This window comes from Streptomyces angustmyceticus (genome assembly GCF_040701845.1).
Classification (GTDB): domain Bacteria; phylum Actinomycetota; class Actinomycetes; order Streptomycetales; family Streptomycetaceae; genus Streptomyces; species Streptomyces angustmyceticus_A.
On the sequence record NZ_JBFBHQ010000019.1, the window covers coordinates 1 to 56365 of the forward strand.

The 56365-nt window shown below is 73.0% G+C and carries 50 protein-coding genes, 3 tRNA genes and 3 pseudogenes (1 of these 56 cut by a window edge); 24 read left to right on the forward strand and 32 right to left on the reverse strand.

What is annotated here, in order from left to right:
* The 9 genes and pseudogenes from AB0411_RS28085 to AB0411_RS28120 form a co-directional block, all read right to left on the reverse strand.
* Positions 1–450: pseudogene (locus AB0411_RS28085) on the reverse strand (two-component sensor histidine kinase); the annotation flags it as partial.
* A gap of 223 nt (positions 451–673) precedes the next feature.
* Complete coding sequence (locus AB0411_RS28090; RefSeq protein WP_366420167.1) at positions 674–1600, reverse strand: ribokinase; 927 nt, start codon at positions 1598–1600, stop codon at positions 674–676.
* A gap of 58 nt (positions 1601–1658) precedes the next feature.
* A pseudogene (locus AB0411_RS38165) lies at positions 1659–2486 on the reverse strand (D-ribose ABC transporter substrate-binding protein); the annotation flags it as partial.
* A gap of 143 nt (positions 2487–2629) precedes the next feature.
* Positions 2630–3595: pseudogene (locus AB0411_RS38170) on the reverse strand (ABC transporter permease); the annotation flags it as partial.
* Between the two features lie 28 nt (positions 3596–3623).
* Positions 3624–5198 carry a sugar ABC transporter ATP-binding protein gene (locus tag AB0411_RS28100; protein ID WP_366420074.1) on the reverse strand — a complete coding sequence of 525 codons (1575 nt, stop codon included), beginning with the start codon at positions 5196–5198 and terminating at the stop codon, positions 3624–3626.
* Between the two features lie 156 nt (positions 5199–5354).
* On the reverse strand, positions 5355–6356 hold the full coding sequence (locus AB0411_RS28105; protein ID WP_366420168.1) for a LacI family DNA-binding transcriptional regulator: 1002 nt from the start codon (positions 6354–6356) through the stop codon (positions 5355–5357).
* 581 nt (positions 6357–6937) lie between these two features.
* Complete coding sequence (locus tag AB0411_RS28110; RefSeq protein ID WP_366420075.1) at positions 6938–7063, reverse strand: hypothetical protein; 126 nt, start codon at positions 7061–7063, stop codon at positions 6938–6940.
* A gap of 529 nt (positions 7064–7592) precedes the next feature.
* Positions 7593–8021: an organic hydroperoxide resistance protein gene (locus tag AB0411_RS28115; RefSeq protein ID WP_366420076.1), complete on the reverse strand. Its 429-nt coding sequence runs from the start codon at positions 8019–8021 to the stop codon at positions 7593–7595.
* Positions 8022–8431: 410 nt separating this feature from the next.
* Positions 8432–9451, reverse strand: a complete 1020-nt coding sequence (locus tag AB0411_RS28120; protein ID WP_366420077.1) for an NADP-dependent oxidoreductase — start codon at positions 9449–9451, stop codon at positions 8432–8434.
* 88 nt (positions 9452–9539) lie between these two features.
* Between AB0411_RS28120 and AB0411_RS28125 the strand changes: the two genes are divergently transcribed.
* The gene (locus AB0411_RS28125; RefSeq protein WP_366420078.1) at positions 9540–9971 is read left to right on the forward strand and encodes a MarR family winged helix-turn-helix transcriptional regulator; all 432 of its coding nucleotides are present in this window, start codon (positions 9540–9542) and stop codon (positions 9969–9971) included.
* A gap of 103 nt (positions 9972–10074) precedes the next feature.
* Here AB0411_RS28125 and AB0411_RS28130 read toward each other — a convergent pair whose 3' ends face one another.
* Both AB0411_RS28130 and AB0411_RS28135 read right to left on the reverse strand, forming a co-directional pair.
* Positions 10075–10437 carry a DUF1330 domain-containing protein gene (locus AB0411_RS28130; RefSeq protein ID WP_366420079.1) on the reverse strand — a complete coding sequence of 121 codons (363 nt, stop codon included), beginning with the start codon at positions 10435–10437 and terminating at the stop codon, positions 10075–10077.
* A gap of 306 nt (positions 10438–10743) precedes the next feature.
* The gene (locus AB0411_RS28135; RefSeq protein WP_366420080.1) at positions 10744–12387 is read right to left on the reverse strand and encodes an MFS transporter; all 1644 of its coding nucleotides are present in this window, start codon (positions 12385–12387) and stop codon (positions 10744–10746) included.
* 171 nt (positions 12388–12558) lie between these two features.
* On the opposite strand from AB0411_RS28135, the gene AB0411_RS28140 reads away from it, so the two are divergent.
* The 3 genes from AB0411_RS28140 to AB0411_RS28150 all read left to right on the forward strand — a co-directional run bounded on the left by AB0411_RS28140 (position 12559) and on the right by AB0411_RS28150 (position 15364).
* The gene (locus AB0411_RS28140) at positions 12559–13548 is read left to right on the forward strand and encodes a TetR/AcrR family transcriptional regulator C-terminal domain-containing protein (RefSeq protein WP_366420081.1); all 990 of its coding nucleotides are present in this window, start codon (positions 12559–12561) and stop codon (positions 13546–13548) included.
* Positions 13532–14191: a hypothetical protein gene (locus tag AB0411_RS28145; protein ID WP_366420082.1), complete on the forward strand. Its 660-nt coding sequence runs from the start codon at positions 13532–13534 to the stop codon at positions 14189–14191. Before AB0411_RS28140 ends, AB0411_RS28145 begins: the two co-directional genes overlap by 17 nt.
* Before the next feature lie 141 nt (positions 14192–14332).
* A complete protein-coding gene (locus AB0411_RS28150) occupies positions 14333–15364 on the forward strand; it encodes a rod shape-determining protein (RefSeq protein ID WP_366420083.1) in 1032 nt (343 codons plus the stop codon).
* A 128-nt stretch (positions 15365–15492) separates the two neighbouring features.
* Here AB0411_RS28150 and AB0411_RS28155 read toward each other — a convergent pair whose 3' ends face one another.
* From AB0411_RS28155 to AB0411_RS28165, 3 genes are all read right to left on the reverse strand, one after another.
* Positions 15493–16089: a histidine phosphatase family protein gene (locus tag AB0411_RS28155; RefSeq protein ID WP_366420084.1), complete on the reverse strand. Its 597-nt coding sequence runs from the start codon at positions 16087–16089 to the stop codon at positions 15493–15495.
* Positions 16086–16496, reverse strand: a complete 411-nt coding sequence (gene trxA / locus AB0411_RS28160; RefSeq protein WP_366420085.1) for a thioredoxin — start codon at positions 16494–16496, stop codon at positions 16086–16088. The genes AB0411_RS28155 and trxA overlap by 4 nt, the downstream gene beginning before the upstream one ends.
* A gap of 319 nt (positions 16497–16815) precedes the next feature.
* Complete coding sequence (locus AB0411_RS28165; protein ID WP_366420086.1) at positions 16816–17178, reverse strand: cupin domain-containing protein; 363 nt, start codon at positions 17176–17178, stop codon at positions 16816–16818.
* Positions 17179–17443: 265 nt separating this feature from the next.
* Here AB0411_RS28165 and AB0411_RS28170 point away from each other — a divergent pair, with 265 nt between their 5' ends.
* Entirely contained in the window at positions 17444–18319 is an 876-nt protein-coding gene (locus AB0411_RS28170) for a glycosyltransferase family 2 protein (protein ID WP_366420087.1), read from the forward strand.
* Between the two features lie 194 nt (positions 18320–18513).
* Here AB0411_RS28170 and AB0411_RS28175 read toward each other — a convergent pair whose 3' ends face one another.
* The gene (locus tag AB0411_RS28175; protein ID WP_366420088.1) at positions 18514–19467 is read right to left on the reverse strand and encodes a DUF5996 family protein; all 954 of its coding nucleotides are present in this window, start codon (positions 19465–19467) and stop codon (positions 18514–18516) included.
* Positions 19468–19841: 374 nt separating this feature from the next.
* Between AB0411_RS28175 and AB0411_RS28180 the strand changes: the two genes are divergently transcribed.
* The 4 genes from AB0411_RS28180 to AB0411_RS28195 all read left to right on the forward strand — a co-directional run bounded on the left by AB0411_RS28180 (position 19842) and on the right by AB0411_RS28195 (position 23195).
* Entirely contained in the window at positions 19842–20525 is a 684-nt protein-coding gene (locus tag AB0411_RS28180; RefSeq protein ID WP_366420089.1) for a hypothetical protein, read from the forward strand.
* A 138-nt stretch (positions 20526–20663) separates the two neighbouring features.
* The gene (locus tag AB0411_RS28185) at positions 20664–20912 is read left to right on the forward strand and encodes a hypothetical protein (RefSeq protein WP_366420090.1); all 249 of its coding nucleotides are present in this window, start codon (positions 20664–20666) and stop codon (positions 20910–20912) included.
* A 577-nt stretch (positions 20913–21489) separates the two neighbouring features.
* Positions 21490–21732, forward strand: coding sequence for a hypothetical protein (locus tag AB0411_RS28190; protein WP_366420091.1), 243 nt, complete (start codon positions 21490–21492; stop codon positions 21730–21732).
* A gap of 143 nt (positions 21733–21875) precedes the next feature.
* Positions 21876–23195, forward strand: a complete 1320-nt coding sequence (locus tag AB0411_RS28195) for a VanZ family protein (RefSeq protein WP_366420092.1) — start codon at positions 21876–21878, stop codon at positions 23193–23195.
* 1180 nt (positions 23196–24375) lie between these two features.
* On the opposite strand, the gene AB0411_RS28200 is transcribed toward AB0411_RS28195, so the two are convergent.
* From AB0411_RS28200 to AB0411_RS28210, 3 genes are all read right to left on the reverse strand, one after another.
* Positions 24376–24449 (reverse strand) — tRNA-Ile (locus AB0411_RS28200).
* Positions 24450–24627: 178 nt separating this feature from the next.
* Positions 24628–24700 (reverse strand) — tRNA-Asn (locus AB0411_RS28205).
* A gap of 5 nt (positions 24701–24705) precedes the next feature.
* A tRNA-Asn gene (locus tag AB0411_RS28210) sits at positions 24706–24778 on the reverse strand.
* A gap of 219 nt (positions 24779–24997) precedes the next feature.
* On the opposite strand from AB0411_RS28210, the gene AB0411_RS28215 reads away from it, so the two are divergent.
* Together AB0411_RS28215 and AB0411_RS28220 are read left to right on the forward strand one after the other, a co-directional pair.
* Complete coding sequence (locus AB0411_RS28215) at positions 24998–25297, forward strand: YtxH domain-containing protein (RefSeq protein WP_366420093.1); 300 nt, start codon at positions 24998–25000, stop codon at positions 25295–25297.
* 66 nt (positions 25298–25363) lie between these two features.
* The gene (locus AB0411_RS28220) at positions 25364–26845 is read left to right on the forward strand and encodes an FGGY family carbohydrate kinase (RefSeq protein ID WP_366420094.1); all 1482 of its coding nucleotides are present in this window, start codon (positions 25364–25366) and stop codon (positions 26843–26845) included.
* 390 nt (positions 26846–27235) lie between these two features.
* Here the strand turns inward: AB0411_RS28220 and AB0411_RS28225 are convergent, their stop codons facing one another.
* From AB0411_RS28225 to AB0411_RS28260, 8 genes are all read right to left on the reverse strand, one after another.
* Positions 27236–28483, reverse strand: coding sequence for an RNA polymerase sigma factor (locus AB0411_RS28225; protein ID WP_366420095.1), 1248 nt, complete (start codon positions 28481–28483; stop codon positions 27236–27238).
* A gap of 137 nt (positions 28484–28620) precedes the next feature.
* Positions 28621–30537: a DNA primase gene (gene dnaG / locus AB0411_RS28230; RefSeq protein ID WP_366420096.1), complete on the reverse strand. Its 1917-nt coding sequence runs from the start codon at positions 30535–30537 to the stop codon at positions 28621–28623.
* Positions 30538–30624: 87 nt separating this feature from the next.
* Positions 30625–31626, reverse strand: a complete 1002-nt coding sequence (locus AB0411_RS28235) for a pyridoxal-phosphate dependent enzyme (RefSeq protein ID WP_366420097.1) — start codon at positions 31624–31626, stop codon at positions 30625–30627.
* Positions 31627–31635: 9 nt separating this feature from the next.
* A complete protein-coding gene (locus tag AB0411_RS28240) occupies positions 31636–32901 on the reverse strand; it encodes an NAD(P)/FAD-dependent oxidoreductase (protein ID WP_366420098.1) in 1266 nt (421 codons plus the stop codon).
* Between the two features lie 249 nt (positions 32902–33150).
* Complete coding sequence (locus tag AB0411_RS28245; protein WP_366420099.1) at positions 33151–34464, reverse strand: deoxyguanosinetriphosphate triphosphohydrolase; 1314 nt, start codon at positions 34462–34464, stop codon at positions 33151–33153.
* The gene (locus AB0411_RS28250; protein WP_366420100.1) at positions 34461–35342 is read right to left on the reverse strand and encodes a sirohydrochlorin chelatase; all 882 of its coding nucleotides are present in this window, start codon (positions 35340–35342) and stop codon (positions 34461–34463) included. Before AB0411_RS28250 ends, AB0411_RS28245 begins: the two co-directional genes overlap by 4 nt.
* A 194-nt stretch (positions 35343–35536) precedes the next feature.
* Positions 35537–36562 carry an adenosine deaminase gene (locus AB0411_RS28255; RefSeq protein WP_366420101.1) on the reverse strand — a complete coding sequence of 342 codons (1026 nt, stop codon included), beginning with the start codon at positions 36560–36562 and terminating at the stop codon, positions 35537–35539.
* 196 nt (positions 36563–36758) lie between these two features.
* A complete protein-coding gene (locus AB0411_RS28260) occupies positions 36759–37199 on the reverse strand; it encodes a gamma-glutamylcyclotransferase family protein (protein ID WP_366420102.1) in 441 nt (146 codons plus the stop codon).
* A gap of 130 nt (positions 37200–37329) precedes the next feature.
* Here AB0411_RS28260 and AB0411_RS28265 point away from each other — a divergent pair, with 130 nt between their 5' ends.
* Positions 37330–38043 carry a SanA/YdcF family protein gene (locus AB0411_RS28265; protein WP_366420103.1) on the forward strand — a complete coding sequence of 238 codons (714 nt, stop codon included), beginning with the start codon at positions 37330–37332 and terminating at the stop codon, positions 38041–38043.
* Between the two features lie 27 nt (positions 38044–38070).
* On the opposite strand, the gene AB0411_RS28270 is transcribed toward AB0411_RS28265, so the two are convergent.
* Together AB0411_RS28270 and cutA are read right to left on the reverse strand one after the other, a co-directional pair.
* On the reverse strand, positions 38071–39084 hold the full coding sequence (locus AB0411_RS28270; RefSeq protein WP_366420104.1) for a trypsin-like serine peptidase: 1014 nt from the start codon (positions 39082–39084) through the stop codon (positions 38071–38073).
* A gap of 1 nt (position 39085) precedes the next feature.
* Positions 39086–39382: a divalent-cation tolerance protein CutA gene (cutA, locus tag AB0411_RS28275; protein ID WP_366420169.1), complete on the reverse strand. Its 297-nt coding sequence runs from the start codon at positions 39380–39382 to the stop codon at positions 39086–39088.
* A gap of 350 nt (positions 39383–39732) precedes the next feature.
* Between cutA and AB0411_RS28280 the strand changes: the two genes are divergently transcribed.
* Together AB0411_RS28280 and AB0411_RS28285 are read left to right on the forward strand one after the other, a co-directional pair.
* On the forward strand, positions 39733–40098 hold the full coding sequence (locus AB0411_RS28280) for a cupin (RefSeq protein WP_366420105.1): 366 nt from the start codon (positions 39733–39735) through the stop codon (positions 40096–40098).
* 59 nt (positions 40099–40157) lie between these two features.
* Positions 40158–40991: a class I SAM-dependent methyltransferase gene (locus AB0411_RS28285; protein ID WP_366420106.1), complete on the forward strand. Its 834-nt coding sequence runs from the start codon at positions 40158–40160 to the stop codon at positions 40989–40991.
* 40 nt (positions 40992–41031) lie between these two features.
* Here the strand turns inward: AB0411_RS28285 and AB0411_RS28290 are convergent, their stop codons facing one another.
* Positions 41032–41820: a sulfite exporter TauE/SafE family protein gene (locus AB0411_RS28290; RefSeq protein ID WP_366420107.1), complete on the reverse strand. Its 789-nt coding sequence runs from the start codon at positions 41818–41820 to the stop codon at positions 41032–41034.
* Between the two features lie 43 nt (positions 41821–41863).
* On the opposite strand from AB0411_RS28290, the gene AB0411_RS28295 reads away from it, so the two are divergent.
* A complete protein-coding gene (locus AB0411_RS28295) occupies positions 41864–42739 on the forward strand; it encodes an aldo/keto reductase (RefSeq protein WP_366420108.1) in 876 nt (291 codons plus the stop codon).
* A 45-nt stretch (positions 42740–42784) separates the two neighbouring features.
* Here the strand turns inward: AB0411_RS28295 and AB0411_RS28300 are convergent, their stop codons facing one another.
* Together AB0411_RS28300 and AB0411_RS28305 are read right to left on the reverse strand one after the other, a co-directional pair.
* Positions 42785–43000, reverse strand: coding sequence for a hypothetical protein (locus AB0411_RS28300; RefSeq protein WP_366420109.1), 216 nt, complete (start codon positions 42998–43000; stop codon positions 42785–42787).
* Between the two features lie 255 nt (positions 43001–43255).
* Positions 43256–44530, reverse strand: coding sequence for a ferredoxin reductase family protein (locus AB0411_RS28305; protein ID WP_437043696.1), 1275 nt, complete (start codon positions 44528–44530; stop codon positions 43256–43258).
* A 901-nt stretch (positions 44531–45431) separates the two neighbouring features.
* Between AB0411_RS28305 and AB0411_RS28310 the strand changes: the two genes are divergently transcribed.
* The 3 genes from AB0411_RS28310 to AB0411_RS28320 all read left to right on the forward strand — a co-directional run bounded on the left by AB0411_RS28310 (position 45432) and on the right by AB0411_RS28320 (position 48165).
* Positions 45432–47453, forward strand: coding sequence for a beta strand repeat-containing protein (locus tag AB0411_RS28310; RefSeq protein ID WP_366420111.1), 2022 nt, complete (start codon positions 45432–45434; stop codon positions 47451–47453).
* 226 nt (positions 47454–47679) lie between these two features.
* The gene (locus AB0411_RS28315; protein WP_164993062.1) at positions 47680–47838 is read left to right on the forward strand and encodes a DUF7196 family protein; all 159 of its coding nucleotides are present in this window, start codon (positions 47680–47682) and stop codon (positions 47836–47838) included.
* Between the two features lie 39 nt (positions 47839–47877).
* On the forward strand, positions 47878–48165 hold the full coding sequence (locus tag AB0411_RS28320) for a hypothetical protein (protein ID WP_366420112.1): 288 nt from the start codon (positions 47878–47880) through the stop codon (positions 48163–48165).
* A gap of 46 nt (positions 48166–48211) precedes the next feature.
* Here AB0411_RS28320 and AB0411_RS28325 read toward each other — a convergent pair whose 3' ends face one another.
* A complete protein-coding gene (locus tag AB0411_RS28325) occupies positions 48212–49282 on the reverse strand; it encodes a zinc-binding dehydrogenase (protein WP_366420113.1) in 1071 nt (356 codons plus the stop codon).
* A 264-nt stretch (positions 49283–49546) separates the two neighbouring features.
* Here AB0411_RS28325 and AB0411_RS28330 point away from each other — a divergent pair, with 264 nt between their 5' ends.
* The 6 genes from AB0411_RS28330 to AB0411_RS28355 form a co-directional block, all read left to right on the forward strand.
* Positions 49547–51556, forward strand: coding sequence for a glycoside hydrolase (locus tag AB0411_RS28330; protein ID WP_366420114.1), 2010 nt, complete (start codon positions 49547–49549; stop codon positions 51554–51556).
* Positions 51557–51719: 163 nt separating this feature from the next.
* Positions 51720–54377: a nitrite reductase large subunit NirB gene (gene nirB / locus AB0411_RS28335; RefSeq protein ID WP_366420115.1), complete on the forward strand. Its 2658-nt coding sequence runs from the start codon at positions 51720–51722 to the stop codon at positions 54375–54377.
* Positions 54374–54775: a nitrite reductase small subunit NirD gene (gene nirD, locus AB0411_RS28340; RefSeq protein ID WP_366420116.1), complete on the forward strand. Its 402-nt coding sequence runs from the start codon at positions 54374–54376 to the stop codon at positions 54773–54775. Before nirB ends, nirD begins: the two co-directional genes overlap by 4 nt.
* A 108-nt stretch (positions 54776–54883) precedes the next feature.
* Positions 54884–55387 (forward strand): SRPBCC family protein, encoded by a 504-nt coding sequence (locus AB0411_RS28345; protein ID WP_366420117.1) that lies wholly within the window; start codon positions 54884–54886, stop codon positions 55385–55387.
* Positions 55388–55497: 110 nt separating this feature from the next.
* On the forward strand, positions 55498–55803 hold the full coding sequence (locus AB0411_RS28350; protein ID WP_366420118.1) for an ArsR/SmtB family transcription factor: 306 nt from the start codon (positions 55498–55500) through the stop codon (positions 55801–55803).
* Positions 55804–55983: 180 nt separating this feature from the next.
* Positions 55984–56365 carry the start of an oxidoreductase gene (locus AB0411_RS28355; RefSeq protein WP_366420119.1) on the forward strand. It continues 563 nt past the right edge of the window, so the window shows 382 of its 945 coding nt (coding positions 1–382); it begins with the start codon at positions 55984–55986; its stop codon lies off the right edge, out of view.

The following is a 56365-nucleotide window of genomic DNA, read 5'->3' on the forward strand; positions in this document are numbered from 1 at the left end:
AATACGACCCAACGGCGACAACACCCGCCCCGCCATCGCATAACCGAACGCGAACGCCACCACCGTCAAACCCAGCAACGCCAGCAACGAACGGTCGAGGAAGGTGTGCAGGGCCAGCGCACGCTGGTTGCGGATGCAGTGGCCGATCGCGGCGTTGATCTCGTCGGCGGTGCCCGCGGAGGGCAGGCCGGGACAACTGAGGTTGCTCAGCCGGACGTTGCTGCCGAACACCCGGAACTCCGGGGTGCCCTCCTTGAGGGTCCTGGCCGCCAGCAGGTAGATGAGCGTCAGCAGCACGATCCCGGCCATCAGGAACATGCCGCCGTACAGCAGCGCGAGCCGTATCCGGATGGTCGGACGCAGCCACGGTGCCGGGCGGGGGTGCGGCGGAAGGCTCCCGGCGGGCTGCGGCGGTGCGGCCGGCGCGGCGGGCGGCAACGAGGGGGCCACGGCGGTCAGCCCCGCGGGCCCGGTGACGCGGGCACGGCGACGGATACCGGGACGGCGGGTGGGTGCACTGCTGGTCCTTCCTCAGATCCCGTAAGGCACACGACAGTTGCCCCACAGCACCCATCCTGCCCAAAGGACCCATAAACCGGCAGTAAGCACGGATCGTCCCCCAGGTCCCGGCCCGCCGCCGCGCCGGGACCTGCGGGCCGTCACCGGCCGGGCCTCAGTCCCGCGGCAGCTCGGGCGCCAGGACCTCCAGCTCGGCCCGGGTCGGGTAGGACGGCTGGGCCCCCGGCTTGGTGACGGCCGCGGCGCCCACCCGTACGGCGAAGCGTGCCGCCTCGGGCAGCGAGTCGCCGCGGGCCAGGCGGGTGGCGAGGGCGCCCGTGAAGGCGTCGCCGGCGCCGGTGGTGTCCACGGCCTTGACGCGTACGCCCGGGACCTCGGCGGCACCGCCGTCGTCCAGGACCAGCGCGCCGTCGCCGCCGAGGGTGACCACGACGGAGCGGGCGCCCCGGTCGCGCAGCGCCTGCGCCCAGGCGGCGGGCGTGCCGTCGGTGAGCCCGGAGAGCTGCCGCGCCTCGTGCTCGTTGACCACCAACGGGTCGGCCGCCGCGAGGAGTCCGGGCGCCAGCGCGGCCGCCTCGGGGGCCGGGGAGGGGTTGAGGACGACGCGGGTGCCGGCCTGCTCGGCGGCCGTGGCGGCGGCCCGTACGGACTCCATGGGGATCTCCAGCTGGAGGGAGACCACCGAGGCGGCGGCGATGGTGTCCTCGGCCGCCGCGACGTCCTGCGGGGTGAGGGCGGCGTTGGCGCCGGGCGAGACCACGATGCTGTTGTCGCCGTCCGGGTCGACGATGATCATCGCGGTGCCGGTGCGGGCCGTGTCGTCCACGATCACCGGGGTGACGTCGGTGCCCGCGTCGCGCTGGGCGCCGAGCAGCAGTTCGCCGTATGCGTCGCCGCCGACCCGCGCCAGCAGCGCGGTGCGCCCGCCGATCCGGGCCGCCGCGGCCGCCTGGTTCGCGCCCTTGCCGCCGGCCGACTCGACCAGGTCGGTGCCGGTCACGGTCTCGCCCGCGCCGGGCCGCCGGGCGACCCGCACCGTCAGATCCGCGTTGGCCGACCCGACCACCAGGACGTCGTACATCCGCCGCTCTTCCACTTCTCTCCTCTGTCGTGGCCCGGCGGACCGCCGGGCCGCACTCTCAGCCGTCGAACTTCGCGGCGTTCTTCGCCGTCACCAGCACCACCGGCACCCTGACCGACTGCGGCAGCTTCTCACCGCGGGAGGCCTTCAGCGCCCACTCCACGGCCTGCTTGCCGAGGAGTTCCGGCTGCTGGGCGACGGTGGCGGTCAGTGTGCCGTTGCGGACCGCCGTGACGCCGTCCGGGGTGCCGTCGAACGCCACCACCTTCACGTCCTTGCCGGAGCGGCCGCCCAGCGCCTTGGACGCGCCCAGCGCCATCTCGTCGTTGGCGGCGAACACCCCGCCGATGTCGCGGTGCGCCTGCAGCATGTTGGACATCACGTCCATGCCCTTGGTGCGGTCGAAGTCCGCGGGCTGCCGGGCGACGACCTGGATGCCGGGGTACTTCTTGATGCCCTCCTCGAAGCCCTTGCCGCGCTCGCGGGCCGCGGAGGTGCCGGCCTGGCCCTCCAGGAAGGCCACCTTGCCCTTGCCGCCGAGCGATGCGGCCAGCGTCTTCGCGGCGAGCCGGCCGCCCGCGACGTTGTCGGAGGCGATGGTCGAGCCGACCTTGCCGCCGTTGACCCCGCGGTCGATGGAGATCACCGGCACCTTCGCCCGGTTGGCGACGCCGACGGCCGGGACGGCGGCGTCGGAGTCGACCGGGTTGATGATGGCCGCCTTGACGTTCTGGCTGGTGAACGTCTCCATCTGGTTGATCTGCTGGGTCGGGTCGTTCTGGGCGTCGGTGATGTTGAGGTGCAGATGGCGGGCGTCCGCCTCGGCCTGGGCGCCCTTCTTGATGCCGACGAAGAACGGGTTGTTCATCGTCGACAGCGCCAGCCCCAGGTCGGTGTTGCCCCCGCGGTCGCAGCCGGCCAGCCCCAGGGCGGCGGTCGCGGCCAGCCCGGCCGCCAGCGGCATCCGCAGCCGCGCTGCCCTGCGCGCGGTCGTCCGGGCGCTCCTCGCCTCGGTCCGCCGGGCGTTCATCGCGCGCTCCGGCGGCGCAGCGTGTCCAGCAGCACGGCGAGCGCGATGACCAGTCCGGTGGCCACCTGCTGCCAGAACGCCGACACGCTCAGCAGGTTGAGGCCGTTGCGCAGGACGGCGAGGATCAGCGCGCCGATGAGGGTGCCGGAGGCCTTGCCGGAGCCGCCGGAGAGGCTGGCCCCGCCGATGACGACGGCAGCGATCGCGTCCAGCTCGTAGCCGGTGGCGGCCTGCGGCTGGGCGGAGGTGAGCCGGGCGGCGAGCACGATGCCGGCGACCGCGGCGAACAGCCCGGACAGCGCGTAGATGACGAGCTTGCGGCGCTTGACGTGGATGCCGGAGAGCCGGGCCGCCTCCTCGTTGCCGCCGATCGCGAACATCGCCCGGCCGGAGTAGGTGCGGGCCAGGACGAGCGCGGCGATCAGCCCCATGGCGATCATGACGAGGACGGGCACCGGCAGCCAGCCGCCGAGGGTGTCACCGAGCGCGCCGACCGAAGAGGGGAAGGCGATCGGCGAGCCGCCGGAGATGACCAGGGCCAGACCGCGGCCGACCGAGAGCATCGCCAGCGTGGCGATGAAGGCGGGCAGTTTGCCGTAGGCGACCAGGGCGCCGGAGACCAGACCGGCCCCCGCGCCGACCGCCAGGCCGAGCAGTACCGCCATCCAGACGGGCAGGCCCTCGTTGGTCGCCGCCCAGGCGACGACGGTGGCGGCGAGACCGGCGACCGAGCCGACGGACAGGTCGATCCCGGCCGAGACGATCACGAAGGTGACGCCGAAGGCGAGGATCGCGGTGACCGACGCCTGGACGCCGACGTTGAGGAGGTTCTGGCCGTTGAGGAAGTCCCTGGACAGCACCGCCATCACCACGACCAGGGCGATCAGTCCGCCGAGCGGGCCGTTCCTGAGCACCGCCCGGGACAGCCAGGCTCCCGCGCCGTCGCGGTCCGGTGCCCGCCCCACCGCCTCGGCGGCGGCTCCCGTCTTCACCTCAGTGGACATCGGAGCCCTCCATCGCGCTCTCGTCGTTGTGCTTCGGGGACTGGAGCGCCAGCTCCATCACGGCGTCCTGGGTGGCCTCGTCGGCCGACAGCTCTCCGGCCAGCCGGCCCTGCGACATCACCAGCACCCGGTCGCTCATGCCGAGCACCTCGGGCAGATCGCTGGAGATCATCAGCACCGCGCGGCCGGACGCGGTCAGTTCGTTGATGAGCTGGTAGATCTCGACCTTGGCCCCGACGTCGATCCCGCGCGTCGGCTCGTCGAGGATCAGCAGCCTGGTGTCCGCCAGCAGCCATTTGCCGATGACGATCTTCTGCTGGTTGCCGCCGGAGAGGGTGCGGGCGCTCTGCCCCAGCCCGCTCATCCGGACCTTCAACTGCCCGGCGACGGCGGCCGCTTCGCGCCGCTGCGCGCCCCGGTCCACCAGCCCGCCGCGGGTGTCGCGGTCGAGGCGGGCGAGGGTCAGGTTGTCCTGGAGGGAGGCGTCCATGACCAGGCCCTGGCCCTTGCGGTCCTCCGGTACGAGGCCAAGCCCGGCGCGCATGGCGGCGCGGACATCGCCGCGGGCCAGCTCCTTGCCGTCGACCTCGACCGTGCCGGCGTCGTAGCGGTCCACGCCGAAGACCGCCCGGACCACCTCGGTGCGGCCCGCGCCGACCAGCCCCGCGAGACCCACGACCTCGCCGGCCCGCACCTCGAAGTCGATGCCCTCGAAGACCGGCCCGGCCACCGAGCCGTTGCGGGTCAGGCCGCGGACGCGCAGCAGGGGCTCGCCCGGCGTCCCGGGACGCCGGCGCGGGTACTGCTCGGCGATGTCCCGGCCCACCATGAGACGGATCAGCTCGTCCTCGTCCGTCGAGGCCGGCACCTGGGCGACGGAGCGGCCGTCGCGCAGGACGGTGACCCGGTCGCCGAGTGCGCCGATCTCCTCCAGGTGGTGGGTGATGAAGATGACGCCGACGCCGGTCCCGCGCAGCTCGCGGACGATCCCGAAGAGGGTCTCGACCTCCTCCGAGGTGAGGACCGCGGTCGGCTCGTCCATGATCAGAACGCGCGCCTCCAGGCTCAGCGCCTTGGCGATCTCGACCATCTGGAGGCGGGCGATGCCCAGTTCGGCGACCGGGGTGTTCGGGGAGACGTCGAGCCGAACCCGCCGGAGCAGCTCGGCGGCCCGGGCCCGCATCGCCTTGCGGTCGACCAGGCCGAGCGCGGTGCGCGGCTGGCGGCCCAGGAAGATGTTCTCGGCGACGGTCAGCCCGGGGACGAGGTTGAACTCCTGGTAGATGGTGGCGATGCCGTGCCGCTCGGCGTCCTGCGCCGAGCGGATGGTGACCTCGTCGCCGTCCACGAGGATGCGGCCCTCGTCGGGGCGGTGGGCGCCGGAGAGCATCTTGATGAGGGTGCTCTTGCCCGCACCGTTCTCGCCGAGCAGGACGTGCACCTCACCGGTGCGCAGGGTCAGGTCCACGCCGTCCAGCGCGCGGACGCCCGGGAACGACTTCGTCACCCCCTCCACGCGCAGCAGTTCGCGGCCGCCCGGTTCGTCGTCGTTGACGCCGGTCATGCGCTGCCCCTCTCTTCCTCGGATGGCTTGTGCGGTGACTTGCCCGGGTGGCCCGTGAAGGCCTGCTCGGGTGGCCCGTGAAGGCCTGCTCGGGTGGCCCGCCCGGCCGGGGGAGCCGGGACCGTCGTGCCGGTCCCGGGCGCCGGGCGGGCCTGCTCAGGGGGTGGGCGGCTCGCCGCAGGAGCGGCGGGCGACCAGCCGGGCCGGCAGCAGCACCGACTCGACGGGCCGCCGCTCGATCCGCGCCAGCAGGGCGTGGACGGCGGCCCGGCCCAGTTCGCGGGTGGGCTGGGCGATGGCGGTCAGCGGCGGATCGGTGTGGGTGAACCACGGCACGTCGTCGTAGACCACCAGCGCCACGTCGTCGGGGACCCGCAGCCCGCGGGCGCGGAGTTCGTCCATCGCGCCCAGCGCCATCAGGTTGTCGGTGGCCAGCACCGCGTCCGGCGGCTCGGCGAGGTCGAGGAAGGCACTCATCACCTGCCGGCCGCCGGTGTGCTGGAGGTCGGGGGTGGCGCCGACCCGCTCGTCGGGCAGCGCGATGCCGTGGTCGGCCAGCGCCGCACGGAACAGGGCGAGGCGCTCGTCGCCGGTGGGGGTGCCGGCCGGGGCGACGATGATCGCCGGGCGGCGGCGGCCGAGGGCGGCGAGGTGGGCGGCGAGTTCGGTGAGCGCGGCACGGCCGTCGGCACGTACGCAGGGGGCGTCGATGCCGGGCACGGAGCGGTCCAGCAGGACCAGCGGGGTGCCCGAGGCGACGACCTCGCGGAGCATCGCCGAACCGGTGCCGGCCGAGCTGACCAGCAGGCCGTCGATCCGGCGGTCGAGCAGGGTGCGGATGTAGTCGTCCTGCTGGGCGGGGCGCTCGCCGGCGTTGCCGATGACCAGGCTGTAGCCGAGGCTGCGGGCCTCGTCCTCGACGGCGTCGGCCAGCTCGGTGAAGAAGGGGTTGGTGAGGTCGCTGATGATCAGGCCGAGCGCGCCGGTCCGTGCGGTGCGCAGCGCGCGGGCGACGTTGTTGGGGCGGTAGCCCAGCTCCTGCACGGCGGCGAGCACCCGCTCACGGGTCTCCGCGACGGGGCTGTGCCCGTTGAGAACCCGGGAGACCGTGGCGACGGAGACCCCTGCCCGTTCTGCCACATCTTTGATGTTCGCCATGGCGCCGTTGCCATCCTGTCCGGGCACCCGCTCCCGGTTCGGGGAGAGGGTGCGCATGATCGACATGTAATCGATTTCCTGAGCAATGCGTGGGGGCTACGAAATCGATTACACGGGTGGCACGTCAAGACGAGGTGAATGTTGCCTGCGTCACATCCATGGTGCAGGCAACCAAGGCGGGAGGGGCGCGGGTGTGCCGAGGGATGCGGAGACGCGGGTGCGCGGGGGCCGAGGGGCGGGAGGGACGCGGGCGCGCCGAGGGTCGCGGAGGCGGGAGGGACGCGGGTGCGCCGAGGGTCGCGGAGGCGGGAGGGACGCGGGTGCGCCGAGGGTTGCGGGGGCGCGGGTGCCGAGGGTCGCGGGGCCGAAGGGCGCAGAGGCACGGGCCGGCCGGGGCTCGGGGTGTTCAGGCGCGGGGCCTGCGCGCGCCGCCGCAGGACGGAGTGTTCGCTACTTGGGGCCGTCGCTGTGCGGGACACTCCGAGCCGGGGACCATCCGAGCCCGGGCACTCCCCCGTTGACCGTCCCGCTCGTCGGCGGGCTCCGGCCGTGTCCGGACCCAGCGGGGCCCGACCCTGCACTTACCGGGCGAACTGCCCCACACACGCGACGATCGCCACCAGCAGACCCAGCACCCCGATGACGACCTGCCATCTGTCAGACGGCGCCCACCGGGTGCTCTCCTGCTCCGTGTCCTGATCGTCCATCGCTCCTCCTCGCTCCTCCGGACAGGCCCCGGAGACCAGGGCCCCCGCCGACCGGTCGCCGGCGGAGCTGTGGGGAGGAACGCGGTGAAGCCCCGTAAGAATAGCGCGAGTTGACGCCACCCGGACGCGAAGCCCGGGGCCGGAGCGCGGTCCCGGCAACACGGCCCAGACCTGGGCGCCAGGACCCCGGCACCCGGCACCCGGCACCCGGCACCCGGCACCCGGCACCCGGCACCCGGAGCGTTGCCCCAGCGCTTCGCCGCGGACGTCGGGAGCCGGGGCCCGGAGGCCGGGGGCCGGGGCCCGGAGGCCGGGGGCCGGGGCCCGGAACCCCGGAGGCCGGGACCCGGGGACCCGGAAGCCCGGAGGCCCGGAGGCCGGAAGCCCGGAGGGGGAACCCCGGAGGGGCGAGCCGAGGACCGGGGCCGCCCGCCCCGGACGCCAAGGCGCGCACCCGCCGCGGACACCAAAGGGCCGCACCCCGTCATGGGATGCGGCCCCTGTGGAGAAGCGCCGGTGGCGCGGAGGGTCAGGCGACGGTCAGCGTGACCTCGATGTTGCCGCGGGTCGCGCGGGAGTAGGGGCACACCTGGTGTGCCTTCTCCACGAGGTCCTGGGCGGTGGCCGCGTCGACGTTGGGGATCGCGGCGGAGATCTCGACCGTGAGGCCGAAGCCGCCGTCCGCGGCCTTGCCGATGCCGACCTTGGCGGTCACCCGGGAGCCCGAGACATCGGCGTTCTCCCGGCGGGCGACGACGCCGAGCGCGCCCTGGAAGCAGGCGCTGTAGCCGGCCGCGAAGAGCTGCTCGGGGTTGGTGCCGGCGCCGCTTCCGCCCTGCTCCTTGGGCGGGTTGACGATCACGTCGAGCTTGCCGTCATCGCTGGCGACGCGGCCGTCACGGCCGTTCTCAGCGGTGGCGACGGCGGTGTAGACGACGTCGACGGACTGGATGGACATACCAAATCCTCCTGTGGTTCGCCGCGACTCGCGCCCACGGATCGCGACGGCTTGCCGCCGAGCCTAACGGTCGCACGCAAGCCCGCGAGGGCGGCACACGCTTCCCCGCGCACGCAAGCCCCCGAGGGCGGCACACCCTTCCCCGACCCGCGGAGGGTGCTCCCCCGGGGCGCCCCCGCGGACAGGAGCACCGCGCCGACCCGCCAGGAGCACCGACCCCGCCAGGAGCACCGGCCCGCCAGGAGGCGACCCATGAGGGACACCGGCCCACGAGGAGCACCGCCTCCCTCAGGAGCCGGGCACCGCCCCGGCGGGACCCACCGTCGGCCGGCCCGGCCGTCGCCGGTACGCGGGACGACCGGCCGGGCAGCCGCCGGCTCCGGCGCAGTCGCCGGCCCGCCGAGCCCCCGTCAGCCCGCGAGGCTCACGATCATCTTGCCGGTGTTCTCGCCGCGCAGCAGGCCCAGGAAGGCCTCGACACCGTTCTCGATGCCGGCCACCTTGGTCTCGCTGTACTTGAGTTCGCCGGAGCGTATCCAGGCGGAGACCTCCTCGACGAACTGCGACTGCAGCGCGGCGTGGTCGCTGACCAGCAGGCCCTGCAGGCGCAGCCGCTTGCCGATCACCATCGCGAGGTTGCGCGGGGCGGGGCTCGGCTCGGTGGCGTTGTACATCGAGATCATGCCGCAGATGGCGGCACGGCCATGGACGTTGAGGGAGCTGATGGCCGCTTCGAGGTGGTCGCCGCCGACGTTGTCGAAGTAGACGTCGATGCCCTCCGGCGCGGCCTCCTTGAGCTGCTTGGCGACATCGCCGTTCTTGTAGTTGAAGGCGGCGTCGAAGCCGTACTCCTCGACCAGGAGCTTGACCTTCTCGTCGGAGCCGGCCGAGCCGATGACGCGGGAGGCGCCCTTCAGCTTGGCGATCTGGCCGACCTCGCTGCCCACCGCGCCGGCCGCGCCGGACACGAAGACGGCGTCGCCCTCCTTGAAGGACGCGACCTCCAGCAGGCCCGCGTAGGCGGTCAGGCCCGGCATGCCCAGCACGCCGAGGTAGGCCGTGAGCGGAGCCAGCGACGGGTCCACCTTGGCGGCGCGCTTGGCGTCGAGCACCGCGTACTCGCGCCAGCCGAGGCCGTGCAGGACGTGGTCGCCGACGGCGAGCGAATCGTCGCGCGAGGCGATGACCTCACCGACCGCGCCGCCGTCCATCGGCTGGTCGAGCTGGAAGGGCGGGACGTAGGACTTCACGTCGTTCATCCGGCCGCGCATGTACGGGTCGACGGAGAAGTGGGAGTTGCGGACGAGGATCTGGCCCTCGCCCACCTCGGGCACAGCGGCCTCGCGCAGGGCGAAGTCCTCCGGGGTGGGCCAGCCGTGGGGGCGGGTGACGAGGTGCCATTCGCGGCCGGTCGTGGGCAGTGCGGACATAAGCGCGATCCTCCTAAAACTTCATGTACTGAAACAACCATGCTCCTCGATATTTCATGTTGTCAAGTAATTGGGTATCCTCGTCTGCATGACCCCCCGCGCAGACTCCTTGACCGTCGAGGTCGTCGATCTCATCGGCACCGTCGTCGCCCGCTACTACGAGGAGTACGAGCACGCCGCGGCCGAGCACTCCCTCACCGGCGCGCAGGCCCGGGTGCTCAGGCTGCTCTCCCTCGAACCGCTGCCGATGCGCAAGATCGCCCAGTGCCTGAAGTGCGAGCCGTCGAACGTCACCGGCATCGTGGACCGCCTGGAGTCCCGCGGCCTGGTCGAGCGCCGCCCCGATCCGGCCGACCGCCGGGTCAAGCTCGCCGCCCCGACGGACGACGGCGCGCGCACGGCCGAGGCACTGCGCACCTCGCTCGACTTCGCCCGCGAGCCTCTCGGCCGTCTGACGGTCGCCGAGCGGACGCTGCTGAAGGAGCTGCTGCAGCGGATGCTGGGCGTCGCGCCCGAGTGAACCGGCCGAGGCGGCCCGCCGGACAGCTCGCCCCGTTCCACGGCCCGTGCGGGCGCCGTGTCCATGGCGACGGTCAGCGGATCCCGCGGTGTGGTCATGGAGGTCAGCCCTCGGCGGCGTCGGCCGCGATCGAGGCCCGGATCTGCTGTGCGAACCCGGCCACCGTGAAGCCGGGGCCGACACCGTCGACGAAGATCAGGTCGCTGACGGCGTTGTTGACGCGCAGCGGAAGGATCTTCCGGTAGGCGGGCGAGTCGTACCAGCTCCGCGCCTCGGCCATGCCCGGAAACTCCAGCAGGACCGCCAGCCCCGGCCAGGCCCCCTCGACGACCTGCGGCTCACCCTGCGCCAGCCACCTGCCGCCGTACGCCCTGACGGTCTCCTCCACCTGCTCCAGGTACGCCAGGCCCTCCTCGTTCGGAACGCCGCCCGGTAGGCGCAGATGGTTGATCACATAGGCGCTCATCTCGAATCCTCCAGCCTGTCGCGGCACGTACCGAGGGGCAGGTCGAAGCCGCCGCTCACCGCGCCCGCCGAGAGGGGGCGCGCGGGTACCCGCGAGGCGGCCGGCCGCCAACGGAAAGGCCCCTCGCATAGGGCGAATTCACCCGATGTGCAGGCATTTCTCAGTGTAGGCGTCCGCGTAGGCGCTCCGCGGTGTCCGTGACGGGGGAGCCGCCTCGGGCGAGGAGCGCCCGGCATGGACGGACGGGATGGCCGGGCGGCCCCTACGTGGCGCCGCCCTGTGACCGTGCACCGCACGGCGCCCCCTCTAGAGCACAGGCGAACCGTCCGCAGGCACCCCGCCGCCCGCCGCACCAGCCGGCGACGCCACCGCTCCCGCCTGCGGCACACCGTCCGCCGCTCCCCCGTCCGCATCCCCCTCAACTCCCGTGCTCCGCAGGCCCCGCAGCAGCGTCAGGGCCAGTACCGCGGCGCAGACCATGACGCCCGCGGCGACCAGTACCGCCGTCTGCAGGCCGTGGGTGAACGCGGCGCGGGCCGCGGTCAGCAGCGCCTCCCCCGCCCGGCCGGGTAGTGCACCGGCGACCGCGGCGGCGCCCGCCAACGTCTCCCGTGCCGCGTCGGCCGCGGCCGCCGGCAGACCGGCGGGCAGTGCACCGTCGATGTCGCCCCGGTAGACCGCGCCGCCGATGCTCCCCAGGACCGCCATGCCCAGCGCGCCGCCCAGTTCGGTGCCGGACTCCAGCACGGCCGAGGCGGAGCCCGCCCGCTCGGGCGGCGCGAGCCCGATGGCGAGTTCATTGCCGAGCGACATCACCACCACCAGGCCCGAGGCGTAGACCGCCGAGGCGGTCAGGACGAACCACAGGGCCGAGCCCGGCTCCAGCCACGACAGCCAGACGAAGCCGCCGGCCGCGAGGAGGCACCCCAGGGCGATGACATGCGCCCGGTCCGTCCGCTGGGCCAGGGCGGCCGCCGCCGGTGCCATCCCGCCCACCGCGAGGGTCGGCAGCAGGTTCCACAGCGCCGCCTCCATGGGGCTCATGCCCCGTACGGTCTGCAGGTACTGGGTGAAGAACACCGCGCAGCCGACGATCGCGAACATCGCCAGCAGGTTCATCAGCACCGAGACGCTGAACCCGCGGTGCCGGAACAGCTCCAGGTCGAGCATCGGATGGCGGGCGGTGCGCTGCCGGTGCACGAACGCCGCGGCGGCCGCCAGGCCGGCCACCAGCGCGAGGACCGGCACGGCCGCCAGTCCATCCCGGGCGATCTCCTTGACCCCGTAGACCACCGGCAGCACGGCGAGCAGCGACAGCAGCGAGCCGGGCAGGTCGAAGCGCCCGGCCGCCGGGTTCTTGAACTCCGGGAGCAGCAGCGGCCCGCAGACCAGCAGCAGCACCATCGCCGGAGCGTTGAGCAGGAACACCGAGCCCCACCAGAAGTGCTCCAGCAGCACCCCGCTGAGCACCGGGCCGATCGCGATACCGCCGGTCACCGCCGCCGACCAGATCGCGACCGCCCTGCCGCGCTGCTTGGCCTCGTGGAAGAGGTTGCGGATCAGGGCGAGGGTGGACGGCATCAGGGTCGCCCCGCCGATGCCGAGCAACGCCCTTGCGGCGATGAGCATTTCGGCGCTCTGCGCGTACGCGGCGGCACCGGAGGCCAGCCCGAAGAGGAGGGCACCGGCCAGCAGCAGTCGGCGGCGGCCGATGCGGTCGCCCAGCGCGCCCATGGTGATCAGCAGGCCGGCCAGGACGAAGCCGTAGACGTCGAGGATCCACAACTGCTGGACGCTGCTGGGCTCCAGCTCCGCGGTGAGGAACGGCACCGCGAAGTAGAGGACCGAGACGTCCATCGAGACGAGCAGGCAGGGCAGCAGGAGGACGCCCAGGGCGGTCCACTCCCGGCGGCCGGCCATCGGTGCGGAGGTGTACGGAGTAAACGACATGGGTGACACGGTAAGCAGTGCACGCTTACGGCGCAAACAACAGCACAGACAAGGGAGTTAGAGGTGCATCACACTAGTGCACCTGCTCGATGCGATCCCCTGGTGAGGGGCGCACTGTTACGCTCCCAGCTCGGCATCATCGCCCTGGTGCACTAGTACGGAGGTCATCCCGTGGAGCGCTCGTCCCCGCCGCCCTACCGCCGGATCGTCGACGCGATCCGGCACCGCATCGACACCGGCGAGCTGGCGCCGGGCGACCGGGTGCCCTCGACCCGGCGGATCACCCAGGAGTGGGGGGTGGCGATGGCGACCGCCACCAAGGTGCTGACGACGCTGCGTCAGGAGGGCCACGTACGGGCCGTGCCGGGGGTGGGCACGGTCGTGGCCGAGCCGCGGCGGACCGGTCGCGGCACCCCCGCGCGCGAGCGGCGCCCCCGGGAGACGGACAGCGGGCTCAGCCGCGACCGCGTCGTACGGGCCGGGATCAAGGTCGCCGACGCCGAGGGGCTGCGGGCACTGTCGATGCGCCGGGTGGCCGCCGAGTTCGGGGTGTCCTCGATGGCGCTCTACCGTCATGTGGCCGGCAAGGACGAGCTGGTACTGCTGATGGCGGACGCCGCGTTCCACGACATCGAGCTGCCCGAACCGGCACCGGACGACTGGCGCGCGCGGATGGCGGCGGGCGCGCGGCTGCAATGGGAGCTCTACCGGCGGCACCCCTGGCTGGCGCAGTACCTGTCGCTCACCCGGCCGCAGCCGATGCCGCGGGCGATGGCACTGATCGAATGGACCATGGCGCGGGTCGAGGGCATGGACCCGGTGACGCTGATTCACATGGCGCTGACGCTGCTGGGTTTCGTACGGGCCACCGCCGCCGGGTTCGAGGACGATCTGGAGGCCGAGCAGGAGACCGGGATGGACCAGGGCCAGTGGATGGCCACGATGGAGCCGGTGTTCGAGGGCATCCTCGCCTCCGGCAGCTACCCCATGTACGCGGGCGTCTCGGGGACCGACGCGGACGTGGTGACCCCGGACTCGCTCTTCGAGTTCGGGCTGGCCCGCCTGCTGGACGGGATGGCCACGCTCGTCGACGGCCGGCGCCCCGCCGCCGCGGAAGGCCGCGCCGTCCACGACCATGTCCCTCATGAACGGCACCTCTGACACCGATCCGCCCGCCGGCCCCGGCACCGCGTCCGGGCTGCCGGGACCGGTCGCCTTCCAGCTCGTCCTGCTGCGCCGGATGGCCGACCACCACCCCGGCCTGGTCGAGGACGCGCTGCGCACCCTGCGGGTCTCCCGCGCCGACCTGCGCGAGGCCAACCGCCGCTGGCAGGCACGGATGCACGCCCCGCGGGCGCGCGGCGGCGTCCAGCCGTATCGTGCGCTGCTCGGCACCCCCGAAACCGTCGCCGCCCGCCGCCTCGGCGACCTGACCTGCGAGGCCCTGACCTGGCCGGTGCCGCTCTGGCCCGATCTGCGGTTCGAGGTCCTCACCGGCACCCGGGGCGCCGTCTGGAACGCCTGGCTCGTCCGGGCACCCGGCGCCAGGGCCCCTGACCTGCGGACGACCGAGGATCTGCGGCCCTGGTCGTGCACGGTCGACGAGGTCGCCCGCGCCTTCGCCCCGGCCCGCCCGAGGGAGGGCAGCGCCCCCACCCGCTGGCAGCTGGCCTGCACCGCGCCCGGCCCCGACGGCACGCCGGAGGACCTCGTCGCGGAGTTCACCTGGGGGCTGTACCAGCGGCTGACCGGACGGACCCCCGCCGCACCCGCCGATCACCCCGGCATCACCCCTTCGCCCTAACCGCCCCTTCCCCGTCCCCCGAGCGGACCTTTCCAGCAGGCGGACGTCCGGGCCCGACCGGAGGATGGCGCACGAGCGGTCCCTGCGAACAGGCCGCACGAGCGCTTTCGTCCATACCGGCCCGTCGGGGAGGAATCATCCATGACCATCAGCCTCGCCCAATTGCGGCGGTGCTCGGCCGCCGTCGACCTCGGAGCGGCCCGGACCAGGGTGTATGTGAAGAACCAGGGGCTGGTGGTCGATGAGCCGACCGTCGCCGCCATCAACACCCGTACCGGCGCACTGCTGGCCGTGGGCGCCCAGGCCGAGGTGATGGACGGGCGCACCCCCGACTACATCCGGGTGGTGCGTCCGGTCTCCAACGGCACCATCGTCGACATCGACATGGCCCAGCGGCTGCTGCGCACCCTGGTCGGCGAACGACTGCGCAAGACCTGGCGGCGCCGCCCCACGACACGGGCCGCGGTCTGCCTCCCCTACGGCAGCGAGCCACTGGCCCAGCGGGCGGCCGTGGAGACGCTCACGGGGCTGGGGGCGCGGCGGGTGGAGCTGGTCGACACCCTGGTCGCCGCGGCGGTGGGCTCCGGGCTGCCGGTGGAGCAGCCCGAGGCCACCATGATCGTGGTGTGCGGCGCGGGCACCACGCAGGTCGCGGTGCTCTCGCTCGGTTCGATCGTGGCCGCGGAGACCGTGCCGGTGGGCGGCAACGCCATCGACCACGCGGTGATCCAGCATCTGCGGCTGCACCACGAGCTGATGCTGGCGGGCCAGGCGGTGCGGCCGCTGCAGATGATCCTCTCCGGCGGCGACGGCCTGACCCCCGGCTCCACCGAGGTGCACGGCCGGGACGTGGTCAGCGGGATGGCGCGTTCCGTCCACGTCGACACCGAACGGGTCAGGGACGCCATCACCACGCCGCTGACCGCGATCCTCGACGGCATCGGGTCCGTGCTGCGGCGCTGCCCGCCGGACCTGGTGGCGGACCTCGGGGAGCGCGGCATCGTGCTGGCGGGCGGCAGTGCGCTGATCCCCGGGCTGGAGCCGATGATCCACCAGGCCACGGCCATGCCGGTGCACACCGCCGACCGTCCCGACACCTGTGCCGTCATGGGGCTCGGCGCCATGATCGAGGGCAAGGTACAGCCCCTGCACCTCGATCCGATGGATCCGTAGGCGCGCCACCGGGCGGGATCCGCGCGGACCCTTGTCGACTTGTCACCTCAGGGGCTCGGGGCCCCTGGGTCTCCGGGCGCCACAGGCCCCGGGGGCACCACAGCCACCGGGCCTACGGCCACCCGCCGCTACAGACTCCGGGCGTTCCAGGCGACCACGGCGGGGCGGTCGTGCTCGGTCCCCAGGACGCCGACCGCGCCGGTCTCGAACGTGAACAACCCCCCGGCACCGGGCGGCAGCCCGAGCCTGCGGGCGGCCAGCACCCGCAGGAAATGGGCGTGCCCCACCAGCGCCACATCCCCCTCGTCGGCCGCGAGCCGGGGTGCGAGCCGCGCCAGCACCCGGTCGGCACGCGCCCCGACCTGCTCCGGCGACTCCCCGGGATGCCCGTCGGGCCCCTCGGCGACGCCGTCGGAGAACAGGTACCAGCCGGGCCGGCCGCGGTGGATCTCGGCGGTGGCGATGCCCTCGTAGCCGCCGTAGTCCCATTCCCGCAGGTCGGCGTCGATCTCCGGGCGGGCGAGGCCCGCCAGCTCGGCGGTGCGCAGCGCCCGCCGCATCGGGCTGGCGTACACCTGCCCGATCTTCCGGTCCGACAGCAGCGGCCGCAGTGCGCGGGCCTGCTCCTCACCGTGGGCGGTCAGCGGCAGGTCGGTCCAGCTGGTGTGCCTGCCGTCCCGGCTCCACTCGGTCTCGCCGTGCCGGACCAGAAGGAGGTCGCTCACGAGCCCTGCGCCTGCTGTCCCTGCTCGGCGGCCTGGGCCTGCTCGCTCTGCTGGGCCTCGGTGACCGACGCCCGGACCTCGTCCATGTCCAGCGCGCGGGCCTGGCCGATGACGTCCTCCAGGGCCTCCTCGGGCAGCGCGCCCGGCTGGGCGAAGACCGCGATGTTCTCGCGGACGATCATCACGGTCGGGATGGACTGGATCTGGAGCGCCTGGGCCAGCTCGGGCTGCGCCTCCGTGTCGACCTTGGCGAAGACCAGGTCGTCGTGCGTCTCGGAGGACTTCTCGAAGACGGGGCCGAACTGCTTGCACGGACCGCACCACTCGGCCCAGAAGTCGATGAGGACGAAATCGTTGCCGGAGACGATCTCGTCGAAGTTGTCCTTGGTGAGCTCGATGGTGCTCATGCGTGTTTCCCTGCTTCCGGTCTGTCGACGATTGCCAGTCGGTCTCCGGCTGCGGTAACGGGCACAACCCGTGACGTATTCCGCACGCCGGACCGTGCCGCACCCCTGCCCACCGATCGCGTTCCTAGACATCGCGATCTACGTGGCGAACCCCACGCCGCCCACCGGGCTCCACCACGGCGCCCAGGGCACCCCGCACCCCCCTGCTCTCCCCCTTCCGCCCCTTCTGCTCCCCCTTCCGCCCCTCCGCTCTCGCCCTTCCGGCGCGCCCCGGGGACCTCGCCCCCGCGGCCTCCCCGAAGCGCACCATGCGCCGCACTCAGCCCTTGGCCTTGGCGTAGTCGGTCGCCATGCCGCCCGCGAAGTCGTACAGGACGACCTGCTCGTCCCCCACGACCCAGGCGTCGTGACCGGGCGGGATGACGAACACGTCGCCGGGCCCCACCTCGGACTCCGCTCCGTCGTTCATTTTGATCCGCATCCGGCCCTGGACCATGTAGCAGTTGTGGTGGACCTCGCAGCTCTCGGTGCCGACAATCGGCCCCACCGACTCCGTCCAGTGCCAGCCGGGCTCGAAGGTGGCCACGGCGAAGTCCAGTCCGGTCAGATGCAGGGCTTCGAGGTGGCCTCGGGGAAAGTCGCGCCGTTCATCCGGCTTGTCGACCGTCTTGACTTCCATCATCAGGGGTTCCTCCATCCACCCCCCTGGCCATCCGTGCGTCCCCCCTGGTCCTTCCATGGTGCGCCGCGCCGGAGCGCGCGGCCACCGCGTCCCGGCGGGCGGGCGACCACCGGCCCGCGACCGCCCCCGGCCGACTCGGGGCACCGGACAAACCGGCTCCCCCACGGGCGCCGGCCGGGATGTCGCCGGGGAGGTGCCGTGGCGCGCAACGGCCTCCCCCGGCGGCTAGCATCGCGAAAGGACCGCCAAGAACGGAGCTTCTTCTGTGCGTCATCTGCGCGTAGGCGTCGCCATCTTGACCATGGGAAACCGTCCCGCCGAACTGCAGGCGCTGCTGGACTCGGTCGCCAAGCAGGACCTCCCGCCGGCCCACATCGTGGTCATCGGAAACGGCTCGCCGCTCCCCCCGCTGCCGCACGGCGCCGTGGGCGTCGAGCTGAGCGACAACCTGGGCATCTCCGGCGGCCGGAACGTCGCCCTGGACGAGCTGCGCAAGCTCGGGGACCTCGATGTGGTGGTCGACCTGGACGACGACGGCCTGCTGATCAGCCCCGACGTGTTCAGCCGGCTGGCGGAACTGCACACCCGGGACCCGAAGTTGGGGGTCGTGAGCTTCCGCGTCGCCGACGAGCTGGGCCGCACCCAGCGCCGGCACGTCCCCCGCCTGCGCGTCGGCGACCCGGCACGCGGCGGCCTCGTCACCACCTTCCTCGGCGGCGGCCACTCGCTGTCCGTCCCGATGCTGGACGAAATCGGCGGCTGGCCCGACGAGTTCTTCTACGCGCACGAGGAGACCGACCTCGCCTGGCGGGCCCTGGACTGCGGCTGGCGCATCCGCTACGCCCCGGAGCTGGTGCTCCAGCACCCGTACACCTCCCCCACCCGGCACGCCGTCTACCACCGCATGGTCGCCAGGAACCGCGTCTGGCTGGCCAAGCGGCACCTCCCCGCCCTCCTGGTACCGCTCTACCTCGGCGTCTGGGCACTGCTGACGGCCGCCCGCAGCCGCTCGACCGCGGGCATGCGGGCCTGGGCCGCGGGCTTCGCCGAAGGGGTACGCACCCCGTGCGGACGGCGCCGGCCGATCCGCTGGCGCACGGTATGGCGCATGACGCGGCTGGGCCGCCCGCCGGTCATCTGAGGAGGCGGGCTGCGGCCGGTTGTCCGTCGGGGACGGCCTGCTCACGGGTGGCCCAACGGGCTCGGCCTGCCCGCCGGTCGCCCCCCGGATGCCCCCGCCTGCCGATCATCCAACGGACTCGGCCCGCCGACCGTTCGTCTGACGGACCGGACCCGCCCACCGGTCGTCGGACGGACCGGGCCCCCGCCCGTCGCCTAACGGTCCCGCGCCGCCCTCGCCAGCAGGTACGGGTCCGTCACCCCGCCCGGGCAGGCGAGCCGTTCACTGTCCCACCCCGCACGGCGGGCGCCGGCCTGATACGCGCTCTCGTAGAAGCCGAGCACGGCCGCGCGGGGATCAGCCGCGGTGCGGGCCTCGTCGTAGGGCAGCACCGCCAAGTGGCTGCCGCCCCGGGCGGACCACTGCGCCGCCGCGGGCCGAAGCGGTTCGTCGGCCAGCCCCGCGGGCTCCGGAGCGGTGTAGGAGTAGAACGCGGGCGCGCCGAAGGAGTCGTCACCGAACCAGAAGCCGAAGCTGATGACCTCCCGGGAGTACGCCTCCCGGGTCACCGGGTCGACCTGCCCGGGCTGGTCGACGTGCCGCCCGGAGAACCGGGTGTGCGCGATGTCGAAGGTGTGCCAGAAGTGGTGCACGGGGCTGACCTTCCCCGAGTAGTCCGCGGCGAACTCCTCCAGCACCGACGCCACCTGGCTCAGCACCTGCCAGTAGCGGTGGGCGTGCCCGGCGTCGTAGGTCGCATGCTCGGTGTCCTCGGCAAACGGCCGCCCGGCATCGGGCAGGTCGAACGGCCGCGGCACCGCAAGCGCCACCCGTACGCCCAGCGCGTCCAGCGCCTCCATGACCGCGGTGTAGAAGGACGCCACCGACCGGCCGGCGAGCGGGAAGGACACCGCCCGACCGTCCAGCGTCGCGACGACCAGCTGGTGCCCGACGAAGTCGAAGTCGATCGTGAAGATCGGGTTCCCGTCGAGCTGCCCCATGGGGCGGGTGGTGATGCCACGTCCGGTCAGATGGAACGGCACGTTCCACCAGTGGTTCCGCCGGGCGCTGGCCGCGAGCCGGACCTTCCCGACGACCTGCGCGAAGCGATGGAGCGTCTCTTTGGTGTCCCGCCATTCGGCGAACGGGATCGTCGGAAACAGCTCCATCGTCATCACCTGCCCTTCCCGCCCGGCACTCCTGACGGCCGGACGGGGCCTGGACGACCAGATGACCACGCCCGCAAACAGACGGCACATCCTCGGACCCAAGAGGCCCAACCACCCCCACCCGGCGCCCGGGCCGGTCACCGGCCACCGCCATGACCGTGGCCTCGGCCTGCCAGATGCCCCGGTCCCCGCAGACTGCGAGGTGTTCCCACCCAGGCGGCGCGGCCCGGCTCTTCGGGGGCTCCTTGGTCTTCTTTCCCCTGCTCACACCGGGTTAGCCGGACGTTAGCGGAGCAGCAGCTTCCCGATAGTGACCCCGAGCAGAGTGGGTGACGTACCGAGGAGACAACGAACCGAAGTCCTGGGGGACCGAAATGAGCTCCAGCAGCACCGTCCGCACCGCTCGTCGCCGCACCCTGCGGGTTGCCGCCGCTGCCCTGGTCGCGGCCGCCGGCCTCACCCTGACCGCCTGCTCCGGCGCGGACGCCGCCGGCGCGAAGCCCGCGGCCCACACGGACAAGAACGCGGCCGCCGCCGAGTCCAGCGCCGCCGGCTGGTCCGGACTGCAGAGCTCCGACGCCAAGCCGGGCGTCGCGGGCCGGCAGGCGGGCAGCGCGCCCGCCGCCAACAGTGCCAAGGCGGCGTCCCCGGTCCGCATCCAGCGCCTGGCGGACGGCATCAGCAAGGCCGAGATCTCCAAGCTCGGCGACCAGCACTACCGCGCCAGGATCGTCGCCCGCGGTTCGGTCCTGGCCACGCTGGAGACGAAGGACGGCGACGCCGGGCTCGACGCCAACGACATGTTCGTCACGCTCACGCTGGACGGCCAGGTCCACTCCTGGATGGGCGGCGGACACCAGGGACCGGGCACCTTCAAGCTCGCGGGCGGCTGGACGGCCAAGGTCACGAAGACCGGCGACGCCCGGTACCGCGCTCAGATCATCGGCCACGACGGCGTGGCCGCCACGCTGGAGGCGAACCAGCAGGACACCGGCGTCGACGCCAACGGCATCTACATCGTGCTCAGCGCCGGCGGCGTGATCAGCGCCCACGCGTAAACGCCCGCCCGGCCGCACGCACCCGGCAGCCCTCGTCGGCCCCATCGGCCGACCACTCGGTACCGGCCCTGGACAGGGGCCAAGAACACCTCTGAGCCGGACCAGCTCGGAGAAGCAAGGCCAAGCAAGGAGAAGACCATGAAGTCGTGGCGTACCCGTATCGGTGTCGGTCTCGCAGTCGGCGCCGCAGCGCTCGCCATTCCCCTGACCGCCACCACCGCCTCCGCCGCCCCTCCGCCCGGCGACGGCTGGGTGCCCGTCGGCGCCCTGAAGTACCCCTCGAAGGCGGCGTGCGAAGCGGCCGAACTCCCCCAGGCCCAGGCGAACGGGTACCACGAGGTGTGGTGCGACGACAGCGAGACCATCATGCCCATCTACAGCCGCTGACCACTCTCCACCCGGCGAGGACTCACCCCGCCGACACCACGCCAAAAAGTCCGCTGCCCCGGTGCGCCGCACCGGGGCAGCGGACTTTCTCCTTCACGGTTCGGCATGCCGGCGTGAACTCTCGGGCCACGGCGACTCCCCCGAGCCGGCGCCCACCCCCGAACCGCCGAGGTGCGTGGGGAGCGGGCCCGGCGCCCCGCGTCGCCCTGCTCCTGGGCATGAAGCCGGGAATGGCCTACGCGGTGACGTACCAGCGGCGGCTTCGCCCGCCCTTGGATGCGCAGGAACGCGGCACCCGGAAACCCCCCGCACCAAGATCGAACTTGTGTTAGATTTCTTCTCGCCGTAAAGGCCATGTGAACAATCAAGGGGGGATTGCATGAACTCGCGTTTTCGTGCAGCAACTGCTATCGCGTCAGTCGCTGTCCTGATGCCTTTCGTGACCGCAGCCAGCGCAAGTGCCGCACAGACCAAGAACGAGGCTGTAACGGCAGCCGCCGCCGATTACAGCTGCCCGCACGACGGGTACATCACCAACTGGGACGTGTGCACCGATATCAGCAATGGTGTTCTGCTCATGAACTCGACGAGCAAGGGCACGTACATCGATGTCTCGTACGACAAGCAGTCGGGGGGCTCGGTTTCCTGCAAGGTCGGCTACCTCCGGAGCGGCACGAACCACTGGAGTTCCACCAAGAAGTGCAGCACTTCGCTGATAGCTTCACAGCAGTGGTCGCCCTCCGCCTCGTGCAGCGCGGACGTCGGCCTTCTCTACTCGGGTGGAAACACGTACCAGACTCCGCCCACCAGGAAGTGCTAGCACCCCCTCCTCCCGCATGACCTCTTCATAGGCATGCTCGTCGTGGACTTCACAGAGCTGCACGTGAGTCCGTTTTTGCCCCCTTGCGGTGTGCCGCAAGGGGGCGCTTGCACATGCACAGAAACACTTCAGGGGAGCTGCCCATGCTGGAAGCCGTATTCAAAGGCCACACAGCATTCATCATGTCCGCGATCGTCCTTTCCCTGGCCTTCTTCGGAGCTGTCTTTTTCGCTGCGAAGAAGAGAACGGATCGCCCGTTCCACCTCGCCTTGTGGTGCACCTCCATGCTGAGCGTCTCCTTCTTGACGCTGTGGACCACCGGGGGAAGTCAGGGATCTGGCAGATGCGTGGTCAACCTGAAGTTCCTGGAGCCCTTCGGCACCGAACAGGGCCTGCTGAACTGCCTCATGTTCGCGCCAGTGGGCTTCCTCGGGGTGCTGGTGACGCGCAGGCTCTTCCCCGCCTTCGCGATCAGCATGGGGCTCTCCGTGGCAATTGAGACCGCCCAAGGCGCCCTTCCGGCCATCGGGCGAGCGTGCGACACCAGCGATCTGCTCGCCAATTCCGTCGGCGGCCTCCTGGGTGCACTCATCGCATTCCTCATCACGCGCGCTCGCCCAGGCGAATTGACTGCCTGGCGGTTGAACGCCCCTCGGGCAATTGTCACGTGGGTGGCCTTCGCCGTGATCATTGGCGTCGTCTGGTCAACCTCCATCCAGTCGCACGCCGTAAAGGCCACCGAAGCAGTAGGGTCTGCGGGCAGCGATCAACGCACGGCGGCGATCGCCGCCGTGCGCGAAGCATTCGGCAACCACTACACGGTCGGCAATGTGCAATTCTCCTCCTCGCCGGATTCCGGCAGCGGCACGATCATGGCGAGCCTGCCCGTCGGCTTCGTCCAGGTGAACTGGCCGAAGGGCAATGAGATAACAGCCAGCCTCGACATGTCGGACAGCGGAAAATCGTCCGGTTTTCCAGTGCCGGGGTCCCCGGCCCACATCAAGAAATCCACTGAGGCGAAAAAGGTAGCGACCACCTACGCCGAGAAGCACTTCCCGTGGGCCCTCGCGGGGAGCACGGCAGAAGTCTCCCCGGTGGGAGACGATGCCGCTCTGGGATGGATGGTCAGTTGGCGCAAACGTCTCCATGGCGTACTCATGCCGATGCGCCTGGACGTCCAGATCGATCGCGCAGGACACGTTTCCCAGCTATCGACTCGGAAATCTCCTGATGTCGACGTCCCTGCCATCCGGGTCAGCAAGGACAACGCTATACAGCGCGCCAAGCACTCCGCTCCGGGATGCCGAAAGGCCGAAGTGGGGGAGTTGCTCGCGGTACCGGAGAAGGCGAATTGGAATGCGGTATGGCGCATCTTGGTGACCTGTAAAGACTCCTCCATGATTGCTCATGTCAACGCCCACTCCGGCGCGGTGGAGGTGAAGGAGAAGAGCCCCCTGCCGTAGTCCGCAAGAGTGGGGTGGCGGCCCGGTGCGGTGGGCTCCTTGCCGCGACTGAGCACAAGCCCGCCGGCCCCGCCGAGGGCAACGGTGCGCGTGCGGTGAGGGCCTGGTGCGCAGTCACGTCCAGGCCCTCGCGCAGCGCAGCGCGAGGGGCGCCCCATGCCTGCCCGTGGCGACCGGGCCCGCCGCACCGCGCCGGGGCCCGCTCCGTACGGGCCAGGGGAGCCGGGCCCGCGCCGTACGGGCCAGCGGAACCGGGCCCGCAAGTCCTCGCAGGGGCGGAAGCCGGCATGACGCACCCTCATGAAGCCGATGAGCCCGGACGGGGCCGCCGGAGCGGAACGACCGCGCTCCGGTGGCGGCCGTCGTGCTGGAGACCTGGCACGGCGCTGTCGCCGGTCGCGGGCACGGCCTCGTCGTCGACGGACCGGAGCGCGCGACCGAGGCAATCGGCTGAACCTGATCAGGCGTGAGCACGAGCGCCCGGCACGACTTCTTCGCCTTCGGGACGCCGCGGAACGTTCCGCGCCCGCCTCGCCGCTTCCCGGCTCGCTGCAACGCGGCGAGGGCGGTACAGCAGGCCATGGAGGGGTCGCGAAGGTCTTCGGCGCGCACCTTCGCCTGCACACCGCCGCTGGGGAGGAAGCGGGCCGGGCCTGCCGTGGCGGAATCGCGGATCCACTGACCGACGTGGTCGCGGGTGAGCCTGTCCCCGCTGCCGGACACCGACAGCTCTCCGACCACGGCACCATCTGGTCATCAACGAACTTCGTGTAGTTCGTTCGAGTGCGGTCGGACATGTCCGCCAGTGATCCCGCGCAGGCATGAGCGTAGATCCGGAACCTCTCCGAGACCGGCACGGGGGCGGCTGCTCGTCCGGCTCAACGAGCCTTCCCTCTCGGCCCGACCCGACCGCCCTTGCCGACCCTGGCCGTTGGCCGGATCGAGGGAGCGTCTCGCCGCGCCGTCGCCGGCGGAGGCCTCGCGCTGCCGGCTGCCCGTTCGAGCGCCGCCCGGCCGGGCGCACACGGCACGGGAGGGGTCTTGGGGCATGCGCGGGGTGGTCCTGACCGACCTCGCGAAAGCCCTCGCACCAGGGGCCCGTGCGGCACCTGTGGGGCGTTCTGGCCCTGCGGGACCTCCCCGGAGGGAGGTTCCCGCAGGTCACCTAGATGCCGTGCGGTGGGGCGGGTGGGACTCGAACCCACGGCCGACGGATTATGAGTCCGCTGCTCTAACCGGCTGAGCTACCGCCCCCCACGGCGCGTCGCGCACATTTGTGCGCGCCGTCTGCCGCAGCATAGCCGCTCATACGATCTGTTGCCCGTGAGGGCTGCCGTCGCGCGACCACGCACGCCCAAGAGGACTTCGATCACGGGTCGTTCGGTTCCGCGGCACAAGAAAAAGGACCCCTTCCGGGGTCCTCTTCTCTCTGCTCCCCCGACTGGACTCGAACCAGTAACCCTCCGGTTAACAGCCGAATGCTCTGCCAATTGAGCTACAGGGGACCGAGCTCCCCCGACTGGACTCGAACCAGTAACCTGCCGGTTAACAGCCGGCTGCTCTGCCAATTGAGCTACAGGGGATTGCTCTGTGTGCCTCGAATGCACTGCTGTCCGGGGTTCCGGACGGCGCGCGTTCGCTGCGACACATACATTAGCGCAAGCAGGGGGGTGCTCCGCCAATCGGTATCGCCTCAGGTCACCTCGGGTGATCTCCGGCCCCGGAGGGTAGGCGCGCGAGACAGCCAGGCACTCGGGTGCGTACCGGCACCGGAGGGGTCCGACGACAGGAAGGGTGGAGCAATGCGCTACCGGCTCACGTTCATCGCGGGACTGGCCACGGGGTATGTGCTCGGCGCACGAGCAGGTCGGGAACGGTACGAGCAGCTCCGCAAGACCGCCCAACGGATCACGCAGAACCCCGCGGTCCGGAACACCGCGGAGTCCGCCGCGCTGACCGGGCGCGAGGCGGCGTCGAAGGCGTTCGGGACGGTGTCGGCCAAGGTCGGCGACCGGCTGCCCAGCTCGGTCGGCGACCGGGTCCGCTCTCTGCGCGAGCAGCGCTCCCCCGGCGAGGACGACTGGGGCACGAGCAACACCTGAGCCGGCCGTCCCCGGGGGAAACCCTGAGGCTGCTCCTATGCGTCGTATGGGGCATCATCTGGGTCCATGGGGATAGTCGCCGGATTGGACAGTTCGTCCGAGAGCACACGGATCGTCGTCTGCGATGCCGACACGGGTGCCGTCATCAGGCAGGGATACGCACCGCACCCGGTCGAGAAGGGGCCCGAGGTCGATCCGCAGGCGTGGCTGATGTCACTCGGCGAGGCGGCGGGCCGCGGGCTGCTCGAAGGGGTGCAGGCGATCGGCGTCTCCGCGCAGCCGCACGGTCTGATCCCGCTGGACGTCGAGGGCAACCTCGTCCGTCCGGCGCTGGTGGGCAACGACAAGCGGGCGCAGGGCGCCGCCGCGGACCTGATCGACTCGCTGGGCGGGCGCAGCGCGTGGGCGCAGGCCGTCGGCGCGGTGCCCCAGGCGACCCACGCCGTGACGAAGATGCGCTGGCTGGCGCGTACGGAGCCGGCGCATGCGGCCCGGATCGCGGAGATCATGCAGCCGCACGACTGGCTGGCGTGGCAGCTGCTGGGGCGTCCCGCGCGGCGTACGACCGACCGCGGCGGGGCTTCGGCGACCGGCTTCTGGTCGGCGGCGACCGAGACGTACCGGCCGGATCTGGTGGAGCTGGCGCTGGGCCATCAGGTGCGGCTGCCGGAGGTCCTGAGCCCGTCGGGGACGGCCGGGTTCACCCCTGAGGGGCTGCTGATCTCCGCCGGGACGGGCGAGACGATGGCCGCCGCCTTCGGGCTCGGCGTCGGGGTGGGCGACGCCGTGGTGTCGCTGGGCGCCTCGGGGTCGGTGTTCAGCATCCACCACGAGGCGCTGGCGGACCCGACCGGCACGATCACCTCGTTCGCCGACGCGACCGGCCGGCATCTGCCGGTGGTGCACACCAGCAATGCCGTGCGGGTGCTGCGCGGGGCGGCGGAGATGCTGGGGACGGACCTGGAGGGCCTGTCCGAGCTGGCGCTGAAGTCCTCGCCCGGCGCGTACGGCATGGTGCTGCTGCCGTATCTGGAGGGCGAGCGGACGCCGTATCTGCCGCACACCGCCGGGTCGTTGCACGGGATGCGGCGGGAGAGCATGAAGCCGGAGCACATGGCGCGGGCCGCCGTGGAGGGCATGCTCTGCGGGCTGGCGGACGCGCTGGACGTGCTGCGCGGGCGGGGCGTGGCGGTGCGCCGGGTGTTCCTGCTGGGCGCGGCCGCCGAGCTGGGCGCCGTGCAGGCGGTGGCGCCGGGGCTGTTCGGGGTGCCGGTCGTGGTGCCGCAGCCGGCCGACTACGCCGCGCTGGGCGCGGCCCGGCAGGCGGCCTGGGCGTGGGGCGTGGCGCACGGCACGCTCACCCCGGCCCCGGGCGCGGAGTCCGGCGCGGGCGGCGGGGCCGCATGGGTCGATCCGCCGCAGTGGCCGGCCGCCGCGAGCCAGGTCTTCGAGCCGGGCGAGGAACTGCCGGTCGGCCAGGCCGTGCGGCAGCAGTACACGACGGTGCGCGACGAGATCCATCCCGGGGCGTTCCAGCGATCGGGGTGATCCGGGGAATCGGGGCGATCGGGGTGCTCGGGGTGCGGTGCCGAGGCTCGCGGGGCGAGGGCCGCAGAGCCGGGTGGCCGGGTGGCCGGGTGGCCGGGTGGCCGAGTGGTCTGACGGCCCGGAGGCGTAGCAGCCCGGCGACGCGGCGGACCAGTGGCCCGGCACGCCCGGCGACCCGCCGGCTCGGGAGTTCGTCGCCCCGGCGGCTCGTGGGCCCGACGCCCCACCAGCACGGTGGCTCACCGCCCCGGTGGCTCACCGCCCCGGCGGCTCATCGGCGCGGCGGACCGACCGCCCGGTGGCTCGTTGGCCCGGCAGCTCGTTGCCTCGGCCCGGCGGCCCGGCATGCCGACACCCCGCCCCTCCCGGCGCCCCGACCGCCCCGCGGGCTCAGTCGAGATAGCCGCGGAGCTGGTCGGCGAAGGCGTGGTCGCGGAGCTTGTTGAGGGTCTTGGACTCGATCTGCCGTATGCGTTCGCGGGTGACGCCGAAGATCCGGCCGATCTCCTCCAGGGTGCGGGGGCGGCCGTCGGCGAGGCCGTAGCGGAGCTGGACGACCTTGCGTTCGCGTTCGCCGAGGGTGGAGAGGACCGCGTCGAGGTGCTCGCGGAGCAGCAGGAAAGCGGCGGACTCGACGGGTGAGGCGGCGTCGCCGTCCTCGATGAGGTCGCCGAGGGCGACGTCCTCCTCCTCGCCGACGGGGGCGTGCAGCGAGACCGGCTCCTGGGCCAGCCGCAGCACCTCGCTGACGCGCTCCCCGGTCAGGTCGAGGTGGGCGGCGACCTCCTCGGGCGTCGGCTCGTAGCCGCGTTCCTGGAGCATCCGGCGCTGGACCCGCACCACGCGGTTGATCAGCTCGACGACATGGACCGGGACGCGGATGGTGCGGGCCTGGTCGGCGAGGGCGCGGGACATGGCCTGGCGGATCCACCAGGTGGCGTAGGTGGAGAACTTGTAGCCGCGGGCGTAGTCGAACTTCTCCACCGCGCGGATCAGTCCGAGGTTTCCCTCCTGGACGAGGTCGAGCATGGTCAGCCCGCGGCCGACGTAACGCTTGGCGACCGAGACCACCAGGCGCAGATTGGCTTCGATCAGGCGTCGTTTCGCCATCCGGCCCAGCACCACCAACTGGTCCAGGTCGAAGGCGAGTTGGGAGGAGAGGTCGGGGGTGTTGACGAGCTTCTCCTCGGCGAAGAGGCCGGCCTCGACGCGGCGGGCGAGCTCGACCTCCTCGGCGGCGGTGAGCAGCGGGATCCGGCCGATCTCACGGAGGTACTGGCGGAAGAGATCGGAGGAGGGGCTGCCCGCCTCGGGGCGTGGTGCCGGCTCCGGAATGATCTCCTCGACGATCATTTCGGCGGCGGGCGGTTCGGCCTGCTGCGGCACGGTGAGCGGATCGGGGGCCGGTTCCACATCCGGTTCCGCATCCGGCTCGGTGACCGGCTCTGCTGCGGGCGGCGCGTCGGCGAGGGTCCGGGTCTGCACGGGGGCGACCTCCAGGGTGATCGCTGCTGAGGCGGCAGAAAGGTCGGGCACGGTTGCGGCCGAGCCGCCGTCCGTCCCGTACGTCAAGAGCGGTTCCGCGGGGGATTCCGGCGCGGTGCGACCGGGCCCGCCGCGCTCCGAGGACTCAGGCACCGCTCCTCAGTGTGGAGTACGACACAGTCCCGCCACGAGGGGCGTGCGACCACTTTTTGAGTCCGGTCCGTGACCGGACGGCTACCGCGGGGAGTGTCCGCAGGCGCTAAGAGGCCCTGGGAGCCCCCGCAGATCCCCTACAGGGCGGCGTAGCCGCGTTCGCGGAGCGACTGGCCGTACTGCTGGAGGACCCAGAGTTCGTTCTGTACGGCGGCGAGGTGCGCGGGGTCGGCGCGGGGGCCGAGGCGCTGGAGGGTCCCGCGGATCTCCGTGACGCGCTGGTTGACGGCGGCGAGGCGGACGGCGACCAACTGGACGCCGGCGTAGGCCTCGTCGGGGTCGCGGCGGGTGTGCAGCGGTTCGACGGCGAGTTCGGTGACCATGGCGCGGACGGTGTCGTCGGGGGCGGCCTCCCGCACCCGGGGGACGTACGCACTGTCGTTGGCGCCGGCCGTGGTTCCGCCGGCGTCCTCGATGCACTGGCGGACCACCGCGTAGGGCGGGGCGGTGAACTCGTCGGCGCCGTACGCGTCGAAGGCCGGGGAGACCAGGTCGGGGCGCTGCAGCGCGAGCTTGAGGAGCTCGCGCTCGACGCGGTGGGCAGGGCTGCGGAGGTTGAGCGCCGGGCCGCGCGGGCCGGGCGCGGGGCGGGCCTGCTCGGCAGCGGGGGGCTGGCCGCGGCGCTGCTGACGGCCCTGGTCGGGGCCGCCGTCACGGCCGCGCTCACGGGCCCAGCGGGCGAGCTGGCTGACGCGCTTGACCACGAACTGGGTGTCCAGGATGCCGAGCATGCCGGCGAGCTGGACGGCGGACTCGTGCTGGATGGAGCTGTTCTTGATGTTCGCGACGATGGGGGCGGCCTCGTCGAGGGCGGCGGCGCGGCCGACGGTGGTGTCGAGGTTGTGCCGGGAGACGACATGGCGCAGCGCGAACTCGAAGAGCGGGGTGCGGGCCTCGACGAGGTCGGCGACGGCCGCATCGCCCTTGGCGAGCCGCAGGTCGCAGGGGTCCATCCCGCCGGGGGTGATGGCGATGGAGGTCTCGGCGGCGAACTTCTGGTCGTCCTCGAAGGCGCGCAGGGCGGCCTTCTGGCCCGCGGCGTCGCCGTCGAAGGTGAAGACCACCTCGGAGCCGGCGTTGTCCATCAGCAGCCGGCGGAGGATCTTGATGTGGCCCTCGCCGAAGGACGTGCCGCAGGTGGCGATGGCGGTGGTGACTCCGGCCAGGTGGCAGGCCATGACGTCGGTGTAGCCCTCGACGACGACCGCGCGGTTGGTCTTGGCGATCTCCTTCTTGGCGAGGTCGATGCCGTAGAGGACCTGGGACTTGCGGTAGATGGGGGTCTCGGGGGTGTTGAGGTACTTGGGGCCGTTGTCGTCGTCGCGGAGCTTGCGGGCGCCGAAGCCGACGACCTCGCCCGCGATGTCGCGGATCGGCCACATCAGGCGGCCGCGGAAGCGGTCGATGGGTCCGCGGCGGCCCTCCTGGGCGAGGCCGGAGAGGACCAGCTCCTGGTCGCTGAAGCGGCGGCCGCGCAGGAAGCGGGTGAGGTGGTCCCAGCCGGCCGGGCTGTAGCCGACGCCGAAGTGCTGGGCGGCGGCCTGGTCGAAGCCGCGCTCGGCGAGGAACTTGCGGGCGATCTCGGCCTCGGGGCCGTCGAGCTGCTCGACGTAGAACTGGGCGGCGGCCTTGTGGGCCTCCACCAGGCGGGTGCGCTCGCCCTGCTGGCGGCCGGGGGTGTAGCCGCCCTCCTCGTAGCGCAGGGTGATGCCGGCCTGGGAGGCGAGCCGCTCGATGGTCTCGGCGAAGGAGAGGTGGTCGAGCTTCATGATGAAGTCGACGGTGTCGCCGCCCTCCTGGCAGCCGAAGCAGTGGTAGAGCCCCTTGGCCGGGCTGACGTGGAAGGACGGGGACTTCTCGTCGTGGAAGGGGCACAGGCCCTTGAGGTTGCCGCCGCCGGCGTTGCGGAGCTGGAGATACTCGGACACGACGGCGTCGATCGGGACCGCGTCCCGCACCGCCTTCACATCGTCATCGTTGATCCTGCCTGCCACGCGTGAATTCTACGGCCGGGGTCGGACACATCCGGCCGCGAGCCGCCCGCGAGCGCCGACGGCCTCCCCCGGCCACCGCCGCCCCGCCTACCCCATCAGCTCCACGAACCGTTCCACTCCCACGTTGCCGCCCGAGATGATCACACCGATGCGGGGCGGCAGGGGGGTGAGGCGTCCGGCGAGGAGGGCGGCGAGGGCGCTGGCGCCGCTGGGTTCGGTGACGATCTTGAGGCGTTCGAAGGCCAGCTTCATGGCCGCGCGGATCTCGTCGTCGCTCACCAGGACGACCGAGTCGAGCAGCCGCCGGTTGATGGAGAAGGTCAGCTCGCCGGGGATCTCGGCGGCCTGGCCGTCGGCGATGGTCCGGGGCACGGGAACGGTGACGCGGTGGCCGGCGGCGAGTGAGCGCAGGGTGTCGTCGCCGGCCGCCGGCTCGACGCCGATCATCCGGATGCCGGGGACCAGGGCGGTGGCGGCGGTGGCGGCGCCGGCCATCAGCCCGCCCCCGCCGACCGGGGCCAGCAGGGCGTCGAGCGGGCCGGTCTCCTCGATCAGCTCCAGGGCGGTGGTGCCCTGGCCGGCGATGATGTGCGGATGCTCGTACGGGGGGACCAGGACGAGGCCGCGTTCCTCGGCGAGCCGCCGGCCGATCGCGACCCGGTCGCCGGTGTAGCGGTCGTAGGTGACGATCTCGGCGCCGTAGCCGGCGGTGGCGTCCATCTTGGACCGCGGGGTGTCCTCGGGCATCACGATGACGGCACGGCTGCCCAGCTCCCGGGCGGCCAGCGCGACGGCCTGGGCGTGGTTGCCGGAGGAGTAGGCGGCGACCCCGCGGGCCAGCTGCTGCGGGGAGAGCCGGGAGAGGGCGTTGTAGGCGCCGCGGAACTTGAAGGCGCCGATCCGCTGGAAGTTCTCGCACTTGAGGTGGACCTCGGCGCCGACCAGCGCGTCGAGCGTGCGGGAGCGCAGGACCGGGGTGCGGTGGGCCACGCCCGCCAGCCGCCGGGCGGCGTCCCGGACGTCGTCGAGGGTGACGGCAGGGACGTCGGTGCTGCCGGAGCCGGTGGGGCCGGTGGGGCTTGGCGTCATAGGCGCACGCTACGGGAGCAGCGCCGGCAGCGGAACCTCCGGATCGGCCAGCGCGCCGGGCTCCAACGGGGCGCCGGAGCGGATCAGTTGCTGGATGGATTCGGCGACGTCCCAGACGTTGACGTTCATGCCGGCGAGCAGCCGGCCGTCCGCCGCCAGCCAGAAGGCGATGAACTCCCGCTTGGCGACGTCGCCGCGGCAGACGACCTGGGCGTACGAGCCGGGCGGGGCGTAGCCGGAGTACTCCATGCCGACGTCGTACTGGTCGGAGAAGAAGTACGGGATGCGGTCGTAGCTGATGTCCTGGCCGAGCATGGCGCGGGCGGCGGCCGGGCCGCCGTTGAGGGCGTTGGCCCAGTGTTCGACCCGCAGCCGGGTGTCCAGCAGCGGGTGGTCGGCGGCGGCGACGTCACCGGCGGCGTAGATGTAGGGGTCGGAGGTGCGCAGCGCCGCGTCGACGGCCACCCCGCCGCCGGTCTCCGGGTCGGCGAGGTCCAGCCCGGCCTGTTCGGCGAGCGCGGTGCGCGGGGCGGCGCCGATCGCGGCGAGCACGTCGTGGGCGGGGTGTTCCTCGCCGTCGTCGGTGCGCACGGCGAGCACCATGCCGTCCTGTCCGACGATCTCGGTGAAGCGGGCGCCGAAGTGGAAGCGCACGCCGTGCTCGCGGTGCAGGTCGGTGAACAGGCCGCCGAGTTCGGGTCCCAGGATGCCGTGCAGCGGGGTCGGGGCGGGCTCGACGACGGTCACCTCCGCGCCGTAGGAGCGGGCCGCCGCGGCGACCTCCAGGCCGATCCAGCCGGCGCCGGCGATCACGAGGTGGCCGTTGTCGCGGCCGAGGGAGGCCAGGACGCCGCGCAGCCGTTCGGCGTGGGCGAGGCGGCGCAGGTGGTGCACGCCGGCCAGGCCGGTGCCGGGGATGTCCAGGCGCCGCGGCTCGGCGCCGGTGGCCAGCAGCAGCTTGTCGTAGGCGATCAGGGTGCCGTCGCCGAGGCGGACGGTTCTGCCCTCGGGGTCGAGGCGGACGGCGGGCTGGCCGAGGTGCAGCTCGATGTGGGCCTGGGCGTACCAGGCGGGCTCGTGGACGAACACGCTGTCGCGCTCTTCCTTGCCGAGCAGGAACCCCTTGGAGAGCGGGGGGCGCTCGTACGGGTGGTCGCGCTCGTCACAGATGAGGATCACCCGGCCGGTGAAGCCCTCCGCGCGGAGAGTCTCCGCGGCCTTTGCGCCGGCCAGGCCACCCCCGACGATGACGAACGTCTGGTGTGCGTCGACCACTTGCTTCCTCCTCGTTGCGGTGCCGTACGTCCGCGTCCGCGTCCGTAAACGCCCCCCGGTGTCCCCCCGTCGTCTCCCCCGATGGATGTGCTCGGTGCCGTCGGGGTTCCGTTCGCCGGTGAACGGGTGTCCCGTGCGCTGTGTGGTCAGGGTGCTGTGTTCACTGTTGTCAGGGTGCTCCGTTCGAAACGGTCGGGTTCGAGCGTCCCGCACGGAGCGTGAGGGGGGAAGAGGGGCTTCCCCCCAGGGTCACCCGCGGTGGTCCGTGCTGTGACCAGGGTGTCGGGTGAGACGGGCGTGCAGAGAACGGGCCGAGGTGTCGGTCAGCGCGGCGATCTGGTCGATGACGGCGCGCATGCGTGCGGTGTCGTCGGGGGCCGCGTCGAACAGTGAACGGAACTGCGGGTCAAGGCCGTCGGGGGCGCGGGCGAGCAACGCGTCGGCCAGTTCGGCGATGACGACGCGCTGGTCGGCACGGAGCGCCTCCTGGTCGGGGCGCTGCATGACGTACCGGTCGGCGACGGCTTTCAATACGGCGCATTCCAGCCGGGTTTCGTCCGGAACCACCAGCTCCGCCGCGTAGCGGGTCAGCCGCCCGGTCCCCCAGCGGGCCCGGGTCGCGCTCTCCGCCGCGAGGCAGAAGCGGCCGATCAGCTGGCTGGTGGCGTCCTTCAACCGGGCCTGGGCGAGCGCGGAGCCGTCGTAGCCGTGCGGCCACCACTCCTGATCCAGCAGGCGGTCCAGCGCCGCGGCCAGCTCCTCGGCGCCGGCGCCGGGCGCGTAGCGCTCACCGGCGACCGCGAAGATCTCGGCGCGTTCCGCGTCGGCGAGCAGCAGGTTGGGGTCGAGGTGTCCGGCGTGCAGCCCGTCCTCGACGTCGTGCACCGAGTACGCCACGTCGTCGGACCAGTCCATGACCTGCGCCTCGAAGCTCCGCGCCCCGGCGGGCGCGCCCTGCCGGAACCAGTCGAAGACCGGCAGGTCGTCCTCGTAGACGCCGAACTTCGGCGACCCGGGGTCGGTGGGGTGCGCGCCGCGCGTCCAGGGGTACTTGGTGGCCGCGTCGAGGGCGGCGCGACTGAGGTTCAGGCCGACGCTGACCGCCGAGCCGTCCGGGGCGGGCACGAACCGCTTGGGCTCCAGACGGGCCAGCAGCCGCAGGGACTGGGCGTTGCCCTCGAAGCCGCCGCAGGGCGCGGCGACGTCGTTGAGCGTCTGCTCGCCGTTGTGCCCGAAGGGCGGGTGGCCGAGATCGTGCGCCAGGCAGGCGGTCTCGACCAGGTCCGGGTCGCAGCCGAGGGCGGCGCCGAGCTCCCGGCCGACCTGGGCGCACTCCAGGGAGTGGGTCAGGCGGGTGCGCGGGCTGGCGTCCCAGGCGGGGGTGAGGGCTCCCGGGGTGACGACCTGGGTCTTGCCGGCCAGCCGGCGCAGGGCGGCGGAGTGCAGCACCCGGGCGCGGTCGCGCTGGAAGGCGGTGCGTCCGGGCCGTTTGTCGGGCTCGGGGACCCAGCGCTCGGTGTCGGCCGTGGTGTAGCCGGGGATGGTCGGTGGTGTGCCCGTCATACCGCGACGGTAGCCGCCTTGGCGCTCTCGGGGTCGGATCCGGTACGCGCGAGGAGCGCCTGGTCGTAGCGGTGCAGTACGAGACGGGCCAGTGCGGGGTGGTCGCCCAGGGGTGCGGCGGCGGGCCCGGGGGCGGCGGCCGCGCACCGGGTGGCGAAGCGTCCGGGGGCGGTGAAGCAGGAGGCGACGGCGATCCGGTCGTGGCCGCGGGCGGTCAGCTCGCGGATCGCGTCGGGGACGGTGGGGGTGGCGGCAGAGGCGTAGGCGGGCAGGACGGGGGTGCCGTCGAGCCGGGCCGAGAGCAGTTGGGCGGTGCGCTCGGTGTCCTGGGCGGACCGCGGGGCACGGGAGCCGGCGGCGGCCAGGACCACGGCGGTGCGCGGGGAGCGGCCGGCGGGGACTCCGGCCTCCAGGAGGCGGTCGTGCAGCGCCTCGGCGAGGAGGGGGTGCGGTCCCAGGGGTTCGGCGACCCGGCCGGTCAGGTGGGGTGCGCCGGTCAGCGCGGCGGGCAGGTCGTGGGTGACGTGATGGCCGCGGCCGAAGAGCAGCGGGACGAGGACGGCCGCACCGTCCAGCTCGGCGAGGGTGTCGTCGAGCAGCGGGCGGTTCAGCTCGATGTGCCCGAGCCGTACGGGCAGGCCGGGGCGGAGCGCACGGACCCGGTCGAGCAGGGCCCGGACGGTGGGCAGGGCGCGGGGGTCGCGGCTGCCGTGGGCCACGGCGACGAGGGTGGGGGGCGGCGGCGCCGGGCGGCGGAAGCCGTGCAGCCGGACCCGGCCGAGCCGGGTGCCGAGCTGTGCGCTGATCTCGGCGGCGAGGTCTCCCGCGCCGAGGGGGCCGGGGGACGCGGAGGGCGGGTGCGGTATCGGCGCCGTCATGCCGTGAGCCTGGCAGGGGCTCGTTGCGGTGCCGTTTCCCCGCGGCGAACTCCGTGTTCCCTCCGGCTGCCACCGGGGCCGGCGGCGCGGACAGGACGGGACGACGGGACGGGCGGACGGGGCGAGCGGCAGGGCCCGCCACGGCCCCTGCCAGCCGCTTCCGGCCCGCCCTGCCGTCCGGCCCGCGCTGCGCCCTATGCCCCGTGCGCGTCGACCTCCCGCAGGTACGCGGCGCGGTCCGCCTCGTCGAGGAAGGAGGCGCGGAAGGAGTTGCGGGCGAGGGTGCGCAGCGTCTCGGGGTCGAGGCCGAGGGCGTCGCGGACGGCGGTGAAGTTGTCGTCCGCGTAGCCGCCGAAGTAGGCCGGGTCGTCGGAGTTGACGGTCACCAGCAGCCCGGCGTCCAGCATGGCGGGCAGCGGGTGGTCGGCGAGGTCGTCGATGACCCGCAGCCGGACGTTGGACAGCGGGCAGACGGTGAGCGGCACCTGGTCGGCCACCAGGCGGGCCACCAGCCGCTCGTCCTCCAGGGAGCGCACCCCGTGGTCGATCCGGTCCACGCCGAGGACGTCCAGGGCCTCCCACACATAGGCCGGCGGGCCCTCCTCGCCCGCGTGCGCGACGCACTTGAGCCCGGCCTCCCGGGCCAGCGCGAAGACCTGGGCGAACTTCGACGGCGGGTGGCCCACCTCGGCGGAGTCCAGGCCGACGGCGGTGATCTTGCCGAGGTGCGGGCGGGCCGCCTCGAACGTCGCCAGGGCGGATTCGGCGCTCTCGTCGCGCAGGAAGCACATGATCAGCCGGGTGCTGATGCCGTAGGTCTCCTGGGCGCTGTCGAGGGCGCGGGCCAGGCCGTCGATGACGGTGCCGATCGGGACGCCGCGCGCGGTGTGCGCCTGCGGGTCGAAGAAGATCTCGGCATGCCGTACGCCCTGTTCCCGGGCGCGGGCGAGGTAGGCGTGTGCCAGCTCGGCGAAGTCGTCCTCGGTGCGCAGCACGGCCATCAGCGCGTAGTAGAGGTTCAGGAAGGACTGCAGGTCGGTGAAGGAGTAGGCGCGGCGCAGCTCGTCCTCGGTGGAGTACGGCAGCGCGACGCCGTTGCGTGCGGCGAGCGCGAAGGCCAGCTCGGGCTCCAGGGTGCCCTCGATGTGCAGATGCAGCTCCGCCTTGGGCAGCGGCGCGGGGGCGGTTGCGGCGGAAGGGGAGGACGGGGAGGAAGCCACGCGGGTCACACCTGTTCTGCGGTACGGGAAGTTCTGCGGTACGGGAAGGGGTTGCGGACGGGGGTCACGGGACCTCGCCGGTGAACCGGAAGGGGCCCGTCCGGCGAGGAGCCGCCAGGCTATCGGGACCGGTGGCCGGTCCCGCGGCGGCGCCCTGGGCGGCCGCGCGCCGGGTCGTCCCGGCGGCGGGCGCCCGTCAGCCGGCCGCGGCCCGCGACGCCGGCCAGTCGCCGCCCTCGATGGGGGTGCCGGTGGCGCGCAGCCGGGCGGCGAGGCGGTCGGCGGCCAGGTAGACCCAGGCCCGTACGGTCCTGCCGTCCGCGCACACGGCCTCGGTGCACACCCGCTCGTAGACGTTGTGCGGGTCGCCGGGGGCGTAGTCCTCCAGCCGGTCCAGGGTCGCGCGGACCTCGTCGTAGTCGCTGTCGCGGGGCAGGACGAGGGCGCCGTGGACCACCGCCCCGGCGGGGCCCGCGGTCGCGTACGGGTATCCGGGCCCGTCGTAGAGCAACGCGCCGCCGATGTGCGCCGGTTCCTCGGCCGCGGTGCGGCCGCGCAGGGCCCAGGCGTGGTTGGCCTCGCCGGGGCGCAGCGTGCCGTAGACGAAGAACGGCAGCCGCTCGGGCTCGGTGGTCATGGCGTGCGTCCTCTCCGGGCGGGTGCTCCCTCTGCCACGATGCCAGGCCGCCGCCGCAACCATCACGGCGCGGTGGGCGTCGCAGCCTGCAGAGCGGTCACGACGGACGGGGCCGGGAACGGGGGCACGGATGCGAGGGCGGGGACCGGGAACGGGGACGGTGCGGCGCGTGTGGAGCGGGGTGCGGCGCATACGGCTGCCGCGGACCCGGCGCGGCAGGCGCCGCGCCTTTCAGACCGTCGTGGCCCTGACGGTGCTCGCGCTGGCGCCCGCGACCTGGATGAACGCGACCGCGGGCCCCCGGGTGCGCGACGTCGCGGGCGCCCCGGCCGCGCCGGTCGCCATCGTGTTCGGCGCGGGCCTGTGGAACGGCGCGCCCTCGCCGTACCTCGCCCACCGGCTGGACGCGGCCGCCGCGCTGTACGCGCGGGGCACGGTCCGCGCGGTCCTGGTCACCGGCGACAACAGCCGCCACGACTACGACGAGCCGGACGCGATGCGCGCCTATCTGCTGCGCCACGGCGTCCCGGGCCGCAGGATCGTCAGCGACTATGCGGGCTTCGACACCTGGGATTCCTGCAGCCGTGCGCACCGGGTCTTCGGCGTGGACCGGGCGGTGCTGGTCAGCCAGGGCTTCCACATCCGGCGCGCGCTGGCGCTGTGCACGGCGGCCGGGGTCGACTCCTACGGCGTCGGGGTGGCCGCGAAGCACGATGTGACCTGGGCCTACGGCGGTGTCCGGGAGATCTTCGCGGCCTCGAAGGCGGCGGCGGACGCGCTGCTGCGGCCCGATCCGCACTTCCTCGGGCCGCACGAGAAGGGGGTGGCGGAGGCCCTCCGCTAGCGGCCCCGCCACCCCTCACCGCACGCGCTACTCCTGGGACGCCCGGGCGTAGAGGTCGAGGACCTTCTCCCCGAAGTACGGGCTGTAGGAGATGCGGTCGCTGTCCGGGCCCTTGGGGCCGCCGCCGTTGAGGCCGCCGATCACGCCGATGACGCGGCCGGTCCCGCTCTCCTCGTCGAAGTCGCTCAGCCAGGGGCTGCCGGAGGTGCCGCCGTAGAACCCGCCGCACTCCATGCGCAGTTCACGGGTGCCGGACAGCCGGCTGGTGCGGGTGGCGCAGCGTACGGCCCGGTCCTGCGGGTCGTGACGGACGTTCGGGTAGCCGACGACGGTGACGTCATTGGCGTAACCGGGCGTCGGGGAGAGGGAGTTGCCGCCGGTGACCTCCTCGACGGGCCGGCCGTCCTCGCCGGGGGCGACGGTGGCGAAGGCGAAGTCGAGGTCCGCCCCGGCACCGGTGGTGCCGCGGCCGGGGTAGGCGAAGCTGTCCTCGATCGCCCACACCCCGTACGGCTGCTTGTCGGCGCCGGAACGATACTGCGGGACGAACGCGGCCCGGGTTCCGGGATTGCAGTGCCCGGCGGTCAGGATCAGGTTGCCGTGCGGGCTGTGCACCACGCTGGCGGTGCAGTGGTGCGCACGGGCGTCCCCGTCGACGGAGAACAGCACGCCCACGGACGGGATGCCGTCGAAGTGCCGTGCGGTGGCGGCGGGGGCGGCCTTGGCCCGGGGCGCGGCGGCGGCCCGGTCCGAGGAGCCGCGTTCGGGGTCGGCCGGTGCGGCGGCCGCCATCCGGTCGGGCGTCCAGTAGGCGGCGGCTTCCCGGCTGGTCCAGGTGGTGTCGGGGTGGGGGCCGGGGCTCGGCCGGTCGCGGTGCGCCGCCGCGCGCGGGGCGTCCGGGGCGGCGTGGCCCACGGAGGCCAGGCTCAGGCACACCGCCGCACCGGCCACCGCGGACCCGGCCGCGACCCAGCGCCGCCGGCCCGGCCGCTTCTGCGCGTGCCGCGTCGTCCTGCCGCGCCCGGTGGTGTTGCGTTCCACGTCAGCTCGTCTCCTTCGCGACCCAGGACAGGTAGCCGGCGCCCCCGTGGGTGACCGGCGTGGCGATGATCTCGGGGGTGTCGTAGTCGTGCGCCTCCAGGAGGTAGGCCTCCAGTGCCTCGTAGCGCGCCCGGGCCGTCTTGAAGAGCACCTGCCACTCCTGGCCGGTCTCTATCGCGTCGTCCCAGCGGTAGACCGAGGTCACCGGGGCGCTGATCTGTGCGCAGGCGGCGAGTCTCCGCTCGATCGCGCCACGCGCCAGGTCGGCGGCCTTGGCCTCGCTGTCGACGGTCGTCATGACGGTCAGGAACCGGGCGTCCGGGTGCCCGGTGGAGCCGGGCGGTGGGGTCGGGTCGGTCACAGGTGCATCCTTCGCGGTGGGGGTCGGGAGGGATCGGGACAGACGGGACAGGGGTCCGCGCCGGACGAGCAGGCACGCTCGCGGCGGCGGAACCGCTCCGCATCGTACGGACCGAGATGATCATCCCGTAAGGGACCGGCCCGCCCCGGCACCGGTATGCACCCGGACGCCGCCCCCTTCGCGGGCCGGCTCCCGGCCCGCCGGCGCGCTCCCCGGTTGCGTCCCCGGGCGCACCGGCAACGATGGAAAGGAAGCTCCGCCGCGTCCGCACGCGAAAGGCCGGCCTCATGGACGATCTCGATGCACTCGCCCGTCACCTGCTCGACGAAGCCAGGACCTCCGCGCACGGACGCAGCGCCCACCTCTTCCTGCACGACGGCCCGCTGCGGCAGGCCGTGATCGCCCTGACCGCGGGCACCGAGCTGGACGAGCACAACACTCCCCCGGCCGCGAGCCTGCACGTCCTGCACGGCCGGGTCCGGCTGACCGGGCAGGGCGGCGGCCCGGAGCTGAAGGCCGGTCAGGTCGCCATGCTCCCGCGCGAGCGGCACGGGCTGCTGGCCCTGGAGAACGCGGCGGTGGTGCTGACGGCCGTCACGGGAGTCCCGCTGAGCGAGCGCCGCACGGCGGCCGCGGCGGCGACGCCGGGGTAGACCGCGGCCGGGGATTTCCGAGTCTTCACATTTTTCTGAAAGTTATGTATCGTCATGGCATGACGAGCCCGAGTGCCACCCCGCCCTCGCCACGGGTGCGGCTGACCGAGGAGAAGGAGACCCTTCTCGCCACGCTCTACGGCCGCGCGCTCGACAGCCGCGCGAAGCGTCCGATCCTCGGCGACACCCTGGCCGCCGACACCGTGCGGCGGCTCGACTACGACTTCCGGAAGATGCGGCTGAGCCCCGGCAACGCGGCCGCAGTCGCCCTGCGCGCCCGGCAGTTGGACCTCTGGACGGCACGCTTCCTCGCCCGGCACGAGGAGGCGACGGTGGTGCACCTGGGCTGCGGCCTCGACAGCCGCGTCCACCGCCTCGACCCCGGCCCCGGGGTGCGGTGGTACGACGTCGACTACCCCGAGGTCATCGCGCTGCGGCGGGAGCTCTGCCCGGAGCGCGCCGGGTGCACCACCGTCCCGTCCTCCGTGACCGACCCGGCGTGGACCGCGCGGATCCCCTCCGACCGGCCGGCGATGATCGTGGCCGAGGGTCTGCTGATGTACCTCACCGAGCAGGACGGCACGGCCCTGCTGCGGCGGCTGATCGCCCACGTACCGGGCGGTGAGCTGGCCTTCGACGCCTTCAGCCGGTTCGCGATCCGCGCCCAGCGGCTCAACCGCGTCGTCGTGAAGGCCGGCGCGCGGCTGCACTGGGGCACGGACGCCGCGGGCATCGCGCGGCTGAGCCCGAAGCTGGAGATCGTCGAGAACCTCAGCGCCCTGGCGGTCCCCGGGATCGAGGAGCTGCCGGCGGCCTACCGGCTGGCGGCCCGGGCGTCGCTGAAGGTGCCCGCGGTGCGGGACATGGCGCGGATGTACCACTGCCGGTTCTGAGCCCGGCGGCCGGCGAAGGGGCCGCGCCCGCACCCCGGCTTCAGGCCGCCGGCCACTGGTCGTAGGCCAGCTTGCACAGCAGGGCCACGACCACGACCACGAGCACGCCCCGGACGAAGCCGGCGCCGCGCTTGAGGGCCATCCTGGCGCCCACCAGGCCGCCGACCAGGTTGAACAGCGCCAGCAGGGCGCCGAGTTGCCACAGCACGGTGCCCTGGAGCGCGAACATCGTGAGCGCGCCGACATTGGTGCAGACGTTGACGACCTTGGCGGTGGCCGACGAGGAGACCAGGTCCATGTGCAGGATCGCGGTGAGCGCGACGACGAGGAACGCCCCGGTCCCGGGCCCGATCAGACCGTCGTAGAAGCCGATGCCCAGCCCCGCGACGAGGACGGCCGTCACCACCCGCCGGCGGGAGACCGGCCCCGACGGCGCGGGCGCGGTCCCGAAGGCCGGGCGGAACAGCAGGAAGGCGAGCACCCCCAGCAGGACGCCCATGATCAGCGGGCGGAGCACCTCGCTGTTGATCCCGGCCGCGAAGAACGCCCCGGCCAGCGAGCCGCCCATCGCGGCGAGCCCGATCCGCAGCGCGTTGCGCACGTCGATCGGGGCCTTGCGGACGTACGTGACCGCGGCCGCGGTGGTGCCCACGATGGCGGTGGACTTGTTGGTTCCCAGGACGTACGCGACCGGGGTGTGCGGCAGGCCGACGAGCAGGGCGGGGAGCAGCAGCAGCCCGCCGCCGCCCACGACGGCGTCGATCCAGCCCGCCGCGAGGGCGGCCAGGCACAGCAGGGTCACGGTGAACAGCGATATGTCAGGAGGCACCGGGTGATCCTATGAACCGCGCCCCGCTCTACGCTCGGCATTGATGGATGCCGCAACCGAGGGGGCGAAGGCCGTGGGAACCGTCGTTCCGATCGGTGGGGAACCGGCCGCTGGACGGCTGGGGTTCGGGACCGGCGGGCTCGTCGGCCCCGGCTACTGGGGACCGCGGCACGACGATCCCGCACGCTCCGTCGCCCTGCTGCGCCGGGCCGTCGACCGCGGGGTCACGCTGATCGACACCGCCGACAACTACGGCCCGGACGTGGCCGAGGAGCTGGTGGCGCGCGCCCTGCACCCGTATCCGGCGGGGTTGGTGATCGCGACCAAGGGCGGGGTGGTCCGCACCGGCCCGGACCTGTGGCACATCGCCGGACGCCCCGAAGACCTGCGCGCCATGTGCGAGGCGAGCCTGCGGCGGCTGCGCACCGACACCCTCGACCTCTACCAGCTGCACCGGCTCGACCCGCAGGTGCCGATGGCCGACCAGCTGGGCGCGCTGCGGGAACTCCAGGAGGCCGGAAAGATCCGGCACATCGGCCTGGACTCCGTCACCGCGGACGAACTGGCCCGCGCCCAGGACATCGCCCCGATCGCCTCGGTGCAGAACCGCTACAACCTGCTGGACCGCGCCGCGGAGGACGTCCTGGAGCTGTGCGAGAAGCGGGGCACGGCGTTCCTGCCGTGGTTCCCGCTGGGCAACGGCGCGCTCGCCGAGGCCGCGGGCACGGCACTCGCCGCGGTCGCCGCCCGGCACGGCGCGACCCCCGGCCAGATCGCACTGGCCTGGCTGCTGCACCGCTCCCCCGTCCTGCTCCCCACCCCCGGTACGAGCTCACCGGCCCACCTCGACGAGAACCTGGCGGCGGCCGGCATCGCCCTCACGGAGGGGGACATGGCCCAGCTGGACGCCCTGGGCTAGCCACGCGGCGAGGACGCGGGGGCAGGAGGCGGGCACCGAGGGTCCTCACCGCTCCGCCCGGACCAGCTCCACGGCGCCGCTGCGGTCCGGGAGGCTGTACCCGGCCGGTGCCCGGTCGGGGGCGGGCGGAGCGGCCGGGGTGACCGTCCGGGACACCAGGGTGGCGGTGAGCGCGCTCGCCCCCAGCAAGCAGGCGGCGAGCCGACGGCGGGCCCGGAGGGTGACGGCCGGGACGGTGTGCGGTTTGCGGTGTCGTGCCATGGGGGCGTCTTCCTCACGGGTGGGGCGATCGGGGACCGCATGAGCGGGGCGGGCGGGGACTGCGGGGCGAGCGCGGTGTGGCGCAACGGGCGGGGTCGCGGAGCGGGCCGGGTGACGGAGCGGGCGGAGTGGGCCGGGTGACGGGCCGGTCGGCGTGGCACCAGGGCCGGGTGGTGCAAGGCCGGGCCGGCGGCGGTCCGGGGCAGGACGGCGAGGTGCCCGACGGCTCCCGGAAGGCGGGCTGCCCCACCGCCCTCAGAACATGAACTGCTCGGAGTGGATGCGCCCGGCCGGCACCCCGGCCCGTTCCAGGGCGGCGGCCGCGGCCCTGGACATGCCGGGCGGGCCGCACAGATAGACATCGTGTTCCACCAGGTCCGGGACGAGGCCGCGCAGCGCCCGGGGCGCCAGCGGGTCGAAGGGCCCGTCGGACGGGCCGAGGAGGTAGTGCAGCGCCGCGCCCCTCGCCGCGGCGATCCTCTCCAGCTCCTCGCGCAGCACCAACTGGTCGGCGTTGCCCGCCCGGTAGAGGAGCGTGAGGTCACCCGGACCGCCCGGCAGGGTCTCGAAGAGCGCGCGCAGCGGGGTGATCCCGACGCCGCCGGCGAGCAGCAGCACCTTGCGCCGGGTCCGCCGGTGCGCGGTCAGCGCGCCGAACGGACCGGTGGCCAGCACCCGTACGCCCGGCCGCAGCCGGCGAATCCGGCGGGTGTGGTCGCCGCACGCCTTCACGGTGATCCGGAGCGTGTCGTCACGCACCGGCGCGGAGAGCGAGAAGGGCAGGGCCGTCCGCCACAGCCGCCGGTGCAGGAACCGCCAGCGGAAGAACTGCCCCGGCTCGGCCCGCAGCGCGTCCAGACCCACGCCCCGCATGACGACCGAGACCACCTCCGGCCCCTCGGTGCGCACCTCGGTGACCCGCAGACTGTGCCGCAGCGCCTGGCGCACCGGTACGACCAGGCGGTACCAGACCAGCAGGGTGCCGACCGTGGTGTGCAGCAGGGTCCACAGCCAGACGGCGACCGGGCCGCCGGCCAGATCCGGGCCGGACAGCTGGTGGGCGAAGACGAGAGCGGCGCTCACGTAGGTCAGCAGATGTACGGCGCGCCACGTTTCATGGCGCAGCCGCCTGCGGGCCGTACGGGCCGAGGTGACGCCGACGGCGGCCAGCAAGACGGTGCCGACGGCGGCCGCGGCCAGGCCCGGATAGCCCATCAGGCCGACGGCGGCGCGGAGGACATCGGTGCCGGTGTGGGCGGCGTAGCCGCACAGCGCGAAGACGGTGTGGGCGAGGCACAGGGTCAGGACATGGCGGCCGCCGAGCGCGTGCCGGCGGGCCAGCCGGTCGGCGCCGACGCCGTGCTCGACGGCCGGGACCCGGGCCATCAGCAGCAGCATCACCAGGATTCCGTAGCCCGCGAGCAGTCCGCTGAGGTGGGCCAGGGTGGCGAACAGCGCGTCGAGCCGCATCGAGGGCTCGGCCTGCACCAGCCACAGGCCGACGACCAGCACCGCACCGCCGGCCAGCACCCGCCGCAGCGCCGTAGGTGTCAGGCGCAGCGGCGGCGCGGGCACCGGCGGCCTGCGCGGCGCGCGGACGGGCCGGGGCGGCAGGTGCCGGGGGTCGAGTCGCGAGTACAGCGGATGGGTGGGCGGTGGGTCGGCGGGGCCCGGAGTCGGGGCACCAGGACCGGGCGCGCCGCCCGGTGCGTACCCGTCGCTGAGGTCGGCCTGGATCGTCACGGCGTCGAAAATACGGCTGCCCGGACACCGGAAAGAGCAGGTCAAGCCCTCTCCGCGGATCCTTAAGGCGGCCTTGAGGATCGGCTGACCGAGGGTTAAGAACCGCGGCGTCCGGAGCCCGTTCCATGGTGGGCGCGGACCCCATCCGAACACCCGGCACACGCTGCGGGTCCGCTCAGTCCCCGCCGCCCCGCGCGGCCGGGCCGGCGCCGCGGCTCTCCGTGCCCCTGTGCACCTCCACGAGCGTCTCGGTCAACTCGACGGCCAGCAGGTGCGGTTCCCCGGAGGTCCACCGCCGTCCTTCCAGCGCCCGCCGCGCCGCCTCGATCCGCTCGACGGCCAGGCCGGGTTGCGCCGCCTCGGCCCCCGTGGCCTGCGGGGGCCGTCGTCATGCCGGCATACGGCCGGGAGGTCGGTACCGCGCGCGCCGATGCGCGCTGCGCCAATCGGGCTAACACGATCCCTGACTGTGGTGTGGCATCGGCCCGGTCGCTTCAATCGGTGCTACCGACGGTGGGGTGCCCATCCCCTGTCGGGGGACCGTGGACGACTGCCGGCGTGAGGCGGCTTCGTCGTGTTCTTCAGGGCACCCCCGACAGGTGTGCACGCTCGGACGGGGGTTCCCTGCCCTCCGGCGTGCAGCAGCTCCCCACCTCCTTCATGGAGCCTTCGAAAGGGGCTGTCCAACATGGCACTCGCTCTCACTCTCACCCCGGCAACCGTCGCGGTGGGCCAGACCTTCACAGCTGCCGTCACCGGTGCCGCACCGGCAGAAGTGATCACCTTCACCTACGATGCCGTGGCCCCGCAGTCGGCGACCGCCGACGCCCTCGGCAATGCGAGCGTCACCTTCACCGCGACCACGTCGGGCACGGTAGTTGCTGCCGGTGCCACCAGTGGCGCCGCCACGGCGTCCCTGACCGTCACGGCTGCGGCGGACTGTGTGGTCACCCTGACGTCCACTCCCGCCAACCCGACCGCGGGTCAGCCGGTGACCCTCACCGCCACGGTCACCTGCGACGGCACCCCCGTCGAGGGCGCGACCGTGGTCTTCGCCACGACCAGCGGTTCCCTGGGCGTCGGCGTCACGACCGCCCTGGGGCAGGCCACCCTCACCACCAGCCTGCTGCCGCTCGGGGTCAACGTCGTCACGGCCACCGTGATCGCCGCCACCACCACCTGCACCTGCATCGGCATCAGCGCATCGGCCAACATCACCGTCACCGCGGCGTCGAACTGCGTCGTGACCCTGACCTCCACGCCGGCCAACCCGGCCGCCGGCCAGCCGGTGACCCTCACCGCCACCGTCACCTGTAACGGAGCGCCCGTCACCGGCGCGACCGTACTTTTCGCCACCACCAGCGGATCCCTGGGCGTCGGCGTCACGACCGCCCTGGGGCAGGCCACCCTCACCACCAGCCTGCTGCCGGTCGGGGCCAACGTCGTCACGGCCACCGTGATCGCCGCCACCACCACCTGCACCTGCATCGGCATCGCCGCCACGGCGACCGTGAACGTCACCGCGCCGCAGAACTGCGTCGTCACGCTGACCTCCACCCCCGCCAACCCGACCGCGGGCCAGCCGGTGACCCTCACCGCCACCGTCACCTGCGGCGGCGCACCCGTCACCGGCGCGACCGTGCTCTTCGCGACCACCAGCGGACCCCTGGGGGTCGGCATCACCACGGCCACGGGCCAAGCCACCCTCACCACCAGCCTGCTGCCCGCCGGGGCCAACGTCGTCACGGCCACCGTGATCGCGGGCACCAGCACCTGCACCTGCATCGGTGTGGCCGCGACGGCGACCGTGAACGTCACCGCCGCGCAGAGCTGCGCCATCACCCTGACGTCCAGCCCGGCCGGCCCGACCGTGGGCCAGCCGGTCACCCTCACGGCCAACGTCACCTGCGGCGGCGCACCCGTCGTCGGCGCGACCGTGCTGTTCAGCACCACCGGCGGCCCGCTCGGCATCGGGGTCACCAACGCGTCCGGCCAGGCCGTCGTCACCACCAGCCTGCTGCCCGCCGGCAGCACCACCGTCACCGCGACCGTGCTCACCGCCACCGGCACCACCTGCACCTGCGTCGGCGTCGCCGCGACGACGACCGTGACGGTCGGAGCGGCTCCGAACTGCGCCGTCACCGTGACCTCCACGCCGGCCAGCCCGAGCCCCGGCCAGCCGGTGACCGTCACCGCCACCGTCACCTGCGGCGGCGCACCCGTCGTCGGCGCGACCGTGCTGTTCAGCACCACCGGCGGCCCGCTCGGCATCGGCCTGACCAACGCGTCCGGCCAGGCCAGCGTCACCACCAGCACGCTGCCCGTCGGCAGCACCGTCGTCACCGCGACCGTGCTCACCGCCACCGGCACCACCTGCACCTGCGTCGGGGCCTCCGGGACCGGGACCGTGACCGTGGGTGCGGCGACGGGGCTCACGGCGCACCCGGCCTGCTACCGGTTCAGCTTCCCCCCGGTGCCCTGGGCCTTCGCCACCGCCACGTTCACCGCGAGTGGCGCGACCCCCGGCGCGACGGTCACCTTCCACCTGGACGGCCCCGCCGGCCCCGTGGTGTGCACCGCCGTCGCCAACGCGAGCGGGAACGCCAGCTGCACGGCCACCCTCAACGTCGGGCAGGTGCTGTTCTCCAGCTACACCGCGACCAGCGGAGGCGCCTCCTCGTCCAGCACCCTGTCCGCCTGCCTCACCTGACACCCGGTCCCGGCTCGCGCACCGCGGCCGGACCCGTACGCGGCTCACCGAACCGGCGTGACCGGCAGGGGAGTTGATGAACGACCCGGTAAAACGGCCGTCCCCCGTAGTGCAAGTACGGGGGACGGCCGCTGGCCCCCAAGGGTAGGCCCCGGGGCACGGCGGTACGCCGGCCGGCCGACGGGGTGTCGACCCGCATCGCAAGACGTCACAGAAGGAGCGGAACATGGGCTGCAATTGCGGCGGCGGTGCCCGCCCGACCGTCATCATCTACCAGCTGAACCTGCCCGACGGCACCGTGCGCCAGTACTACACCTGGCAGGAGGCCGACGCGGCCAACCAACGCGCGGGCGGCATCGGCACCATCCTCGTCCTCAATCAGTGACGACCGGCCGGGTCCCTGCACGGTGACGGGGTGGATCTCATGAGCCTTGCGGTGTTTCTCCTTTCCCTCGGCGCGACATGCCGCATCACCAGATTCCTGACGAAGGACACCCTCGCGGCGGGATTCCGCTCCTGGGTGGCCGGCCGCTTCGGCGACGATTCCAAACCCGCCTACCTGGTCGGCTGCAGCTGGTGTTCGAGCATCTGGGTGGCGGCCGTCATGGCCCCGCTCGCCCACTGGACCGGAGGAACGGCCGGCTTCCGGATCGCCGCGACGGCGTTGTCCCTCTCCTACCTCACCGGGCTGGCTTCCCGGTGGCTCGATTGAGCCGGGCACGGAGCGGGACGGGAGCGCCCGCCCCTGTCCCTCACGCCTACGCGCCCTCCGCACCGAAGTGGATCAGCGGCTTGATGATTCCGTCCTCTTTCGAGGCCATCAGGGCGAAGGCCCGCTCGATCTCGCCGAAGCCGAATTCGTGCGTGGTCATCGGTGTGGGGTCGACTTTCCCGGTCTCCAGCAACCGGAAGATCCGCCGGAGCCACCCCCGGCCGCCGCGGTTGAAGCCGGCGTAGACCTGCTTGTCGGACATGCCGTAGCCGAACGGCTCCAGGGGGATCCGCAGCGGCTCGTGCACCTCGCCGTGGTATCCGACATTGGAGATGCGGCCTCCCGGTTTGGTGACCCGGAAGGCCGCCTCCCAGGTCTGCGGCGTGCCGAGCGCCTCGATGGCGGCGTCGACGCCCTGGCCGTCCGTCAGCTCCATGATCCGCTCGACCGGATCGCACTGCGTGTAGTCGACGATCAGATCGGCGCCGAAGCGGCGGGCGAGGTCCTGACGGGCGGGCACGGACTCGACGGCGATGATCAGACCCGCGCCGCGCAGCCGGCAGCCGATCGTCGCCGAGAGCCCCACCGCGCCCTGGGCGAAGATCGCGACGGTCTCGCCGAGGGCGAGCTCCGCGTGTTCGGCGGCGACGAAGCCGGTGGAGAGCATGTCGGTGGCGTACAGCGCCTGGTGGTCGGAGAGCGACGCGGGGATCGGGGCCAGGTTGGCCTCGGCGTTGTTGACCAGGAAGTACTCGGCGAGGTTCCCGTCCCGCCGGGTGGTGAACCTGGCGCCGCCCAGCATCCGCCCCTGGCACTGCGAGGAGAACCCGCGCTGGCAGGAATCGCACTGGAAGCAGGGCGTGATCCCGCCCACCGCGACGCGCTCGCCCTCCGCCGGCCCTTCGACGGCCGAGCCGAGCGCATGGACCACACCGACCGCCTCGTGCCCCAACGTCACATCCGGCGCGACCGGGATCGCGCCCCGCATGGTGTGCACATCGGTGGTGCACACCATGGCCGCGGTCGTACGCACCACCACATCGGTGGGGCCGGGTTCAGGGACCGGCTTGTCGATGACGGCGACCTCGCCGACCCTCCGGAGAACGAAAGCCCTCATGCCCTCGCTCTTCCCGCGACGGCGGTCAGGCCCCTGTCACGGCGGCATCTTCCGCCCGTTCGGCCGACCGGCACGCCCACCCCCGCCGAGCGGGAGGTGCCGGGAGGGCGCGCCGTACGTGTTGGTCTCCGATGAGGGGCGCAAGGCCGAGTCGTTCGCCGGAGTCGACGCCCTTGCGGACGCCCCATGCCGGCACAGCGGCCAACCGGCCGTGCGGGGCGCCCTCTTAGAACTCTCTTAATCCCCCTGACTATTCACTGACGTATGACACCCCACCTCCCCAAGACCACGGGGCGACGCCGCCGCGGCACCCGGGTCCTCGCCGCCTCCCTCGCGCTCACCGCAACCACCGCCGGGCTCGCCGGATGTGACAGTGCCGCGGCCGGCACCCTGGAGGGCAGCCGCCTCTCGCTTCCCGTCGCGGGCGGCACGGCCCTCGTCGACACCGCCTCGCTGGCCGTGCACGCACGGACCGCCGACGGGCGGTCGCTGGTGCTGTCCGCCGCGGCCGCCGGCGGGCTCGGGAAGCCGGGGCCGGTGACCCGTACGGCCGACGGGGCGCACTGGAGCTACCCCGACAAGGGGCTGAAGGTGACGGCGAGTTCGGAGCGCGGGCGGCTGCGGATCAGGCTGCGGGCGGACCGCGACGGGTCGGTGAGCTGGCCGGTGACCGGTACCGACCGGGCCGCCTCCGCCGTGCAGGTTCCGCGCGGCGAGGGGCTGGACATCCCGGTGAAGGACGCCTTCTGGAACGCCGGCCCCGAGAAGGGCGGGCTGGCCGGCAGCACCGTCGACATGGGCGAGGGCCTCTCGATGCCCCTGTGGGGCTACTCCCTGGGCAAGGCCGGCGGCGGGGGCGGGCGCGGCGTCAGCTACCTCACCCCCACCGACCTCGGCACCTCGCTGACGTTCGCCTCCACCGGCGGCCGGCTGCGCACCACCGCCGAGCATGCCTTCGACGCCGGTGAGGGCACCCGCGACTACGAGGTCTCCTTCGCCCTCACCGACGGCAACCCGGTCGCCTCCGCCGCCGACTACCGCTCCTACCTCTCGCAGCACGGCCGACTCGGCAGTCTGCGCAAGAAGATCGCGCAGAACCCGGCCAACGGCAAGCTGCTCGGCGCCTTTCACGCCTATGTGTGGGGCGACGCGCGGACCGCCGCCGGGGTGCGCAGGCTGAGGAAGCTGGGCGTGGACCGGATGTGGCTCGGCTACGACGCCGGCCCCGACCCGATGAACGCGCAGGCGGTGCGGGCCGCCGAGAAGGCGGGCTACCTCGTCGGCCCGTACGACACCTTCGCCAACGGCCAGAACCCCAAGAGCGCCGACAGCCCCACCTCCGCCTGGCCGGACCGGGTCTACCCCGACTTCTGCATCCGCAAGGCCGACGGCACCCCGGAGTCGGGCTTCGGCAACCGCGGCTGCTACCTCAGCTCGCGCGCCTTCGAGAAGGCCGAGCCGGCCAAGCGCTACCTCGCCGACCGCACACGCACGATGGTCGCCAACGGCGCGGACAGCTACTTCCTCGATGTGGACGCGACCGGAGAGGTGTTCCGCGACCACGGCAAGGGCCATGAGATGACCAAGGCCGGCGACCGCGCGAACCGCCTGGCCCGGATGGAGCGGCTGTCGAAGAACCTCGTCCTCGGCTCGGAGAGCGCCCAGGCATGGGCCAACGAGGTGGTGGCCTACAACCACGGCGCGCTCACCCCGGTCGACGACGGCCTGTGGAAGCTGGAGAAGGACCGGAAGACGTGGGGCGGCTACTACCCGGAGAAGGCCCCCACCGCCTTCTTCAAGCCGGTCGAGCTGCCGAGCCGGATGGCCACCGCCATGTACGACCCCAAGTACCGCGCGCCGCTCTACGAGACCGCCCTGCACGGCTCGCTGGTCAATGTGGAGCGCTGGGAGCTGTCGTACGAGAAGCTGCCGGCCCAGAAGACCACCAGGGCGCTGCTGGCGATGCTCTACAACACCCCGCTCAACTACGTCCTCGACGGCCCGACGCTCGACAAGAACGGACCGGAGCTGGCCGCGCTGCAGAAGTACTTCTCGCCGCTGCACCGCGCGGCGGGCACCGAGCAGCTGACCTCCTTCCGGTGGCTGACCGGCGACCGTACGGTCCAGCGCACGGTCTTCGGCGACGGCAAGCTGACCATGACCGCCAATTTCGGCACGAAGACCGTGGGCGGGCTGCCGGGCGGCTGTGTGGACGCGCAGCTCGCCGGTGACCAGCAGTCGCGACGACTGTGCCCGGCGCGGTTGAACGGCTGAAGGGTCGACCGGTGAAGGATCGACCGGCTGAAGGGTGGAACCGCCGGCCCGCCCGCGGGGCCGCTGCCCTCACACGGCGGCGGCCCCGCCACTGAGGGCAGCGTTCCGCCCGGGAAACAGTGCAGATGCGGGCGGGTAACAGCCGCGCCGCAGGCTGACGGGCATGACCTCGATGCCGCCGCACCCCGACGCCACGCCGGACGCCGCCCCCGGCACCCCCACCCTCGTCCTCATCGGCCACGGCATGGTCGGCCAGCGCTTCCTGGAGGAGCTGGCCGACCGCGGTGTCACCGAGCGGGCGCGGGTGGTCGTGCTGTGCGAGGAGCCCCGCCCGGCGTACGACCGCGTCCAGCTCACGTCGTACTTCGCCGGCCGCACCCCGGACGACCTGAGCCTGACCGATCCGGACTTCCTGGCCCGGCACGGCATCGAACTGCACCTCGGCGACCCGGCCACGGCCGTCGACCGCACGGCCCGCACGGTCACCGCCCGCAGTGGCCTGACCGTCCGCTACGACGCCCTGGTGCTGGCCACCGGCTCGTACCCCTTCGTGCCGCCGGTGCCGGGAAAGGACAGCGCGGGCTGTTTCGTCTACCGCACCATCGAGGACCTCCTCGCGATCGAGGAGTACGCGAAGAACGCCCGCACCGGTGTCGTGGTCGGCGGCGGGCTGCTCGGCCTGGAGGCGGCCGGCGCGCTCGACGGGCTCGGGCTGCGCACCCACATCGTGGAGTTCAGCCCGCGGCTGATGGCCCTCCAGGTCGACGAGGGCGGCGGCCGGGCGCTGCGCCGCACCGTCGAGGGGATGGGGCTGGAGGTGCACACCGGCGTCGGCGGCAAGGAGATCGTCGCGGACGGGGCGGGCGCGGTCACGGCCATGGGCCTGTCCGACGACTCCCGTATCGACACCGACCTCGTCGTCTTCTCGGCCGGTGTCCGCCCCCGCGACCAGCTCGCCCGGGACTGCGGGCTGCCGGTCGGCGAGCGGGGCGGCATCGTCGTCGACGAGCACTGCCGCACCGGCGACCCGGGCGTCTACGCGATCGGCGAGTGCGCGCTGGCCCCGGACGGCCGGGTCTACGGTCTGGTCGCCCCGGGGTACGACATGGCCCGCGTCGCGGCCGAGTCCCTCGCCGGGCAGTTCGGCGCCGGCACCGGGGCGGCCGCCGTCTTCACCGGCGCGGACCTGTCCACCAAGCTGAAGCTGCTCGGCGTGGACGTCGCGTCCTTCGGCGATGCGCACGGCACCACCGAGGGCTGCCTCGACGTGGTCTACGCCGACTCCCGCAGCGGCGTCTACAAGAAGCTGGTGATCGGCGCCGCCGGCGAGCTGCTGGGCGGGGTGCTGGTCGGCGACGCCGAGGCGTACGGGATGCTGCGGCCGCTGACCGGCACCGTTCCCCCGCTGGCGCCCGAGCAGTTGGTGCTGCCCGCCGGGCTCGCGGCCGACGGCGGCGGCGCGCTCGGCCCGTCCGCGCTGCCGGACGACGCGGTGCTGTGCAACTGCCACAACGTGACCAAGGGAACGGTGCGGGCCGCGGTCACCGAGCACTCCTGCGGCACCCTCCCCGAGATCAAGAAGTGCACCAAGGCCGGTACCGGCTGCGGCAGTTGCGTGAAGTCGCTGACCGCCGTGATGAACGACGAGCTGGCCGCGTCCGGCGTCGCCGTCGACACCGGCCTGTGCGGCTGCTTCCCGCACACCCGCGCCGAGCTCTACGAGATCGTGCGGACCCTGCGGCTGACGTCCTTCGCCGCGCTGCTGGACTCGCACGGCCGCCCGGAGGCCAGGAACGGCGAGGGCTGCGAGATCTGCAAGCCCACCGTCGGTTCGATCATCGCCTCCCTGGCGCCCAGCGTGGGCGCCGACGGCTATGTCCTCGACGGGGAGCAGGCCGCCCTCCAGGACACCAACGACCACTTCCTCGCCAACCTCCAGCGCAACGGCTCGTACTCGATCGTGCCGCGCGTCCCCGGCGGGGAGATCACGCCGGAGAAGCTGATCGTGATCGGGGAGGTGGCCCGCGACTTCGGCCTCTACACCAAGATCACCGGTGGTCAGCGGATCGACCTGTTCGGCGCCCGGGTCGACCAGCTCCCGCAGGTGTGGTCCCGGCTGGTGGCGGCCGGCTTCGAGTCGGGGCACGCGTACGGCAAGGCGCTGCGCACCGTGAAGTCGTGCGTGGGCCGGACCTGGTGCCGCTACGGCGTGCAGGACTCGGTCCGTATGGCCATCGAACTGGAGCTGCGCTACCGGGGCCTGCGCTCCCCGCACAAGCTGAAGTCCGCGGTCTCCGGCTGTGCGCGGGAGTGCGCGGAGGCCCGGGGCAAGGACTTCGGCGTCATCGCCACCTCCCAGGGCTGGAACCTGTACGTGGGCGGAAACGGCGGCGCGGACCCGCGCCACGCCGACCTGCTCGCCCAGGACCTCGACGACACCGAGCTGATCCGCCTGATCGACCGCTTCCTGATGTTCTACATCCGCACCGCCGACCGCCTGGAGCGCACCTCCGCCTGGCTGGAGCGGATCGAGGGCGGCCTCGACCACGTACGGGACGTCGTCGTGCACGACTCCCTGGGGCTGTGCGACGAGCTGGAGGCCCTGATGGCCGCCCATGTCACCCACTACCGCGACGAGTGGGCCGAGACCCTCGCCGACCCCGAACGGCTGGCCCGCTTCGTCTCGTTCGTCAATGCGCCCGACGCGCCGGACCCGTCGGTCCGCTTCGTACCGGAGCGCGACCAGGTCAAACCGGATCTGACGCTGCTGGCCGGGCCGACCCTGCCCGTTCGCACTCTCGAAGGGACCTCCGTCCGATGACCACCGCACTCACTCCCCTCGCCCGCCCCGCCACCACCGCCCCGGCCGGCACAGCCGTCACGGTCGAGATCCGCTGCCCCCAGGGCTGGGTCCCGGTGTGCACGCTGGACGACCTCACCCCGGGCCGCGGCGTCGCCGCCCTCCTCCCGGACGGCACCCAGGCCGCGCTGTTCGTCGACCGCGCCGGCCAGGCGTACGCGATCGCCAACCGGGATCCGTTCACCGGCGCCCAGGTCCTCTCCCGCGGCCTGACCGGCTCGTCCGACGGCCGGGCGTTCGTGGCGTCACCGCTGCTCAAGCAGCGTTTCGACCTGGCGTCGGGGGACTGCCTGGACGACCCGTCGGTCTCGGTGACGGCCTATCCCGTACGGACGCGGGGCGGGGCGGGCGGCGACTGAGGGCCGGCCCCGCCGCACGAGCAACCCACCGGTTGCACCTCCTGCCGCTACGTGCAACCATCAAGTAGCACGTCAGGTATCAGAAGGGCACGGCAGGAGGAGCACCCCATGAGCACCGACAGCAACCGGCACGAGGACGGCGGCGCCGGCGCGGGCGACGCCCACGACCGGATCGAGCGGGAGATCAGCATCGCCGCGCCCGTCGAGCGCGTCTGGGCCGTGCTCACCGAGCCCGAGCACGTCGGCTCGTGGTTCGGCCAGGGCGAACCGACCCCGGTCGACCTGCGGCCGGGCGGAATCATGGAGCTCGACCACGGCGAGTACGGCCAGTTCCTGACCAAGATCGTGAAGGTGGACCCGCCGCACCACTTCTCGTACCGCTGGGCCGGCGCACACCCCGGCGAGGTGGCGGTCGAGGGCAACTCCACCCTCGTCGAATTCACCCTCACCGAGGAGGGCGACGGCACCCGCCTGCGCGTGGTGGAGAGCGGATTCACCGGCCTCCGCATCCCCGAGGACCGCACGAAGACCGCCGGTTACGAGAGCCACTCCGCAGGCTGGTCCGGCCAGGTGGAGAACATCCGGCGGTACGCGGAGCAGCTCGCGGCATGAGGAAGGGAGACGCGGCCGGGGGCCGGGGCCCGGGCTCGGGCTCGGCGTCGGATGCCGGTCGGGGCCCGGGGGCGGCGTCGGGCGCCGGCGAAGGTTCCGGCCCGGACGCCGTGGCGGAGGTCCTCTCCGCGCTGGCCGACCCGACCCGCCGCCGGATACTCGACGCCCTCGCCGCACACGGCGAGGCGACCGCCACGGTCCTGGCCGCCGAACTGCCGGTCAGCCGCCAGGCCATCGTCAAGCACCTGGGGGTCCTGGACCGGGCCGGCCTGGTCGCCGGCCACCGGGAGGGCAGAGAAGCGCGCTACCGGGTCATACCGGAGCGGCTGGGGGTCACCGCCCGCTGGATGGACCGGGTGGCCGCCGCCTGGGACACCCGCCTCTCGGCGATCAAACGCCTCGCCGAGGGAGAGTGACGAGGCCGGCCGGCGATCAAGGCAGTGACCAGGGCGAGGACCACGGGCGACGGCGGCCGGGGCACGGGGCGGCCGGGCGGCGAGAGAAGCCGGGGGCGAGGCGGAGGCCTTACGGGGGCCCTCCGGTCCCGGCCGCCCCGTCCACGTACCCTGGTCGCCCCCGTACGGAGGAGCACAGGCGTGACCCGGTGGAACACCAGCCACATCCCCGACCAGACCGGCCGCTCGGTGGTCGTCACGGGCGCCAACAGCGGAATCGGCTACGCCACGGCACGTGAACTGGCCCGCCACGGCGCCCGCGTACTGCTGGCCTGCCGCAACCAGGCGCGCGGCATGGCGGCCCTGGACCGGCTGCGGTCCGAAGTCCCCACCGCCGAGGCCGAGTTCCGGCCCCTCGACCTGGCCGACCTGTCCTCCGTACGCGACTTCGCCGCCGCCCTCGACGACTTCGACGGCGACCGCCTCGACCTGCTCATCAACAACGCGGGCGTGATGGCCCTGCCGTACCGGACCACCGCCGACGGCTTCGAGATGCAGTTCGGCACCAACCACCTCGGCCACT

Bases quoted from the DNA above. Each gene is read 5' to 3' on its own strand.
- AB0411_RS28330 (WP_366420114.1), top strand. From the start codon at position 49,547: ATGACACCCCACCTCCCCAAGACCACGGGGCGACGCCGCCGCGGCACC.
- AB0411_RS28180 (WP_366420089.1), top strand. From the start codon at position 19,842: ATGAGCTCCAGCAGCACCGTCCGCACCGCTCGTCGCCGCACCCTGCGG.
- AB0411_RS28175 (WP_366420088.1), bottom strand. From the start codon at position 19,467: ATGGAGCTGTTTCCGACGATCCCGTTCGCCGAATGGCGGGACACCAAA.
- AB0411_RS28320 (WP_366420112.1), top strand. From the start codon at position 47,878: ATGAGCCTTGCGGTGTTTCTCCTTTCCCTCGGCGCGACATGCCGCATC.
- AB0411_RS28110 (WP_366420075.1), bottom strand. From the start codon at position 7,063: ATGGACGATCAGGACACGGAGCAGGAGAGCACCCGGTGGGCGCCGTCT.
- AB0411_RS28115 (WP_366420076.1), bottom strand. From the start codon at position 8,021: ATGTCCATCCAGTCCGTCGACGTCGTCTACACCGCCGTCGCCACCGCT.
- AB0411_RS28135 (WP_366420080.1), bottom strand. From the start codon at position 12,387: ATGTCGTTTACTCCGTACACCTCCGCACCGATGGCCGGCCGCCGGGAG.
- AB0411_RS28145 (WP_366420082.1), top strand. From the start codon at position 13,532: ATGAACGGCACCTCTGACACCGATCCGCCCGCCGGCCCCGGCACCGCG.
- AB0411_RS28150 (WP_366420083.1), top strand. From the start codon at position 14,333: ATGACCATCAGCCTCGCCCAATTGCGGCGGTGCTCGGCCGCCGTCGAC.
- nirD (WP_366420116.1), top strand. From the start codon at position 54,374: ATGACCACCGCACTCACTCCCCTCGCCCGCCCCGCCACCACCGCCCCG.
- AB0411_RS28265 (WP_366420103.1), top strand. From the start codon at position 37,330: ATGCGAGGGCGGGGACCGGGAACGGGGACGGTGCGGCGCGTGTGGAGC.
- AB0411_RS28315 (WP_164993062.1), top strand. From the start codon at position 47,680: ATGGGCTGCAATTGCGGCGGCGGTGCCCGCCCGACCGTCATCATCTAC.
- AB0411_RS28185 (WP_366420090.1), top strand. From the start codon at position 20,664: ATGAAGTCGTGGCGTACCCGTATCGGTGTCGGTCTCGCAGTCGGCGCC.
- AB0411_RS28280 (WP_366420105.1), top strand. From the start codon at position 39,733: ATGGACGATCTCGATGCACTCGCCCGTCACCTGCTCGACGAAGCCAGG.
- AB0411_RS28310 (WP_366420111.1), top strand. From the start codon at position 45,432: ATGGCACTCGCTCTCACTCTCACCCCGGCAACCGTCGCGGTGGGCCAG.
- AB0411_RS28235 (WP_366420097.1), bottom strand. From the start codon at position 31,626: ATGACGCCAAGCCCCACCGGCCCCACCGGCTCCGGCAGCACCGACGTC.
- AB0411_RS28090 (WP_366420167.1), bottom strand. From the start codon at position 1,600: ATGTACGACGTCCTGGTGGTCGGGTCGGCCAACGCGGATCTGACGGTG.
- AB0411_RS28190 (WP_366420091.1), top strand. From the start codon at position 21,490: ATGAACTCGACGAGCAAGGGCACGTACATCGATGTCTCGTACGACAAG.
- AB0411_RS28125 (WP_366420078.1), top strand. From the start codon at position 9,540: ATGACCCCCCGCGCAGACTCCTTGACCGTCGAGGTCGTCGATCTCATC.
- AB0411_RS28325 (WP_366420113.1), bottom strand. From the start codon at position 49,282: ATGAGGGCTTTCGTTCTCCGGAGGGTCGGCGAGGTCGCCGTCATCGAC.
- AB0411_RS28220 (WP_366420094.1), top strand. From the start codon at position 25,364: ATGGGGATAGTCGCCGGATTGGACAGTTCGTCCGAGAGCACACGGATC.
- trxA (WP_366420085.1), bottom strand. From the start codon at position 16,496: ATGAGCACCATCGAGCTCACCAAGGACAACTTCGACGAGATCGTCTCC.
- AB0411_RS28300 (WP_366420109.1), bottom strand. From the start codon at position 43,000: ATGGCACGACACCGCAAACCGCACACCGTCCCGGCCGTCACCCTCCGG.
- AB0411_RS28285 (WP_366420106.1), top strand. From the start codon at position 40,158: ATGACGAGCCCGAGTGCCACCCCGCCCTCGCCACGGGTGCGGCTGACC.
- AB0411_RS28295 (WP_366420108.1), top strand. From the start codon at position 41,864: ATGGATGCCGCAACCGAGGGGGCGAAGGCCGTGGGAACCGTCGTTCCG.
- AB0411_RS28120 (WP_366420077.1), bottom strand. From the start codon at position 9,451: ATGTCCGCACTGCCCACGACCGGCCGCGAATGGCACCTCGTCACCCGC.
- AB0411_RS28105 (WP_366420168.1), bottom strand. From the start codon at position 6,356: ATGGCGAACATCAAAGATGTGGCAGAACGGGCAGGGGTCTCCGTCGCC.
- AB0411_RS28260 (WP_366420102.1), bottom strand. From the start codon at position 37,199: ATGACCACCGAGCCCGAGCGGCTGCCGTTCTTCGTCTACGGCACGCTG.
- AB0411_RS28195 (WP_366420092.1), top strand. From the start codon at position 21,876: ATGCTGGAAGCCGTATTCAAAGGCCACACAGCATTCATCATGTCCGCG.
- nirB (WP_366420115.1), top strand. From the start codon at position 51,720: ATGACCTCGATGCCGCCGCACCCCGACGCCACGCCGGACGCCGCCCCC.
- AB0411_RS28100 (WP_366420074.1), bottom strand. From the start codon at position 5,198: ATGACCGGCGTCAACGACGACGAACCGGGCGGCCGCGAACTGCTGCGC.
- cutA (WP_366420169.1), bottom strand. From the start codon at position 39,382: ATGACGACCGTCGACAGCGAGGCCAAGGCCGCCGACCTGGCGCGTGGC.
- AB0411_RS28245 (WP_366420099.1), bottom strand. From the start codon at position 34,464: ATGACGGGCACACCACCGACCATCCCCGGCTACACCACGGCCGACACC.
- AB0411_RS28345 (WP_366420117.1), top strand. From the start codon at position 54,884: ATGAGCACCGACAGCAACCGGCACGAGGACGGCGGCGCCGGCGCGGGC.
- AB0411_RS28250 (WP_366420100.1), bottom strand. From the start codon at position 35,342: ATGACGGCGCCGATACCGCACCCGCCCTCCGCGTCCCCCGGCCCCCTC.
- AB0411_RS28215 (WP_366420093.1), top strand. From the start codon at position 24,998: ATGCGCTACCGGCTCACGTTCATCGCGGGACTGGCCACGGGGTATGTG.
- AB0411_RS28165 (WP_366420086.1), bottom strand. From the start codon at position 17,178: ATGATGGAAGTCAAGACGGTCGACAAGCCGGATGAACGGCGCGACTTT.
- AB0411_RS28130 (WP_366420079.1), bottom strand. From the start codon at position 10,437: ATGAGCGCCTATGTGATCAACCATCTGCGCCTACCGGGCGGCGTTCCG.